We start from the raw sequence: 49,622 nt of genomic DNA on the forward strand, positions 1-49,622 counted from the left end.
CACCAACTAACTAATGCGCCGCGGGTCCATCTACAAGTGACAGCCGAAGCCGTCTTTCTTCCCAATGCCAGGAGGCATTAAGATCTATGCGGTATTAGCATCCGTTTCCGAATGTTATCCCCCGCTTGTAGGTAGGTTACCCACGTGTTACTCACCCGTCCGCCACTCTTTTCCTTCGGTGGGTGCAAGCACCCGGTGAAGAAAAAGCGTTCGACTTGCATGTATTAGGCACGCCGCCAGCGTTCGTCCTGAGCCAGGATCAAACTCTCATAAAAGTTGTAAACCGAAGTTCACTTGTTTTAATGATGCTTGTAGCTCATTAATTGATTGCTAGCGAATAAATATTCACTAATTTGTTTGTTTTGGTACTTGCCAAAACTTCCTTACACGTTTGGTTCGTCTTACTTTGTTTAGTTTTCAAAGGTCTAATTTCTCGCCTCATCGCTTCGAGCGACAACTTCTAAATAATATCAAGATCCAAAGTGTTTGTCAACACTTTTTTAACATTTAATTTACTAGAATTTGTTGTTTTTTTTACATATGTCTCAGCGACATGTATTAATATACCACCATATCATGGGCTCGTCAAATATTTTCTTCCTTTTTTCGAACTTTTTTTATTTTGCTGAACATTTACTTTTCAGATAATTCTTTTCTCCATTTTTTGTTTAATAACCCGAATATTATAATACTTATTTTATTTAATCATTCCTGTTTTAAAAGTAACGTTCTCTCTAGTATAACTTTACACTTATTAAGAGTAACTATCCATTAAGATGAATTTTTACTCATCTCCTTTATTGTTAGCCATTACTTCCTCTTTCTACTATAGTAATTATTCAATAAAATAGTAAGCATAATAAAAGGGAGGTGACTAACGTCACATCCCTTTGTCAACTTACTCTGTCCCTATAATTGTTTCAATAGTTATAGTTAAGGATAGTTTTTATTTTTTCTCATCCACTTGATAAGTGTCTGGTGTAAACTCGACATTTTCATATTCGCCTGCTTCACTTGCATAAAAGCGATTGTAGCGGTGTTTGAATTTGCGGAATGCAAAAGTCACGATTACCTTACTGATCGCATAAATTGGTACTCCAAGTATCAATCCTACTAATCCTAAGAGCTCACCCAGCACAAGCAGGACGATGATGATTGTTAATGGATGGATTTTTAAATTTTTTCCCATAACATTTGGTTCCACAAGATTTCCGTCTAAGAATTGGACAACCAACCAAACAATGATCAACTTGACCAGCATAAACCACGATGTAGTCAAGGCGATAATAATTGCCGGTATCATTGCCAGTGTGGCGCCAATATAGGGAATAATACTAGTAACACTGGCTACAATAGCTAAAATTCCTGCATAATTCAGACCGATAATGGAGAATCCGATAAACATCATAATACCTAAAAATAACGAAATCGTTAATTGGCCTTTGACATAAGAACCAACTTGATCTGCAATGATTACAGCTAAAGAGCGTGTATCTTTTCTAAATTTTGGAGGAATGATCTTCATCACATAATTAACGAACTTTTTATCATCCTTCAATAAAAAGAATAGGATAATAGGGAAAGTTACCATTATAACGATAAAGCTGGATACCGTAGAAACGACACTTGAAATCCCTGTGACAGCAGTTGTCAGATAATTTACGATATTGCTTGGCAATTCTCCTATCCAACCATTGAACCATTCGATTACGTTATTCGTCGTTTCTTCAAAGACTGAGTTCTCCGTCCATCCCATAATAGCAGCACCGATGCTGTCTACATATCCAGGAAAGGCTTCTACGAATTGAGTCACTTGTTCACTGATATATGGAACAACTAAGAATATCAACCCCACTAAAGCACCTAGTAAAACAACAAACAAGAGAATGACTCCCCAAATACGTTTCAACCGATGTTTTTCCAGCCAGTCGATTAAAGGGTTAAACAAGAAATAGGTTAATATAGCTAAAATAACCGGCGCTATAATCGATGAAAAGAAAACAAGAAGCGGTTCAAAAATGAAGGCAATTTGATCATAAATGAAGATCAATATCCCTACCATAATGAATATGCCTAATGTATATAATAAATTCTTCCCGCCAAGAAACGAGATATATTTTGAATCTTTCATAAGTAGAAACACTCCTAGTATTTAATTCTGTTTTTTTACAAAAAGCGAAGTCTTAAGGAATCAAAATAATCGTTATTTCATTTATCCTTTCTATTCATCCGGATCGGGTTGGAATAGAGAAGAAAAACGTATAACGCACCTAATAAAGAAAAAATGGCTATATAATTACGTTTATACCAAAGGTGCTTATGTTCTGTCCTTAACTCCCCTCCTTTAGATACATTATACTAGTTTTTTTTCATTTCTGTGAACGATTCACTTTGATTAGCGAAATAATCAAAAAAAGACCAGGAAATGATCCTGATCTTTTGATTTTTTTATTTTGTGTTTCATGAGAAATCCTCTTCTAGCCAATGAACGGGGTCAAAGCGATCTGTTCCAATCTCTATAGGTTTCTCATAGTTGGGAACAATAGTACGTCTCGGATAGATTGTGCGTCTGTTAATAACATAACCAAACGATCGATTCCGATTCCTAGTCCACCTGTTGGCGGCATACCGTATTCTAATGATTCAAGGAAATCTTCATCGATTTGATGAGCTTCGTCGTTTCCTTGTTCACGTTCTTTCATCTGTTGTTCAAACCGTTCTCTTTGATCGATTGGGTCGTTCAACTCACTGAACGCATTGCCGTATTCGTGTTGCACGATAAAGACTTCAAAACGGTCTGTGAAACGTGGGTCTTTAAGATTTTTCTTCGCTAATGGAGAAATTTCCACGGGATGTCCATAAACAAATGTTGGTTGGATCAATGTTTCTTCCACAAACATTTCAAAGAATTCATTGACCACATGACCAAATTGGCTATGTGCTTCTACAGGAACATTGTGTTGTTTAGCAATTTCGCGCGCTTCTTCATCAGTCATCTTTTGCCAGAAGTCAACACCTGTTTGTTCTTTGATCGCATCCACCATATGGATTCTCTTCCAAGGGGTTTCCAGATCAATGTCTATTTCGTTGTAAGTGATTTTGCCGGTACCCAAAACATTTTGAGCAACCGTGCGAATCAAGCCTTCAGTTAAGTCCATCACATCTTCATAATCTGTGTAAGCTGTATAAACTTCTAACATAGTGAATTCTGGGTTGTGAGTTGTGTCGACCCCTTCATTACGAAATACACGTCCGATTTCGTAAACGCGTTCCATTCCACCGACAACCAATCGTTTCAAATGCAATTCTAGAGCGATACGCAGATACAGTTCCATATCCAATGCATTGTGGTGAGTTGTAAATGGACGAGCCGCAGCTCCGCCAGCAATATTATGAAGCGTTGGTGTTTCTACTTCGATATAGTCTTGGTTATTTAAATATTTACGAACTTCCGCAATGATTTGGCTGCGTTTTACAAAACGGTCATAGCTTTCTGGATTACTAATCAAGTCTAAGTAACGTTGACGGTAACGTTGTTCTACATTCGTCAAACCATGGTATTTGTCCGGTAATGGACGTAAAGCTTTAGACAATTGAGTAAGCGAAGTCGGTTTTACTGTAACTTCTCCCGTGTTGGTTTTCATTAGAGTTCCCGTAACTCCAACAAAGTCTCCTAAATCGGCATTTTTAAACGTTTCATAATCGTCTTCTCCAACAGCATCTTTACGAACATAAATTTGGATTTGGCCTTTACGGTCTTGTAAGTGAGCGAATCCTACTTTCCCTTTACCACGTTTCGTCATGATACGACCAGCAACGGTTACCTCGATGTTTTTTTCTTCAATTTCTTCTTTCGTTAATGCATCATATGTTTCATGTAGCTCTTTAGACAAATGGGTACGGTTAAATTTGCCACCGAACGGTTCAATATCGCGATCACGCAATGTTTGTAGTTTTTCACGGCGTACTTGCAATTGATCATTCAATTCTTCTACATGCGAATTTTCATTGCTCATTAGTTTCTCTCCATTCTTCTTAGCTTCTCAATTCACCCTTTATAATGCCAAGAGCACGCAAAAAAAGCAAGGCAATTAGCACATTCTCGACTAACGCCCTCAAACGATTTTTATATGCTCTATCATACCATATTTTAAACCGGTTTGAAAAGACAGTGAAAATCGTTGAAAAAGTGTCAAAATCTGGATTCGATTGTCTCATCGCAACTAAAAAAGGAACCTGATGAAGAACACACTCTTCTGATGCAGCTTCCTTTGGCTCTTCATCTTCTAACGTTGGCAAAGAAATTTCCTCCAGCCTATGGGGTGGCTTATGGAAAGCCATGGGAACGCCTTGAGCCGAAAACCGCGTCTCAAGACTTGCAAGCGTCAAACTTAGCATAACGGCTAAAGCCTAACGCTAAGTAATTGCCATGATTGTTGCTGCTTCAGGAGCTTACAAGCATGGTACACTGAGGCTACGCCCACAGTGTTTCCTTTTTTTGCATCCTTTTCATGGCTATAAGCCACCCCATATTCCTCCGAAAATTTCTAGGAGTGAGTTTCTAAAAGGTTTAGAATTAAAAAGAAATCTATTTTTTACTTACCAACATCAAATGTTGAAGAACCGATTAAATTGCGCTTTTTTAGTGGTTGAAAGCAAAAAAGCAAGCACCCCACTTTTAGGGTGCTTGCTTTTGGTTAAACTCATTATTGTTCTACATCAAAAACACCTGTCGACAAGTAACGTTCTCCATTGTCAGGAGCAACTGTTACTACACGTTCATTGCTTTTCATCGTTTTAGCTACATCGATAGCAGCTTTGATCGCAGCACCAGAAGATGGCCCGACTAACAATCCTTCTTCTTTTGCTAAACGTCTTGCCATATCAGCCGCATCAGAACTGGTTACTTGAAGCACTTTATCGTATAAAATAGTATCCAATACCGTTGGCACAAATCCTGTTCCGATACCTTGGATCTTGTGAGATCCTGGATCGCCACCGCTTAACACTGGAGATTCAGCAGGCTCGACAGCATAGATCGTAATATCAGGATCCACATTTTTTAATACTTTACCCGCTCCAGTCAGTGTTCCTCCCGTTCCAACACCAGCCACAAATGCATCTGGCGCTTCTCCATCGAAAGCTGCCAAAATTTCTGGACCAGTCGTTGCAGCATGAACTGCCGGGTTGGCTAAGTTTTCAAATTGCATCGGCATAAAGAAACCGTCTTGTTCAGCCAATTCGGTTGCTTTAGCAATGGAAGCTTTGATGCCGTCAGCACCAGGAGTCAGCAGTATTTCAGCTCCATAAGCTTGCGCTAATTGGCGGCGTTCCACACTCATCGTGTCAGGCATAACGATCAGCACCTTGTACCCTTTAGCAGCACCGATCATAGCTAAACCAACACCTGTATTTCCGCTTGTCGGTTCTACAATAGTATCGCCTTTTTTCAATTTACCTTCTTGTTCAGCTACTTCAATCATGTTTAACGCAATACGGTCCTTAACACTTCCACCTGGGTTAAAGGATTCCAATTTAACGTATACTTCTGCAGCATCTGGCGGAACGACTTTTGTCAATCTTAAGAGCGGTGTTTCACCGATCAAATCTGAAACTGAATGTACAACTTTTCCCATATACTTAAAGCCTCCTATTTTTCAACTATTCTTACTTTTAGTGGGTTCTTCCTCCCTAGTCTATCGTTCTTTCTTCGCAAATGCAATCATTTACATTTATTGAAAAATCAGTTTTTTTCTTTTATGTGCCGAATTTGAACGAATTTTCTTTAAAAGGGAACGTAAATTATTGTTGCGTCACCTTTTTCCTCGTTTTCTTCCCAAAAAGGAACGCAAATCATTTTTACGTTCCCTTTTTCCAAATCGAGCGTCCATTATGGCACGCAACTCTCTTTACAGACGTTCTGCTCTCCTCTAAAAACAAAAAAGCTGCTGAAAAAAAGTCCCAAATTACTAGGGAACTTTTTCAGCAGTCAATGTCAAGCGGCCTCAGCTCTTAACAAGGATTCTATTTGCATGATGAGCGTTTTTACGCGTTAGCTTTTAATTCTTCCAAATCTTCTACTGAGAAGTGGTACTTGTTGCCACAGAAGTGACAAACTGCTTCAGCACCATGGTCTTCAGTGATCATGTCGTCGATTTCTTTATTACCTAGCGACACGATAGCTCCGGCAAAACGTTCTTTTGAACAATCACATTCGAAAGCGATCGGCATTTTTTCTAAGATTTTTGCATTGCCTTCACCCATTAGACGGTTCAGGATTTCTTCAGGAGTTTCGCCATTTTCCATTAATCTAGAAACCATCGGGATTTCTGCAACAGCTTTTTCGACAGCTGCAATTGTTTCTTCTGTTGCACCTGGCATAACTTGGATCATAAATCCGCCAGCAGCTTTGATAGACTCATCTGTATCTACTAAAACACTCAATCCAATTGCAGAAGGTGTTTGTTCACTTGTTGCCATGTAATACGTAAAGTCTTCTGCTAATTCTCCACTGATCAACGGAACTTGTCCAGCAAATGGTTCTTTCAAACCTAAGTCCTTGGTTACCGTTAATGTACCTTCTGTTCCAACAGCTCCACGAACATCGATTTTACCTTTTTCGTTCAACGGTAAACTTACTTTAGGATTGGCAATATATCCTTTTACAGTTCCTCTACCATTACTGTCCGCAATAATATGGCCAGCTGGCCCATTACCTTCTACTTTGACAGTTACCTTTTCATCACCTTTTACCATTACACCTAATAGCAATGCTCCAACCATTGTACGCCCTAGTGCTGCTGAAGATGCACTCCAAGTGTCATGTCTGCGTTGTGCTTCTGCAATTGTATCTGTAGCATCAATCGTAAACACACGGATTTGTCCATCGTAACAAACACTTTTCAATAAATAATCTGACATTCATTTCCCTACTTTCTGATTCTTTCGTACATTCATATCGTATGAAAGAGGGTTGCGGATTTTGCCGCAACCCTCTTTCATTTTGTTATTCAGTATACAATCTTACTAACTTTTTGTCTACTCTTTATGTGAGTCTGAATCTGTTTCTTCATTGTCAGATTCGTTTCCTTGAGGTGTCAATGCAGTATCGTCACCTTGTGAAGGCTGATCTTCATCAGTACCTAATTCTTTTTTAGCTTCTTCAACTATTTCCTCAGGGTTTTCTGTTGCTTGCTGACCTTGAGCTTTAGCTTGTTGTTCACGTTCGCGTTCTTTTTGTTCACGAGCTCGTTTAATTTCTTCAAAAGATAAGCCTTCTCCTTCACGTTTTTCACGTGGGAACTCTTCCTCTTCTGTCACTGGAGGCATTTCTCCTGTTTCAAATAAACTCTTGATTGTGCGTTCGTCTAACGTTTCAAGTTCAAGCAATTTCTCAGCAATCAATTTGTGCGCTTCTTTATGTTCTTCTAGAATTCTGCGAGCTTCATCATGTGCTTTATTCATGATCGCCAATACTTCTTGGTCGATTTGGTAAGCAATTTGCTCAGAAAAGCCTTTCGTATTTCCGTAGTCGCGACCAACGAATACTTGACTGTTTCCTTCATATTGTACTGGACCAAGTTTCTCACTCATTCCGTACTCAGTTACCATACTACGTGCCAATTGTGTCGCTTGTTGGAAGTCATTGCTGGCTCCAGAAGATTGAGAATCAAAGACCATTTCTTCAGCCACACGTCCGCCAAGTAATCCAACAATTTGTTCAGTCATTTCTTTTTTCGTCATTAGGAAGCGATCTTCTTTAGGAAGCATGATCGCATATCCGCCTGCGCGTCCACGAGGTACAATTGTAACTTTGTGAACAACACGAGCATCATTTAATACCATACCGACAATTGTATGTCCAGATTCATGGTAAGCCACCATAGCTCGTTCCGTTTTACTAATTACACGATCTTTTTTAGCTGGACCTGCAATCACGCGGTCTTGAGCTTCATCGATATCTGAAGCATCAATCGTCTTCTTGCTTCTTCGTGCAGCTACTAGAGCTGATTCATTCAATAAGTTTTCTAGATCTGCACCGGCAAAACCAGGTGTTTGTCTAGCCACTACGCCTAAATCTACATTCGCAGCAAGCGGTTTGTTTTTCGCATGTACTTTTAAGATTGCTTCACGTTCTTTAACGTCTGGACGGCCAACCATGATTTGGCGGTCAAAACGACCTGGACGAAGCAACGCTGGGTCTAATACGTCAGCACGGTTTGTTGCTGCAATAACGATGATTCCTTCATTTCCTGAGAAACCATCCATTTCAACCAGCAATTGGTTCAATGTTTGTTCACGCTCATCGTGTCCGCCACCCATACCGGCTCCACGTTGACGACCAACTGCATCGATTTCATCAATAAAAATGATCGCTGGTGCATTTTTCTTAGCTGTTTCAAACAAATCCCGTACACGGCTTGCTCCGACCCCAACAAACATTTCCACAAATTCAGAACCTGAGATGGAGTAGAACGGTACTGCTGCTTCACCGGCAACGGCTTTAGCAAGCAAGGTTTTCCCTGTACCTGGAGGTCCTTCTAATAAAACTCCAGCAGGAATACGAGCACCTAAGTTGGCAAAACGTCTTGGATCTTTTAAGAACTCAACCACTTCGACAAGTTCTTCTTTTTCTTCTTCCGCTCCGGCAACATCTGAGAAGCGTACTTTACTTGCTTTTGTATCGGCTTCTTTGGCTTTTGATTTACCAAAGTTCATTACTCCACGACCGCCTTGTCCGCCGCCGCCTTGACCACTTTGTCCCATCATCATATAAATAAAGAAGATGAAGATGACTAAAGGTAAGACAGATATCAATAATGTAACCCATACACCTGATGACTCTTCTTGCATTGGAGTCACTTCAGTATTGTTTTCTTTTGATACTTCCCATATTTCAGAAACGATTGGATCATTTTGTAAAATTGATGTCGTAAAGTTTGTTACTTCTGAATCAGTTGTTCCAATAATCGGAATACTGCTGCTTTCTTCCGATTCTTGTGCAGGTTGTTCCTCTCGGTATTTACCTGAAATCGAGTAGACACCAGCACTTGGTTGCATGGTAAATGATTCGATCTCATTATTTTCCAATTGCGTTACAAAATCACTAGCTGAAATACCTTGGCTTTGTTCATCAGAGTTTCCTCCGGTCGCCCAAGATACGATTCCGATGATCCCGATAAACACAATGGCATAAAAAATCCCATTTTTTAAGAATCCCTTTTTCACACAGTCGACCTCCCTTACTTTCATTCAAACTTTTCATTTATTTATATTTTTATTGCGACTGAATCCACTTAATCATAACATATTTGACCATAATTGACCAAACATTTTTACTCGTAAATTTTAGGTTTTAACACACCAATGTAAGGAAGATTACGGTAATGTTCAATAAAGTCTAGACCATATCCTACTACAAATTCATTTGGCACTAAGAAACCTACATAATCAGCTTCTAATGGCACCACACGACCTTCTGGTTTATCAAGCAAAGTAACGATTTTGATGGATTTTGCTTTGCGGTATTTAAACATATCGATGATGTAAGATAACGTACGCCCGCTATCGATGATATCCTCTACGATTAAAATATTGCGGCCTTCCACATTCGTGTCTAAATCTTTTAAAATTTTTACTTCTCCTGAAGAAACCATTGCATTTCCGTAACTTGACACATCCATGAAATCCATTTCTAAATAAGTATCCATAGCTTTCGTCAAATCAGATAAAAATGGGATAGCTCCTTTCAAGATTCCAACTACTAAAGGATCTTTCCCCTCATATTCTGCGCTTAATTCTTTCCCTAATTCTCGAGTTCGTTTTTGGATCTCAGCTTCAGTTACTAAAATTTTTTCGATATCATTTTGCATAAATTTAAGTTCTCCTTTTTAGCTTTCATCACCGTTTGGGTCATGAATTAGTATGTACTGTATTGTATCAGTTTCCCGCTCAATAGACAATCTTGAATCTTTGAACCCAAGGAAACAAATCACGTCTCCCGTAGCATCACAGACAATTCTAAACTCATCCCGCTGTTCCAAAGGGACCTTTCGATCAATCAAAATATCTTTGATCTTTTTTGTTCCGGTACTGCCTTTCAGCGACATTCGATCTCCCGCTTGGCGGCGACGAATCGTTAATGGCAACTGAACGCTGGCTGCATCCAGCCAGATTGCTCTCTGACCGCGGCTCTTTTGATCCATTTCTGCAGGGAACAAGCCAACTTTTCCGACTTGTGGCAAATGCACCCACTCACCCAATTCCAATTTCCTATCTGGTTCAAAAACAACTTTGCTTTCAACAAACGGGGAAAAAGTAAGTGTATCATAACTTCTCTTGGCTAGCCACTTCCCTGGCAAATCAATCTGCCCATTCGGTTTGTCGCTGGTCACTAAATCATGCAAGTCATGGATGTGTTGCCGTTGGAATTGTTGATCCCCACCCCTATAAACTTCCATCAATAACTGCTGCAGCACCAATCGCTGCAACCTTGCTTCCAAATGGAGATAAGGTTTGCGATCCATCACCCAGTTTCCAGCAGGCAGCTTTTTGCTGATGATTGCTAGTTGTCGGTTGACTTCTATTTGCGCTACAGCTAACGCATCTTGTAAGTCACTTGAAAAGTTGGCAAAATGAGGCACCAATTGAGGAGTTTCTTGTTTCAATAACGGAATCACTTGATTGCGGTACCGATTCCGAGTATACGCTAAACTATGATTGCTTTCATCTTCAAAATACAGCAGTTCATGTTCTGTACTGTATTCATACAATTGTTCTTTGGTATACGACAGAAACGGTCTGACCAGTACGCCCGTTAAAAAAGGGCGAGCTGCTTTGATTCCAGCCATACTCTCTAATGATCCTCCACGTACCAACCGCATCAAGATGGTTTCGATTTGATCATCTCCATGATGTGCCGTCAGCAAATGCGTGGCCTGCTGTTCAGCAAATACATCTCTGAAAAAAGCATAACGGAATTTCCGAGCAGCTTCTTCCACATTAGCTTTTGGCTGCTGACGCTTGTCCCATTTAGCCATAAAAAACGGAATATTTTCCTTGCGACACAATTGTTCCAGAAATTCCGCTTCATGGATAGAAGCTTTTCTAAGTTGATGATCGACGTGAACGACTCCGAACCAAGGCTTTATATCATTCGGCAATTGCTGCATCATGTCCAGCAACACCATAGAATCAACGCCGCCAGATACTGCCACCAGCACACGGGAACTGTTATTCCAGTACAATTGTTTTTGACACTGCTTTAAAAAATCCGCCAACAAATCCATGGAAATAAGCTCCTTTAACCTGTCATAGTTCTATTATACCTATAGAATACGAAGAATTTAAGAACATTCTACAGAATTTTATAATAAATTAAGAAATAACCGTTCTTTGACACAACTGTACGCTAAAAAGATCCGCACTTAATCTTCAGCCTCATCTTCTTCATAAAATTGCACCGCAACGCCCGAAGAATACAAGTTTTCTACCGGCTCACCTTGCATCTCCGCGATTTCGACCAGCGAATGCCCATTGTTTTGCCATAATCGCATACAATAGAACATTTCCTCGACCAACTTATGGATGTACAATACTTGTTCTTCCGTTTTCAATCTCACACCCATTCGTTGTAACTCAGTGAATGTATTACTGGTATTTCCATCTAAATGAATCGTATCGTAGATCTGTTCGCATACTTCTTGGGTATAATCTTCTTCACCATGAAAATAATCCTTCATATAATCGAAAAACGCTTGGTAAGCTGTTGTTTTCTCAAAATAGTAATGATCTTGATAACAAAGCAGCTCTTCTTTTTTTGGAATGTAATGAGGCTTGTCTGCTTTTTCTGCTAGTAACTTTGGAATGTCTGTTTCGAACAACACTAATGAATCATCTACAAAATAGTCTTCCATGGAGATCACAAAGTGTTGGGCAAGGTCTGCCGTTGAAGCCTCCACTTCTTTTTCTAAGTCTTCTTTAGTTACTCGTTTCTGATTTTGTGTATTGTATGTCTCTAGAACAACGTCTTTTGGTGCGATACCATACAAATTAGTCAGTGCTACAACATACGTAATGAGCAGTTTCATATCTATCGTCCTTTCTCCTAAATATCAAATGGGTTTCCGCGAAACTTCTTTGTCTTGTTTCGTGATTTCCCTCATTGGTCGGCACGGGTTGCCTATAGCCACTACATTTGCCGGAATATCTTTCGTCACTACGCTTCCTGCTCCTATGACAGCATTCTCTCCGATTGATACGCCGGGTAAAATTTGCGCTCCGGATCCGATCCAGACATTGTTTCCGATCCGTACGGGTAGATTATACTGGAACCCTTTTTCTCTCAACTCTGGAGCTACTGGATGGGTTCCCGCAGAGATAGTCACATTCGGTCCAAACATAACATGATCTCCTACATAGATATGTGTGTCATCCACTAATGTCAAATTAAAGTTTGCATAGACGCCTTTTCCAAAATGGACATGGTGTCCTCCCAAATTTGCATGTAAAGGAGGTTCGATGTAACAACCTTCCTTTATCTCAGCAAACATTTCCTTCAATAGTTACCGTTCGCTCTCTCATTTGCGAAGGGCGGGTGGCATTAAAGTCGTACAGTTTTCCCAAGCATTCCCTTTGTTCTGCCAAGACATCCTCGTCATTTGGATCGTACAGTTCTCCACTATGTATTTTTTCGTAATGATTCACAACTGCTCCTCCTCTTTTTTAGGTACCGCTCTCATTTAATTGTCTTAAAAACAAAAGTTCCCCATGCTTATCTTAAAAATCATCCCAGTCATCACCTGAAAAGGCAGTTTCTTCATCATACAAATTATCTCTCTGAGAATTGCAGTTATATGAGTGATTTTGTTCGCTGCTTTTCGAGTAGTAGCTATCTCCATAAAAGGAGTCCGTTGCTGGACCAAATCGATTAAACCCTTGCGTTCCCGGCAAAACAGACAAAAACAATAGGATAAAAGTCCCGATTCCAGGAATAAAAGCTGCCAACATCACCCATGCTGAAAGATCACGGTCGTGTAATCGGCGGGCAAGCAGACTAATGGAAGGAATCAGATTCACAACGAACCACAAAGTCAATAGTGCATTAACAAAGAAAATCCAAGAAAACAACGTCAGAACAACTGTCCCCATGAATAAAAACAGTACAGTCCGCCAATACTCTCGTCTACTGATTCGACCCGTAAAATTAAAATAATGGCTATAATACACTTGGATTGATTCTCTCATCACATCTCCACCTTCTACCTGAATTAAACTCTTCCTTCTTATGTATTATACAGGATACTCTTCGTGAATGTTTCTTTTTATCCATTAAATACGCACTATTACTCACGCTGAATCATTTATAGCTTTAGGAAGGTATGTTTTTTCAGATAATTTTTTGGTCTTAGTGGAAGATTGACTCTATTTAGTAATGGAAAATCAGGATTGATTCATCAAGCCTCAAAGAATAAGCCGTGTTGATGAATAACAGGATTTAAACATCAATGGTAAAACCTCTTTGATGAAGAATGCAGTTTGAACACCAAGAATCAATTCTCCTTGATGTTAAACGCAGACCAGAACTCCCCTGTTTTTTTCAAATGAAGACCTTGCATGGATTAAATCAGCTAGCCAGAAACCAAGCTACTCAGTAGTACGTTCCAAAAAAACACGCTTAAAAAATCGTTAACGCCTATTCCAGCGCTAACGATTCTTTTTCAGTGTACTTTTCCACATTATTCAGCAGGTGTTCCGGGTTCGATATCATAGGCTTTTTGAACCATTTCATGACGTTGGCCTAATTTATCATCTGTCTTTTTCTCCCATAGTTGCGCCATTTGCTCTTTGATCTGCGGAACCATCTTTTCAGGAACGACATTCCGGTATGTTTTTGTTTCCCCAAGAATGACTTTGACAGCTGGATCGATGACTTCTTTTGGATCATACTGTTCGTAAGGGAATGCCAATTTGCTGTAATCAAAAACGCGTTCAGAATCATCTGGCCAATTTTTCCAAGTCTCAAATTCGCGATCATTAAATCCTGTCAGGTAAGGTCCCGGATTCACAGTGGCTACTTCTACATTGAACTCTTGCAATTCTTTGCTTAACGCATCTGCAAACGCTTCTACTGCATGCTTCGAACCCGCATAAGGGCCTGAAAACGGATTAACGGTCAATCCAGAGATCGAAGAAATAAATACAATACGCCCTCTTTGCTTCTTCACCATCTCACGCGCAAATTCTTTCGTCAGGATGATTGGACTGATCGCATTCACTTCAAATTGACTCCGCAAATTTTCTTCCGGAATATCCATCAATGAGCCGCCCTCTTTGATAGCTGCATTATTGACGAGGATATCAATATCCCATTTCCAAGCTTTCGCACGATCTTTCTCATTCGTAACATCCAGCTTTTCAATTTGCATGGAAAGGCCCTTAGCTTGTGCTTCCTTTTCTAATGAAGAAACTTGCGACATGGCTTCAACACTCGCGATCACGTTTTTACCCATTTCAGCCAATTTGAACGCGATGTCTTTTCCGAATCCTGTCCCTGCACCGGTTATGAGTATCGTTTCTTCGTTCACTAAAATTCCTCCTTCATGAATGTTGTTTCTGTTTGTAGAGTAACAGTAATAAAAGAGTTGATTCAACTATTTTGGTTCAAGCACAAAAAAGAGTTATTGATGAGATTCGGAACCTCGTCAATAACTCTTTAGTCACTCCTTATTCTACATAAGCTCGGCTTAAATCAAATTCATTTCCAACAGATTGGAACACAATCCCTTTCAATGAAGGATCACGCAATTGTGTTTCTGCTTCTTGATACAACGGAATAACTCCCACATCACTGGTTAAGATATTATGTGCTTCAACCAAATCATTCCAACGCTCTTCAGGAGTATTCGCATTCGTTGTTTTAGCAGCATCAATCAAGGCATCAAACTCTGGATTCACATAACTTCCTTCATTATAAGCAGAGGTACTGTACATGAGATCCATAAAGTTGATTGGATCCGCAAAGTCAGCTCCCCAACCCGTTTGCAGCAAGTCAAAATCATCATTATCAGCTAAAGCTAAACGATTCTTTTTCGGTACATTTCGAATCTCGATCGAAACTCCCGGCAAATTATTTTCGACTTGTCCTTGGATATATTGACTGATTTTTTTGTTTTTTTCATCATCATCCGCCACTAAAGACAACTCAATCGTCTCCACGCCTAGTTCTTCTTTTGCTTGGTTCCATAATTCTTGTGCTGCTGCAATATCATAGTTCAATGGGTTTTCTGCTGCTTCTGTAAAATCTGTTCCATCAATTGGACTGTTTACAAAATCAACCGGTAAAAAGCCAGTGATCTCTGTTGAGCCATCAGCCAATACTGTATTAACTAACTCCTCTGTATTGATAACCATTCCTAAAGCTTCTCTTAAGCTTGCATTTTGCAGGTTTTCATTTGCCCAGTTAAATTCCAAGTAAGCAGTACGGGCTTTGTTTTGAACGACTACATTCTCATTACCGGCATATTGTTTCACCATTTCACCGGTTAATTGAGCATTGTCGATCTGTCCACTTTCAAATAAGTTCACAGCTGTGCTGGTCTCTTTGATAACTTGAACATTCACTTCATCCAGTTGAATTTCATCGCCTGCATAGTAGTCTTCATTTTTCATTAAATCCCAAGTTAAACCAGTGCCATCCCAATTCTCCAAGGTAAATGGTCCATTTGCTAAAAGAGTATCACTGGAAGTTCCGTATTCACTTCCTTGTTCTTCAACAAATGCTTGATTTTGCGGGAAGAACGGTGTGAAAGCTAATAAATTCTCGAAATAAGGTGTCGGCTGAGTCAATTCAAATGTTATTTCATAATCACTGACAGCTGTGACCCCTAACTCGCTAGGATCCACTTCTCCAGCCATGATTTCAGGAGCGTTCACTATTGTCTCTGCTAAGTAACTGTATGCAGCTCCTGTATTCGGATCTACTAAACGTTGGATCGCAAATACAAAATCATTAGCCGTAACGGGTTCTCCATTTGACCACGTAGCATCTTCACGTAGTTTGTATGTGTAAGTCAAACCATCTTCAGAAATGGTTCCTTCTTCTGAGGCAATCGCTGGGACAGGTTTCCCATTCTCATCAATTCGCAATAATCCTTCTACTACATGCCCAATGTAGTTGGCACTGTTGATATCTGTAATCAAGCTTGCATCCATAGTAGCTATTTCAGTAGGAGCCGTGTATTGAGCAACTTGTTCACTACCGCTTGAACTTTCTGTCGATTCTGCGCTTCCTCCTCCACAAGCTGATAATACCAGAGCTGCTCCAAGTGTTGTAAATAACCATTTTCTAGTTCTCATTTAATTGACTCCCTTTTCTAATCTTTTTTATCGATTTCTAATATAGTAACACATAAAAAAGGAAAAGTAAGGCCCATTTGCAAAAAAGTGATAAAATATTCAGAATATTCGGATGATGCGTCTTTGTTCAACCTATAACTAAGGATTATGGAAATCAGCATTTACATCCCCTTTCTTCTCTATATAGATTCCTGTACAATAGGAAAAGGCAAAAACGGGGTGCTAGTTTAAATAGACGCGTTGCCATTACTGAGTTGAATTAGAACTTTGATACCACAAGATAAAGGCGGAGAGCTTTATGAAAGAAACCACTAAAGGTTTAAAAAAAGAAATATCCTTTTTTACAGCATTAACTATTGTCATGGGAACCGTCATCGGTTCAGGAGTGTTTTTCAAACCGGAAGCTGTTTATTTAGCTACTGAAACGGCGGGGCTAGGTCTGGCAGCTTGGGTCTTAGGGGGATTAATCACTATTTGCGGCGGACTGACAACAGCAGAATTGTCCGCTGCTATTCCGGAAACAGGTGGGATGGTAGTTTACTTACGCCGTGCCTATGGTCCTTTGATCAGTTACCTCTTAGGATGGGCACAGACAATTGTTTATTTTCCAGCCAATATCGCTGCCTTATCAATTATTTTCGCGACACAAGCAGTCAATTTGTTGGGATTGACACAGTCATACGTGATTCCTATCGCGATTGCGGCAGCTTGTGCCATCATACTGACCAATTTAATGGGAACTCAAAAAGCTGGTCACTTGCAATCCATAGCGACAGTAGCAAAGATGGTCCCGCTTTTTGTGATCATTGTGTTCGGACTGTTGCATCAAGGAGATGTTCAGTTCCAATTACTGCCTGACTTTATGACTCCTACCTCCACGATTTCCAAATTAGGTACAGGATTGGTCGCGACATTATTTGCTTATGACGGCTGGATCAATGTTGGTACGATTGCCGGCGAAATGAAAGACCCTAAAAAAGATTTGCCCAAAGCTATCGTGGCTGGATTAACAGCCGTGATGGGGATTTATGTATTGATCAATTTGGCTTATCTGCAAGTGATGCCGGCTGTTGCACTCGGGGCTACGCCGATACCTGCCGCAGAAGTGGCTCATTTGCTGTTTGGAAATTCTGGAGGGAAACTGGTGACAATCGGTATTTTAATTTCTGTTTTTGGGACGATCAACGGCTACACGATGACGGGGATTCGTGTTCCTTATGCCATGGCTTTAAACAATGAATTGCCTTTCAGCAACCGGTTGAAAAAGTTAAACAGCCAGCAGGTTCCAGCCAACAGTGCTCTCTTACTTTTGTTGATCGCTATCGTAATGATTTTTACCGGTCAATACAACCAGCTGACGGATTTGCTGGTCTTCGTAATTTGGATTTTCTACACGTTGGTCTTTGTCGCTGTGTTTATCTTGCGCAAAAAAGAACCAGAACTTGTGCGCCCTTATAAAGTCCCTTTTTATCCTGTAATTCCTCTGATTGCTATCATTGGAGGCTGTTTCATAGTTGTGAATACTTTATTGACACAGCCTACAAACACCGCATTAGGAATTTTCTTGACCATTATCGGATTGCCTGTTTACTTTTATAAACGCAGGAAAACGGTATAAAAAAAGGTGCAGCCTCCACATTGAGGGCTGCACCTTTTTCTATTTGTCTAACTTAATAATTTGCCGCCGACAGCGTAATCGGTCTTTTTCATCTCTTCAATAATAACGTGCACGCGATCTGCTGGCACTTCAGCATTTTTTACTATTGCTTCTGTGATATCTTTGACTAGACCTGCTTTTTGTTCTGCAGTCCGTCCTTCAACTAATTCAACATGTACAAATGGCATAACGATCATCCTTTCTGTTTCTTTTTATTTTAGCTGTTCATGGCGAATAATCAACTGATTTTTTATTATTTGTAACATCGCCATCTGCCAGTACCTTCAGCTTTTAAATGCTTGTTTAAAGCATACCTGATTCTGCTAGCAGATAACTGAAAGTCGCACCATTTGAGAAGAACAGAAACAGTGATCTTTTGATCAGGAAACAGTAACCTACATTCTTTTGCGAGACGAATGATAGCATGTGACACCAATTCTTCTTTGCCGCAATAACTACACACAGCTTCTTTTTTTAGTAAATTGGTTTATGAACTTACCGCACTGAACACAAGTCACTCCTTTTTTCAAAAGGTTGTCATCATAATAAGGCACACTTCGCAAAGAAAGATCTACTTTGTGCAGCTCTTTGATCTCCTCAGCAAATTGATGATGGTTTGAATTCAAATGACCCGTTATTTCATTTAACGTTGTAAAATGAGCATCTATCATACTCGGTAAGATCAACCCGCTATTTCTCGGCGCTCCAAATAAGGTAAAATTTGGATTTACAAAGACGATATACTTTTGGATTGCAAAATGATATCCCATCTGATCCAGTAATTGACGCAAGACAGATTCTGCATTCCGGATTTGGTAAGTCGGGTCGTACACCTCTTTTTCATATCGTCCATGATACATTTTGTCGTTTTGGTAATAATACTCGCCTGCAAAATTTTTCACTTCGTGTATAGATAGTCCTTTTGCCGTAATCACTAAATTGTCTATTTGACAACTTTTTCCTTTTACTTCTAAATATAGGTCATTCAAAATTAAACAGTCGCGTGTTAATCGTGTCGTCGTTAATGAAATAAAGGTGATTTCTCCTTCATCGCCTTTTTCCCAATTGCTGTACTTATTGCGGTCATCCCGAGATAAAATCATCCGATTTGCCAGAGATCTCATCACTAATAGACGATGAGGGGTCTCCCTTTCTTTAACGATCATCCTATCACTCCTCTTTTTCACTTCATAAATCCATATACGCATTTTTAAGGAGTATTTTTTAATCGCTAAAAATTTTTGCTTATCTGACAAGCTATTTCACACTTCTCAATCTAGTTTAGCTGTAATTGTTAGGTAAACTGCTGCTATCTACTAATCTAGACTAATTTTCAGTTTGAATGATTAGATAGACCAACGCTACCTAATCATTCAAGCCATTTTTTCTTGTCATTTGTGAGCTGTAACTCCTCTACCTCATAAAAGACTCGTGTTTTTCTATGAAATGCTTCGGTAGCGCTCCTCTAGATTATGATTAACAACTTTTTATCTTGCTAATTATGAAGTAGCACCCCTCTACCTAATCATTGACCCACTTATTTCTCGCAAATCAGGAAGTAGAGCGTCTATAGCTCACCATTCGTCTTTAATAAAGTTCCTAATTATGAGCTATCCGGTCAATCACTTCCACAAAGCAGCTTTTCGCTTGAGCGAAAACTCTCCTAATGAAAAGTTCTTCATTACTTGACGACCTACTTCACACTTCTCGATCTGATTCAGCTGCAATTATGAAGTATGAGACATCTAGTTCATAAAACAAACGTATTTTTCTCTAGAATCATTAGGTAACGGCTCTCTATTTACTGATATACGCCCTTCAATCCTACCAATCGTTAGATAGAACCTCTCTACCTAATAATCACCTCGCTTTCTTCTGCCAAATTGTGAAGCAGAACGTCTATATCTTACAATTTACTAAGAAAAACAGTCCTAATTATAAAATAGCACTACTCTGCAGCCTTTCATTAAAGAATCTTTTCGCCTACGCGGAAATTAATCTATCAAAAACAGCGCAAGCACCTAATAAGGGGCGCTTGCGCTGTTTCAAATTCATTCTAAATTAGTATTTCATATCAAACAAACGAGCATTCTTCACGTCTTCGATCGTTTGCGTTCCTGCTAATTGCATCACACGTTGTAAGTCTTTTTCAAAGTAGTCTAACACAGATTTAACACCTTTCCAACCGCCTAGAGCTAGTCCATATAATACTGGACGACCTACAGCAACGATATCCGCACCACTGGCTAGAGCTTTGAAGATGTGTTCTCCACGACGAACACCACTATCAAATACGATCGGCACACGACCAGCAACTGCTTTAGAGATCTCAGCCAATGTATCAAATGAACCTGGTGCTTCATCTAATTGACGGCCACCATGGTTAGAAACCCAGACGCCTGCTGCTCCAGCACCAATAGCCAAGGCAGCATCTTCAGGAGTTTGGATTCCTTTAACAAACACTGGCAATCCTGAATATTCAGAGATAAATTTAACATCTTCTGGACAGATTTTTTGTTTTGATTGAGCATAAATATTGTTTAGAGACATGTTTTTACCTGATCCAGTCAAGTAGCGTGATACGATCGGCATGCCAAATGGATAAACAAATTTGTTCAGCATATCTTTTTCGCGGTTACCGCTTAAAGTTGCGTCAGCAGTTAAGATGATCGCTGTAGCACCATCAGCTTTTGCTTCGTCTAAGATATTTTTATTCATATCTTCATCTTTACTCATATAGATTTGGAACCAACGCGGGTTGCCATTCAATCCTTTTTCGATTTCTTCAAATGTAGCTCCAGAATAAGCACTGATCGACATGATCGTTCCGCCAAATTCAGATATCCCTCTAGCTGTTCCAGCTTCTTTTGTAGCATGAGCTAATCCATGAGCTGCAATTGGAGCCATAATGAATGGTACTTTGATGTCATGGCCCAAAATAGATGTTGATGTATCTGGATTTTCTACATCTGCTAATACGCGAGGCAAAATCCCTTTGCGTTTCCATGCTTCGTTGTTTTGTTTCAATGTGTATTCTTCTCCAGAAGCACCTGAGATGTAATCAAATCCACCTTTAGGAACTACTGCACGAGCTTCATCTTCAAGTCTATAAGTGCTTACGACCTCAATTTCTTGTTCTACTGTTGGTGCATCATATTTAATAATTTGTTCATCTGCCATAATTTTTCAACCATCCTTTTAAAGTATTATTTTTTAAGAGTATAACCTAAATTAAATTAAAATAATAAATTTGTGATCGGTACTGTTAGCGGAGCTAGAATAACCACTATGATTCCGGTAACCACAATCGATAAACCTGACATTGCGCCTTGAACATCACCTAACTCGATCGCTTTTGTTGTTCCCATAGCGTGAGAAGAACTTCCAAGAGCCACCCCTTGCGCCACTGGATCGTCAATTTTGAAGATCTTGAAGACCGTTTGACCAACGACCGCTCCAATAACTCCGGTGAACACAACTACCGCAACCGTTAAAGAAACAATACCGCCTAAGGAGTCAGAAACACCGACTGCGATTGCTGTAGTAATCGATTTAGGCAGCAAAGTTGCCACCATATTCCGATCAAATTTGAACAACAATGCAAAAGAATAAATCATAACCGTATGGAAAATCACTCCGGAAACGATTCCCGATAAAATTGCTGCATAATATTTCTTTAAGTATACAAGATTCTTTTTCAGCTTAATAGACAAAGCCACTGTAGCTGGAGTTACAAATAAACTGAAGAAGCGTCCGCCTGTATTATAAGTCTCTAACGGGATATCTGTTGCGAGCAAGAATAAAATAATGACAATGATCGCAAATACCAACGGAGTAAACAAAGGATTCTTAGGCCATTTGGCTTTTAATTTCCCAGCTATTAGATATAGGCCAATAGTTATTGTGATCCACAACATTGGATTATTTAAAATACTCTCAAGCATGCGAACCTTCTCCTTTCTCAACTAATTTATTTTTCTTCACTATACCTTTGACACTTTGTACTATTTTGCCAACAAATCCCATCATCAAAATAGTCGTTACTGCCATAATGATCAGTAGTTGCCACCAAGTATTTGCTAAGACACCAAAGTTTGACATCAGCCCCACACCTGCTGGGACGAAGAAAATCCCCATATTATCTGTCAGCCATGTACCGACCTCATCTACTTGCTCAACGCGAACCCAGTTAAATTGCAGCGCTAAGAACAGCAAGATCATCCCGATAACGCTACCGGGTATTGCTATAAATGAAGCGATCAAAGCGGAAATAATTTCCCCTATAAAAGAGAATAAAAAAATCCAAAAGAGCTGTTTGATTATTTTCAAAAGACCACACCTTCCACCAGCGTTTTGTAAACGCTTCAAGATGTATAGTATATCATGCTATCATTTAGTTCGAAAATACTGTTTTTTTATGGTACTATAAACATTATTTATGAAAATAAACACTATCATATCTTTTGTTTATGTTTGTGTTTTCACAATCTTTCGAAGGAGCCTTATATGAATTTACAAGATTTAGTCTATTTTAACCATTTAGCAAAAACACTAAATTTCACTGCTACCGCCGAACATTTCTATATCTCTCAACCGTCTATTTCCATGTCTTTGAAACGTCTCGAAAAAGAGCTGGATACTACTCTGATTGATAGGAAAAGACTTCACAAGAACTTGCATTTGACCGAGACTGGTGAAATACTGCTCAAACACTCCCAGCAAATTTTAAATACTATTGATACAGCTAAAGAAGAAATCCATGATTTAAAGAATCAAGTTGTCTACTTCGGTTTCCTGCCCACGATCGGCGGCCACTTTATGTCCAAACTGATGCCTCATTTAGGCAAATTCACCAATTCTTTAAAGCTGATTGAAGAAGAAAGTTCAGATGTCATGCTTGACCTAGTGAGCAGTGGACAAGTTCCTTTGGCGATCATTGGAAGTGATCAGTCTGTATTCAAGGACAAAAACCTGATACAGATTCCTTTAGTGACACAAGATTTGGCTCTTTGGGCATCTCCTGATAACCCTTTAGCTGCAAGAGAGTTCGTCCGTGTGGAAGATGTCCAGCAAGAAGTCTTTATTTCCTTGGCGCAAGGTTACACTCATCAACGTGTATTTGAACAATGGGCTAAAACTCATCTGATCAAACAACCAAAAACCCTTTTTACCAAAGAAATTCAAACGGCCTTGTCGATCGCTTCTTCTACCAACATGGTTGCCTTCATGATTGACATCTTGGTAAAAGACCACTACGATCTCGTCAAAATCCCTATTGAAGATGCACCAAAATTTTACATCAGCTTGATCGTCAATAAGGAAAGCAATGTCACTTATTTCCAAAAAGAGTTCAATAATACGATGATCCAACTAACACAATCCCGTGCGAAATAAAAAAACTGCCGCCCGCTACCTAAATGAATAAGTACCGAGCGGCAATTTTTTATCTTCAACTATGCTCACCATAATTTTTTACGACATTGACCCCGCCTTTGTCGAAACGATGCCGGGTCCTTGAATATTCAAAAGGCGTTCCATCTATCAAATGAACCACTTGTTCCACCTGTAAAACAGGATCTTCCTTTGTACAAAATAGGTACTCTTGATCCAATTCATCCGGTCTTTCAGCCGTTATACGTCTGTTCAATCCACCTATCTTCAATCCCAGCGTATGTTGAATGTAACTATAAATCGAACCGGCAAGGACTTTCTTCGTCACATCCGGAATAACTTCCACAGGCATGAGAGTGTGTTCGATCAAGTACTCTTCACCGTCTACGTATCGCACCCGCTGAATATCATAAATGAAATCTTCTTCCGTCAACAACAATTTGTCTGCTTCATCTTCTGCAGGATTGCGAATGACAAATTGAATCACTTTACTTGTAACGATTTGGTCAGAAAGTTGGTCTGTTAAGCCCGTGTACACATCAAACCGGGAATCCAGCTCATTCTTAGCAAGTGCATTTTTCATTACGTAGGTCCCAGAGCCTTGTCTGCTGTAAAGATAACCTTCCTCAATCAACAAGTTCAAGGCGCGCTTAATCGTTATCCGGCTCGCCCCAAATTCTTTACACAACTGCATTTGATCGGGCAAAGCACTCTTTAGTGTGTATGTCCCATTTTGGATCCTATCTCGTATCGCTTGAGCAACCTGTTCGTATTTATGCATGGTTCTATCTCCTCTTTATCTGCTATTTAAATTATACGAAACACCTCACAAAAGTAAAACTGTTCTTCATCATTCAGACGGATTAATTGATGTTAATACCCTAGTTTCATTGTTCAGGCTGGCTTATTGATGATAAAGCTCCTAACTTCATCATTCAGAACACATCATTGATGATCAAACGTCAATTCTTTCTCATCATGGTTAAGTCTCATGACTCTACACGTATCCCATACTCCTGCAGAAGTTTCTATAAGGTTTAGAATTAAGAGGCAGTTCGTTTTTATTCGCCAACATAAAAAGTTGAAGAACCAGTAAAACTAGATGTTATAGATAAAAAGACTGAGAGACGAGTCACAGCCTTTTTGTCTTTTATTCAATTTGTCAAAAAATCAGGTATTTTTCTCTGCAGCAATCTGTGCGGAACGTTCACTGATTTTCATAAATGGCAAATACAACGCTACTCCTATTACGATAATAATAAGTTGTACCACAATGGCTCGCCAATCTCCCGCAGTTGCCAGAAAAGCACTCAGAAGAGGCGGTGTCGTCCAAGGAATATTGGCCACTGTATAATTCATCCATCCCCAAGATGTCGCGAAATAACCAATTACAATCCCAATAGCCGGCTGCAATACGAAAGGTATCATCATCGGCAAATTAAAGACGATCGGATAACCGAAAATGACGGGTTCATTAATATTGAACACCCCAGGAGCTAGCGCTAGTTTACCCAAATCTTTAGGTGCTTTTTGCTTACTAAAGATGAAAATAGCGATCAGCAGGCAGAGTGTACTCCCGGTCCCTCCGATCATTCCAAATGTAGGAACAAAGGCGCTAGTCATGATATTTGGAATTTCTTCTCCATTTGCGAAAGCTAACGTGTTTTCATTCATATTTGTCAGCAGTAAGGGATCTAGCAGGGTTCCGTTGATTACGCTTTGGTGAATCCCCAAGGTAAACAAGAAATTTCCAGTGCTGTAAATCAACAATGTCCCCAACAAGCTCGTGTTAACAGCTCTCAATGGTTCTTGAATCGCTACTGAGATCAGTGTGATCAGGTCAGTGCCAAAGAATACATGTAAAACCAATGCCACGATACCAAACAATGAAAGCACCAAAATAACAGGAATCATGGTACTAAACGATTTCCCTACTTGAGGCGGAACATTTTCACCCAGATTGATCTGCAATCTTTTAACATTAGACAGTCTAATTCTGTGGCAGCTAAACCAATAATAATTCCTGCGAACATCCCCGTCGTACCCAGATTTCCATAGGTCATGACGCCTGAAGTGAGTATTTGTTCTTCTGAGCCCACCGGTGTAACGAAAAGATTTACAGGCATCATGATAACCAGAGAAGCAATCCCAACTGCCGCGGAAGCAATCGGATTCATAAAGCCTTTGTTCACAGATAAGTTGTACCCGATCATGGGTGCAATCAATAACCCAGCAATATTCAATGTTCCATTGATAATAACTGTTCCCCAAATCTGTGCACTTTCCAAGGTACTCCCTTCAAAGACCCAAGGAAAGACAACATTGTTAATCAGAACGGCTACCCCAGCTAGAATGAATAGCGGCATCAATACAGCAAAAGCATCACGCAATGATCGTAAATGAACTTGATTTCCTAATTTCGCAGCGAATTCAGCAAATTTATCTAAAAATTTTGTGCTTTTTTTTGTCTTTTGTGCCATGAATATTCCTCTATCCCGGTATTTACTCTAAACTTTCGCCATTACTCTTGATGACTTTTTGAAGCCATGCAAAACTTTTCTTCGGAATTCGTTTTAAGTCTTTGAGATCATGATTTTCACGATTGACATACACCACACCGTATCGTTTACGCATATCCCCTTGCGAACTTAGAATATCAATCAAGCCCCATCCGAGGTAACCGATGCAGTCGACACCGTCTAAGAAAATAGCATCTTTCATCGCTTGGAAATGATCTCTGTGGTAAGAAATACGGTAATCATCTTGAACGAGTCCTTCTTCAGGCAATTCTTCTCTCACACCAATCCCATTTTCAATCGGGAATACGGGCAAATGATAGCGGCTGTACATGTCTGTCAAGATCGAACGGAATCCAAGCGGGTCAATTTGCCAATCCCACTCTGTAGCTTCTAAATAAGAGTTCGTTATTTTTCCTACTTCCAAATAACGATAAACAGGTGTTGTATCCGTAATTTTTTCTGCACTGACCACATTGCTGGCATAATAACTGAACGACAGCCAGTCACTCGTCAACTTCGCTAGTACTTCCAAGTCATCTGCTCTCATTTCAGGAGTCAAGTCATGATTTTCCAGATAAGTCGTCATAAAGGCAGGGTATTTTCCATAAGTAAAGACTTCTAAGAAAAATTGATTGAAGAAATCATCCAATTTTTGAGCCGCGAAGACATCCTCAGGTTTTGGTGTAGCCGGATAGACTTTTGAGTAAGCGACCATTCCGCCAATTTCACAACCGGGAGCTGATTCGTGAATGTAATTAGCTATCTCTGCATGTGCCATCATTGTATTGTGCTGCAATTGATACAACTCTTTTTCAGTATTCTCCCCTGTCATTACTCCGCCGATAGGAAACGCGCCAGAAAAACCAAAAATATTTTGTTCATTAAAGGTGATCCAGTATTTCACTTTTCCTTTAAAACGGTCTACCATGGCTTTCCCATAACGGACAAACGCATCCACGACATCACGAGATAAGAATCCATTATAGGTTTCTGCTAAATGCAGCGGCATATCAAAATGGTACAAGCAAATCATCGGCTCGATGCCTCTTTCTAACAATGCATCAATAAAACGTTCGTAAAAAGCGACTCCTTCTTCATTGATTTCGCCATCCCCATTCGGAAACACACGCGACCAAGAAATCTGGAAACGGTAGCAGTTCATGCCCAACTCGTTCATCCAATCAAAATCCTCTTCGTAACGGTGGTAGCTGTCTGTTGCCACCTTCCAGTCAGAAGCAAATTCCGAAGCTTCACGTATATCATAAACTGATTTTCCTTTTCCACCTTCATTCCAAGCTCCTTCAGTCTGCATACTCGATACCGAATTCCCCCATAAAAAATCGTCTCTCAGTTTCTTGCCCATGCAAATACCTCCTCTTTTTTATGAGTTTATTGTAAGCGTTTTTATTTTTGTTGTCAATACAAATGTATCCATATTTAATAATTTGGTATATCAAATTATATTTAAATATTCTCTAAGTAAACAAAAAAAAACTGATTATTATTCTGAATTTTACTATAATAAAAAAGGAGGGATCATGATGAGTATTGAACGTGATGAAATGAGCGATGAGCAATGGAACCACATCAAAGACTCGTTTCCTAAATACCGTACTGGCACGCCTAAAAGTAATCGGCCGATGTCCAATACTATTTTATGGATTGCGGAAAGCGGTGCGATAACCGTGCTCATACGGTTCTTTAGCATTTGCTCTTATGTCAATCAGTTCTTTTTCAATAAACTAAAGCAATTCCTATATATTGCTGCACCTTATGATAAATTGGCCAAGTTCTATTTAGCTTTTATCTATATAGCCATTATTTAACTTATAAAAAAGTTTTAAGACACACCCTAATTAAACCGTTTAATATTTCTATATCATACACAATGTAATTGGGTTAAAATTGATTTAGGAGTGAATTGTGATGAAAAAAAAACTAATTATCGTAGGTACTATTCTAACTATTGTTAGTGGAAGTATAATTCTATTTCTTGGATTTAAATGGGTTTCACCACGATTTTTTCCACCAGATAGCATATATCGATCTCCAACTGCAAGTGCAGCTGGACATACAATAAAAATTGATAATCATTATCATATTGTTACAACTAGTGCCACGACTTCATATTTGTGGTTTGTTGAAGAAAGAGAAAACCCAATAACTTTAATTGATCATGTAGAAAAATTAAATTATAACGATAACTATATTATTGTTCAATCGATTACTAAAAATAATGATAGTCTCTTTTTTAAAGAATACCAATATTTTATTGTAGATAAAGAAACACAGAAGGTTGATTCTTTTTCAAAAAAAAATGATTTTTTAGATGAATGCCAGAAGAGAAATATCGATTTAGATTTGAAGATTAAAGAAGAGTTTGATTGGTATTAATAATGCTTACTATGCACAGTTTAAATTTCAAAAAAATAAGAAGGTGACAACAAAAAATAAGAATTCTTAATCTCCAGATTTTGGAAGCTAAGGATTCTTATTTTCTATTATGATAATTTTAAAAGCTTGTTAGCACCACCAATTTTTACCATTCCGCAATTGTTCCATCATAATTCTTCCACTGAGGATTCATCCATACTAGCCCTTCTTGTGAAATATCATGAATCAACTCTTCATTCAACTCAAGTCCTATTACGAATAGCCATTTTAAGGAATATTTTAATAGCTTCATTAGTAGATGTACCTAGTTGATTAAAAAGCTCATCAGCTTCATCTTTTAATTCGCTATCTATACGGATTTGCAAACTTTTTGTTTTAGTAGTCACATTAATCCTCCTCATACTTATCTTACAGTTCTAATTTTATAAAAACATTACTTTTTATTCAGTACCTCTTCCATCCCTTCAGCAACTTTTGGACTTTCAAGACGGATGAAAAGATTTTCCTTATTATTTTGGCCTAACACATTTATGCTCCCATACCACACAATATTCGAATCAATAATCACGCAATGGTGGTACAAATTACTTTCAAGTGAAACAGAAATAGCCTTTTGTTCCAATTGTTGAGAGCAACTTTTTTGGTTGTTTATGCGGCTTTTGCTTTTTATCGAGTCATAATTCCTTGTAATCACTGAAAGCGCAACCGTCTGATCCACTCCTGAAATCATTTCTTTCAAAAATTGGGTAACTGCTTGTTTGGTTAACGAAGGACTTGATATCACTACTTTAGTTTGAGATTTTGTCATGTCTTCTTTTAATTGTTCTACATATTGGTCACTGCTATAAATAATGCTTCTTTCTCCCGCATCCTTCTCATTCATTTTCACTGTATAGCCTAAGGAAGAATAACTACGCAACCGCTTTTGATACATTTTTTCCAAAACTGGTACATGAATGTCTGCATAATCATAGATTCTGACTTCTGTCTTACCTTTGTACAAACGGTGGAGTCTGCCAGCATACTGTTGAACTCTTCCTTTCCAAGAAATAGGCATAGCCAAAAATAAGGTATCTAATCTCGGTTCATCAAACCCTTCACCGATGTATCTACCTGTAGAAATGATAGTTAGAGGCTCATTTTTCTCAACTTCACGTATTTGTTTAAGCTTCTCTCTGCGTTCTTTCTTACTCATTCCACCTGTAATTGCAATAATATCTGGTATTTCTTTTTTCAGTAGTTTTTCTAATGTCTCTACATGAGCCACTCTTTCAGTTAAAATAATGCTATTTCGGCCTTCTTTGTAGCAGTTCACAATGTCTTTTATAATTTTTTCGTTGCGCACTTGCGACTCAGCTACTTCGTTATACAGTTCTTGCAACTCCATATTTTGCTGCAACAAGGGATCGAATGGAACAAATCGAGTTACAACAGTATGCTCAAACGGTCTTTTTTCCATTTGTTTTTTATTGTTATCCTGAAACCGAATAGGGCCACATTGCATAAAAACTATCGGTTGATGTCCATCTTTTCTTGTAGGCGTTGCGGTTAATCCATAAACATATTTAGCATTTGCTTGTTGTAACACACTTTCAAAGCTAAAGGCTGAAATATGGTGACATTCATCAACAATGATCATCCCATAGTTATAAATGCTTTCATGAACTTTGCCTTTTCGATACATCGATTGAAGCAAAGCGACATCAATCTTGTTTGACAGTTTCTTTTTTCCACCACCTAGTTGTCCCACATTGCTCTCTTCATCATTTTCAAAAACAAGGAATTCATTGATTTTTTCTTGCCATTGCTCAACCAGACTTGTCTTGTTGACAAGGATTAATGTATTGACCTTTTTCCTGGCAATCATATTGAGAGCGGAAATTGTTTTACCAAACGCAGTCGTTCCGCAAAGGATACCGGTATGATATGCCAGCATTTTTTCTACTGCCTCTTCTTGCTCTGCTCTTAATTTCCCTTTAAATGAGACCCTTGTTTCCTTCCCTTCAAAAGAACGATCTTCTATTTCAAATGAAACGGCTGCTTCTTTGAACAATTCTTCAACTTGCTCCTGTAATCCGCGTGGCAAAATCAAATAGTCTTCAGTCTCGTTGCTGCAAGAGATAATTCTTGGGATTTTCCAGGTTGATTTCCTCATCGCTTGTGCTTGATAAAATTCCGGATTTTGAAAAGCAGCCATTCGCTTTAGTAGATTTAACCCTTTTTGAGAAACCCCGCTTTTATGGATGTAAAGTTGATTCAGTTTTATCATATTGACTGTTTCAGAAAAATCTTCTTTTGTTAAACTGACGTTATTTTTTGCACCCTCTGATTTTCTATTTGACAATAAGCCAAGAGAACTCACAGAATCCGTTTCTTTTGTAAGTATCTCGATAAAATGCGCCAACTCTTCTAATGAGATTTTTTTGATTTGGCTTAAAAATTGCCATTGATCTTCATACTCCAAGAAATCCTCATCAACAAATACACTATTACCATTCTGTCGAGCTTCCTTTTGTAAAGGCAAAGCAATCAGGTTACCAAATCCACCCTTCGGCAGAGTATCCTGATTAGGAAATAACCGATCATAAGACGAGAAGTCTATTTGAGCATGTGCATTCATGGCGTCCGTAATCAATAAAGAGCCAAATTTCCTGGCCCTTCTAGCTGGTACCGCTTCTTCAAAGAAAAACCAAATATGCGCTCCATTCCCTGAACGTGAACGTTCGATATTTACTGGTATTTGATATTTTTTTGCTACTTTTCTTAAAACAGCAGCATCCTTTTGCCATTCCTTTTTGTCTAGATCAATGGCTAAAAAGTAACAACTATCATCTACGCCAATTGGAAATATTCCTGCGATTATATTTCCTCTCAGATGACTATTGACCACTTGAGAATCGAGAGGTGCATAACTTTTATTCGAAGAATCCCAATATCCGACCTTAACAGGAGCATATGCAGGTCTACCTGTTTTAGAATGGATAAAACGTTTGGCGTAGACATCATCTCTTCCTCTAAATAGAGTCATATACAGCTCAATTTTTTTATCGGTAGGAGCATACTTATTGAATGTAGTGGTATCAAATATCTTTGATTCTGTTTTTTTATGCCACACTTCGCCAGTTGTGGCATCGCTTTCACTTAAAACAGCTTCATGGTTCAGCATATTTTTCAAAGCACTTACTTCTTCTTTTAATTCATCATTTTCCTGTTTCAATTGATTATAAGCTTTTAACAACTCTTCATAATTCACTTGTATCACCTACTATTCCTATTCTATTTACATCAATTGTAATAGAACATTGTTGCAGTAACAACAAAAAAAGGTTTCAAGTCTACACAAGTAGTGACACTTTCCTTACTTTTTCTTCATTCACCTTTCATGATTTTCAAAGGGCACTTAGCAAGCACTATTATTACAACACTAAATTTGAGAAATTTTCTCAAAAATTTCATTTTAACGGTGTGGTGTGATATTATAACCTTGAGGTGATGGATATGTTACAACAGTTTACATTTGAGAACTTCAAGTCTTTTAAAGATGAAGTAACCCTAGACCTAATTGCTTCTCCTATATCAGAGCATAAAAGTGATATTGCAGTAGATGTTTATGATGAAAAGGTACTAAAAGTTATTTCCATATTTGGCGCAAATGCTAGCGGAAAATCAAATATTATTAAAGCATTCAACTATATGAAACGTTTTGTTTTACTTTCTTTCTCCCAGGATAATTTTTTAGAAAATAATTTATTTAAAGTCGATAAATTCCGGTTTGAAAATGAAAATCGTCCTTCTTCTTTTGAAGTATTGTTCTCTTTAAATCAAGATGTCTATCAATATGGCTTTTCAATGAATCATGAAAAAATACTGGAAGAATATTTGTATATTAGAAAATCTACAACCAGGAAAGAACAATTTAATACTTTGTTTTATTTACAAAACGGTGAAATTCAAGAACTAGATGAAAACATCGGTGAAGCTACTGAGCTAGTAAAATTAATGGATCAACGGACACTTTTTCTTTCTCTCGCTTCTAAATTAAAAATCCCAGTGATTAGAACGGTTTTTGACTGGTTTAAAAATAGTGTAGTTATTAATTATGGTGATGAATCTTATAGAGAACGAGTACTATTTGTTGGACGTCAAAGTTCACCTCTTGTAAGTATTATTAAAGACAAAGAGAGAAAAACGGAATTAACCAGATTTGTTAAAGCTATTGATTTAGGCATAGAAAATTTTGGATTAATTGAAAATCCCATGCTTAATGAACTTGACTCCGCGAAAGATATCCAATATCAAGTGGTAACCTACCATAAGAATATTGATGATGGTAAGTTGGTTCCAGTTCCGCTATCTTCCGAATCTAGCGGAACAAGGAAAATGATTTCACTGTTTATCCAAATTAACGAGGCTATTAAAAAAGGGGATACTGTATTTGTTGATGAGCTAGATGCTAAACTACACCCCCTGCTTTTGAGATATATTATTATCCTGTTCCATGACATAAATAAGAACCCTAATAATGCTCAATTAATCTTTACTACGCATGATGTCTTCACACTAGATAAAGATAATTTTAGACGAGATGAAATTTGGTTTGTAGACAAAGATAAGAATGGAGTTTCTGATTTATATTCATTAGATTCTTATGTTTTTGAAGATGAAGAAGGAGCTACAAAAAAAATTAGAAAAGATGCAAGCTACGGAAGAGACTACATTCTTGGAAAGTATAAATCTATTCCAAAATTGAAACGATAGGCAGGTACAAAGAATTGAGTCCTAGAAGACAACCGGGGAAAAAGGGAAAAAGAGCAAAAAAAACACCACTCCCTTCAAGCTATTTAATTGCAACCGAAGGCCAACAGACAGAAGTTAATTATTTCAAAGGATTTGAAGACGATATCAATATACGATATTCTGGCTCTGTAGAATCTTTTACCATTCATATTCGTGGATTAGGCAAAGAAACTTTACGTGTCATAGAGGATATCGAAGATTATAAAAGAACTTCTCCTATTATTTATGAACATGTCTGGGCTGTTTTTGATAAAGACGATTTTCCTGATGATCATTTTGATAATGCCATCAATAAAGCTGAATCAATGGGAATACATGTTGCTTGGTCTAATGAATCTTTTGAACTGTGGTATTGTCTACACTTCGCTCTTCAACAGTCAGCCTTACCTAGGAGTCAATACAATTCTATAGTAGATACTCACTTGAAAAATATTGGACAGCCAGGATACAGTAAAACTGATCCCGATATGTATGATAAGCTTAAACCTTATATGAGTAGTGCAATAAAAAATGCAGAAATACTAGATAGTCGCTATGAACCATCTGATAATTACTCAAGTCGGAACCCCTGTACACATATATATAAATTGGTTGCAGAGCTCAAAGAAATCTTAGATAGATAAGTATAGTAACATCAATTGTTTATCTCTATAAAAAGGAAGGCCCCTCTTCATAATGTATTTTCCTGATAAGGATACACATTTATGATGAGGGGTCTTCTTTCTTTTTTAATACATTAATACAATCTCAATAACTATCTTACATGTGCACATGACTTAATTGTTCGGGAGACAATCTTTTTAAAGCCAGAAAAAGATCGAGTCAATTAAGACTCAATCCTCAGCAAATTCTACTCCGATGGCAAAACCAGAGTTGTTTTTTTACTATAAAAAGCTTTTCGGCCCCGAAAAGTCCCCGAATTAAAACTTACTTCATAATATATTGCGCGTAAAATTATAGAAGAGACTCTCTAGTTAATATTTCCACAAGTTTCACAGCACCAATTATGAGATAAACGACTGCTACTTAACATTACAACTTGGTTCACTGCTCCTTTTGCGAGATAACCACTCGCTACTTAACATTACAACCTGGTGCACTGTTCCTTTTGCGAGATAGTCTACCGCTACTTCGCATTCCAGCCTAATTCAAAGCACCTATTGTTAACTAGATGACTTATAGCTCACATTCCGACCTAATCCGCAGCTCCGATCGTTAATTAGACATCGGCTACTTAACAATCGCCACCAATTTCCATACCAAACTACGAGCTACGACATCTAAAAGAGCACAATTAGTTCATTTAAGAAACTTTTCGTCCCCGAAAAGATTCAAAATCAAACAAGTTTCTTCTATCTCTAAACTCAGCTTACCAAGCCGGCACCAATGCCCCTTTAAACTCGTCTTCGATAAACTGCTTGATTTCATCCGTCTTATAATACTCCACAAACTGCGCTAAAGCCTCATCGTCTTTGTCTTCTGTTCGCGACACAATGTAGTTCACTTGCACTAGGTCTTCCACATTTTCCATCACTAAGCCGAATTCTTCCGGATTCATGCCGGCATCCAACACAAAGTTCGAGTTGATTCCTGCAGCTCCCACGTCTTGCAATTGAGACGGCAGCTGAGCAGCTTCAGAAGTCACAAAATCTAAGTTCAACGGATTTTCCACAATATCGCTAGTGGTCACTTCTACGCCAGAGCCCTCTGGCAATGTGATCAAGCCGGCTTCTTCAAATAATTGCAACGCTCGGCCTTCTTGAGTAGGCGAATTCGGGATCCCGATAACGTCGCCTTCTTGGATGTCGTTGATATCTTCATACTTTTCAGAATAGATGCCCATCGGAATAGTGATAGTGGGTTCAATTTTGGCTAAATTATAGCCGCTTTCCTCCACGACCGTGTCTAAAAAGATCCCCGTTTGGAAGGAGTTGATATCTAGATCACCTTCTGCTAGCGCAGTATTCGGCTGGACAAAATCGGTAAATGATACGACTTTGATTTCTAAACCATCTTCCGCCGCCAATTTTTTGACCTCATTGACAATATCTTCGTGCGGACCAGCGGTTACGCCCACCGTCAACACTCCATCACTTAATAACCCTTCTGCTTCGGCAGAGTCGGCTTCTTCCCCGCCGCAACCTGATAAAACAGCTCCTATTGCTAAAGTCGTTAGTAATCCCCATTTTTTATGCATTCCAATTCCCCCTGTTTTTTAGTAACTCAATACTTTGTTGCTTACCTGTGTGCTGAACGGCGCCAATACCGCGATTCTTTTCGCGGCTTCCAGCAGTCGTTCGTCTGATTGCGACAATCCAATACGCACATACCCTTCCCCTAATGTACCGAATCCGTCTCCTGGTGCCACCAGTACTCGGGCTTCATTTGCCAAGAAGTCCATGAAGCCTTCTGAGGTGTACTCGCCGGGTGCTTTGATCCAGACGTAAAAGGAGCCCTTTGGTTTGTTGATTTCGAGTCCAGTCGCTGCCAACTCGGCCAAAAATAAGTTTCGGCGGCGTTCGTAGGTTGCTGTCAATTCTCGTACAGACGCTTGATCTCCCGTTAAAGCTTTCGCTGCAGCGCGTTGGATTCCGCCATAAAAGCCGCATCCGGTGTGGTCTTGCATCAAATTAATCCCCTCGATAACCGATGCATTTCCGACAGCGAATCCCATTCGCCAACCAGCCATGTTATGTGATTTCGATAAGGTGAAAAATTCTACGCCGACCTCTTTAGCGCCAGGCGTTTGCAAGAAGCTCAATGGTTTGTCGCCATCAAACCCAATCGTTCCATAAGCAAAATCATGCGCTACACACACTTGATTCTTTTCCGAAAATGCCACCGTCTCAGCGAAAAATTCAGCTGTTGCTACAGCGGATGTCGGATTATTCGGATAGTTTAAAAACATCAATTTTGCTTTAGCAGCCGTTTCCGCATCAATCAAATCATACCGCGGCAAGAACTGATTCTCCGCCAACAATGGCAATTCAGCGATTTTTGCATCTGCCAACGCGATTCCGGATAAGTAATCTGGGTAAGACGGATTCGGCAACAGCACGGTATCTCCGGGATTCAATAAGCATTGGCTAATTTCCACGATGCCGGCTTTCGACCCATGCAAAACAGCGACTTCCGTTTCCGGATCCAGAGTTACTCCATACTCTCGTAAATAATAGTCCGCCACAGCTTCTCTTAAGTAATCGAATCCTCGATCCGGACCATAACGGTCATTCGCCAAATCGTCGGCTGCTTCTTTCAATTCATCCACAATAAACTTCGGTGTTGGTAAATCCGGATTGCCTATCCCCAAATCAATGACGTCATCCCATTGTGCTTTAATCTGGTCGGTCTTTTCCGCTAAATAAGTAAAGTACTGTCTCGGTAGACGTTTCATCGTATCCGAAAGTTCAAATGTTGCCACACTGCATTCCTCCATTTTATATTGCTTTTGCTACTACATATTCTTCTAAAGACACGATGGCTTGGTACAATTCTTCTTTTGAAGCTGGATAGCCCGATTCCACTAAGTTCTCGTCTCCTGCCACCTCGCCAGCAAACACCACCAGTTGCTCATCCGTCAAAGAACTCAGCCGCAAGTCCGCTAACGACTTCGGCAAATGCAACCCGTCATAGAAAGCAGCCAACTGGTCGATTTCAGTCCATTTGCCCTCAAATGCCAACTGCACCAATATCCCGTAAGCAACTTTTTCACCGTGCAAAAACGCGTGCGTCTCAGGAAAGACGGTGATTTTATCGTGAACCGCGTGCCCAATCGTTGTTCGTGCATAGCCGTCTCCTAAACCACCGACCAATCCGCTGACCGCAATAATAGTTTCCGCTACTTGGATAAACGCTGGCGTCAACGATTGCGCTTCGATATCGGCTACGGCTTGCTGTCCATATTGGACGATGTTGTTTTTGCAATTCAACGCTGCTGCTCGAGCCATCAGTAAGAACGCATTGGTTTGGTGCTCAGGTTGAGACAAGATGACGTCCGATTCATACCATTTCGCCAACGTGTCCGCTACTCCTGCCACAAAATAATTGACCGGTGAATCCAAGACTAAATTCGGTTCGATCAACAATGCTCCAACTTGTTTCGTGTGCAAATCAAACCCCAAACAAACGCCGTCAGCTGTGTACATCACGCTCAAAGGAGTCCATGGGGCACAGTTGCTGGCTAAAGTCGGGATCAAAATCGACTCCACTCCCGGAGATTTAGCAGCCGCATATTTAACGGTATCCATCAGCTTTCCGCCGCCTACCCCAATAATGGCCTCAGCGTTTATTTGTTCAGAGATGGCTGCAATTCGTTCGACTTCTTCATAAGTGCATTCTCCATTGAAAGCCACGAATTCCAATTCGATGTTGCCTTCCAGTAAATCCACCACATATGAGCGCGCTTTTTCCCAAGAAGTTGTTCCATGAATGACAACGGCTTTTCGAATACCTCGCATCTCTAATTTATTGGTTAAGGAATCCAATACTCCTACTTTGCATTCATACTCTTGCGGCCCCGTTCTCACTACTAATGACATATCCTCATCCTCCCCATTTCAATGCTGGATAAAACAAAATCCGCCCCCGCACAAAAAAACTTTGTGCAAGGACGGAAAATTCATTTCTCTCGTGTTACCACCTTGATTTGCAACAACTTTACAGTCGCTGCCTTAGCCAGTGCGTTCGGTTAAACAACGACCTACTGATACTGTGGCACTGTAACGGGTGCACCCGTAGCCGTCTAATGTTCCAAGAACCTTCGACCGTTCCACTCCAAGACCATCTTCCATTTCCATTCCGCTACCTCTTCTCACCAACCGAGGCTCTCTTATCAGCTTCCTTGAAATGTACTCTTCTCTTCACCGTGTTATCTGATAACGATTTAATCTTTCTATCATCATCGTTTAATTTTAACTACTATATCAATCCCAACTTTTTTTGTCAAACAAAATTTAGTCAAAAGGATTAAAGAAACGTCCTTCGTTCACTGCAAATAATCCTATTCCCACAATGGTAATCAACACAACGACCAGTAGTGTGAGGTAATCAGCTGGACTAAACGCTTTTGCTGCATACCAAGTCCGCTTTTTATTGGTTCCAAAACGACGCAACTCCATGGCGTTCGTGATAGTATCGATTCGGTCCAGACTAGAAAAAATCAACGGCATCACGATTCCAGCAGTCCCTTTAATGCGGTCGCTGATTTTACCTTTGCGAGACATTTCCAATCCACGTGCTTGTTGGGACTGGCCAATTTGATGAAACGATTCTTGAATATCTGGAATGTAACGCAACGCCAGAGCCACCGAATAACTGATTTTATAATGGACGCCGATTTTGTTTAAACTGGCCGCAAATTCACTTGGATTGGTCGTCAGAATAAAAATCAACGCTAAGGGAATCGTCGCCGTGTACTTCAAGACTAAATTCAACTCATAGAATAACTGCTCTTGCGTTAAGGTGTAACGACCTATCCCTTCCCAAATCACATGCCGGGAGCCATAAAGTTGAACACCGTATTCCGGTTCGAATAAGTAGACGGTCACTAGGTTCAGTATCGAAAAGACGGCAATGAACTTCACCACAAACGAAATCTGGTGCCATTTGATGTCTGCCATTTTGAACAACACTACTGACAACAACGAAATAAACAGTAAAAAACGGGTATCGTACCCCACCATGACAATGACTGACAGCAACATAAAGCAAATCAATTTTGCTGCTCCGCTTAACCGATGCAGAAACGTTTGGTTCGGGATATAGCCTAAAATTTGATGGTCATCCATTTCCCCGCACCTCCCGATCATAGGCGATAAAGTGTTCTGTAAAAGCATAAGGATCTTCTAGCCCCAACCGTTTCGTAAATGTAAACAGGGAGGTCTCTTTTAGGGAAGCCTTGGCTGTCAACTCTGTGTTCGTTAAAACATATACCGGGCTTGTGTCTGCAATAATCTGTCCCTTTGAAAAGACTAAGACTCGTGTCGAATATTCCAGCATCAAATGCATATCATGAGTGATCATAACAATCGTGACCCCTTGATTTTTCAAGGTTTCCAATAAGCTCAAGAATTCCGTATAATGCTTGAAGTCTTGTCCAGCAGTCGGCTCGTCTAGAATAATCATTTCCGGATCCAACGCTAAGATAGCCGCAATCGTGACACGCTTCTTCTGTCCATAACTCAGCGCACTGATCGGCCATTCCCGAAATGGATAAAGGCCACAGACTTTCAATATTTTTTCTACCCGCTCGCGGATGATGTCTTTGGAAAAGCCGCGCAACTCCAATCCCAATGCCACTTCATCGTAAATGAGTGTTTTTGAAATCATTTCATTTGGATTTTGCAACACGTAACCAATTTTATCGGCCCGTTCTTTCACACTATACTTGGTAAAATCAGTTCCTCTCCAAGTCATCTTGCCGTCTTTTGGTAATAAGAATCCACAAATCGCTTTTGCCAACGTTGATTTCCCAGCACCATTCTGCCCAACAATACTGATCATCTCGCCTTTTTTAAAGGTTGTCGAGACATCCGTTAAAACGGTTGGAGACTGTCTAGTGTAGCGATAAGACAGATTTTCAATATCCAACAAAGTTTCTGCAGGGAGTGTTTCCTGTCTGTAAGCTGCTGACAGCGCCCAGTCTTCCATATGCTTGCCTAAATGTGGAGCCGAAACTTTTTCCACATTGGCTAAAAATTCAGTCTGCTCTAAGGATACTCCTGCATATTTCATCGCCGTTACATGTAAGGGTTCGCGAATGCCGACTTCTTTGAGGAGAGTCGTTTTCAACAACTCGTCTGCTGGTCCATCGTAACTGATTTGCCCATCTTGAAAAAGCAAGATGCGGTCTACTGGGCGATGCAAGACTTCCTCTAATCGGTGTTCAATAATGACTACGGTCGTTTGTGTCGTTTGATGCAGCTCATCAATCAGTTCAATCGTTTTTTGACCAGTAGCCGGGTCTAGATTGGCTAACGGTTCATCAAACAACATCAACGGTACTTCATTGATTAAGACTCCTGCCATAGATACTCGCTGTTTTTGACCGCCAGATAAATCTTGGGGTCGATAATGGATGTAATCGGTCAGTCCGACCACTTCCGCAAAATGTTGCACACGTTCCATCATTTCTGATTGAGGAACTGCATCATTTTCGAGTGAAAACGCGATGTCTTCGGCTACTGTCAAACCAATAAACTGGCTATCCGTATCCTGCAGCACCGTTCCTACATCAAAGGAAAGCTCTGTTAAAGAAGAATCCACCAGCTCTTTGCCTTTAATCGTCACGGATCCTGTAATTTCGCCTGTGTAAGAATGGGGAATCAATCCATTCAAACAATGCGCAAACGTTGACTTGCCAGAACCACTTGGACCAATCACTAGTACTTTTTCGCCTTCATAAAGAGTGACATTCAAGTCTTTCAAGGTCGGTTCCGCTTGGCTCGTGTATTGAAAACTAAATCCTTTAAACTCTACTATTGCTTGTTTGAACATGTTATTCCCTGTCTTTCTACTGTATTACCCTTTTTTCAAACTGCCTTTAGGTGTTCTGGTTTTAGCATAAGCTGTCATCAAAAGAGTGGCAATGATTCCTACAGAAACAATATTCGCACCAGCTGCAACCAGCCCTTGTACAAACACTTTATTTGCTGGCTCACTGTAAATCAATACATCCAAAAGCGGTGCGATTCCTGCCCACACGACTAAGTTTCCAAAAACTTGCCAAATATTGAACGCAATGATTTCTTTTTTGCCAAATACACCATCTTCCAGATTGATTTTGCGACCAGCTGCACCAAAAATCACTCCAATAATACCAGAACAAATGATCCAACTCCACCAAGCACCATAAGTCGTCACATCTTTAATCGTGTGACCAATCAATCCAATCAGCCCGCCCGCAACTGGCCCAAATAAAACAGACATCAATGCTAAAAATGGATACGCTGTTTCTAAATTCGTATTTGGAATCCCAGTTGGAATCACCGCAAACCGACCCAATATAACAAATACTGCTGCTCCAATCCCAATAGCTACAATCGTCTTAACGGAAAATTTTTCTTTCATCTTAACTTCCTCCTCTAATGGTTAAACTGTTCCCACTTTTTTGATTTGAATGATCCAATCTTTTCCTATTCCAATATCATACATTTGCGAAAATGATGCTTGATTAACGGCAACTCCAATGTTGACCAATGAATTCACATACACCAAGGCTTGCCCAATTTCCACTTCTGCAAATGAACGGACAAATGTGAGGCTATTCTGATAGATTTTCACTTGTTTGTTGTAAATCGTGACTTGTACAGTGTCATTCGGATGAATGCCTGCTTCCTTAACGACTTCTAATGGTATATTAGTCCACAGCGATCCAAAACGAATATCCAAAATATCGATACTGCCTGTTACCGCATCTTCCTTAACTTCTATCGGAACAGTTTCCAAAACCGTTAAGCTGGTCGTTTCGACCACGGACCCTAACTCTTCAAATGTCACTTCGCCAGAAGCCAGTCTCGCTCCGTTATATGCGTAAACATCTCTTCCATGAAAGGTATGACTATCTTCCGAATGAGGCAAACGGCTCTTGACTTCATCAATCTGACGCACTTCTTCAATCCCTAAATTCAATTCTAAATGAGTCAGAGATCCGTTATCTGGTGTGATCACATAATGACCGGACGCTGTTTTCACTGCCACACTTCGCCGTTCACTGCCCACTCCAGGATCAACAACCGATACAAAAACAGTTCCTTCTGGCCAATAAGGAACTGTCTGCAACAAACGATAAGATGCAGACCAAATGTCATACGGAGGAATATCATGTGTCAAATCCTCCACTACAATTTCTTGACTCACCGTATGAGCAACTCCATACATCGCACTAACGGCTCCATCCCCTAAACCAAAATCAGTCTGTAACACTAGATACTTCTTCACTGTCTTTCCTCCCTAAAATAAGTCGCTAACCTCTAAAAATTATACTTCCGCCTTCACCAGTTCTTCATTAGCAATTTTTTGGAAAGCTTGTTCCAAGTCAGCAATAATGTCATCAATATGCTCAATCCCAACAGAGAGACGGATTTGGTCTTCAGTAACGCCCGCTTTCAGCAATTCATCTCCTTGTAACTGAGAATGTGTTGTACTTGCAGGATGGATAACTAAGGATTTCGCATCCCCTACATTCGCCAAATGAGAGAATAGATTTAGGGAATCGATGAAACCAACCCCAGATTCTCGCCCGCCTTTAATCCCAAATGTAAAAATCGAACTGACTCCTTTAGGGAAATAATTGTCTGCCAATTCTTTGTATTTGCTGTCTTCCAACTCAGGGTAATTTACCCAATCCACTTGTGGATGATTCTTTAAATAAGCCACCACTTTTCGAGCATTCTCTACGTGACGCTCGATTCGAAGAGAAAGCGTCTCAATGCCTTGAAGCAACAAGAATGAATTCGTTGGGCTGATAGAAGCGCCAATATCCCGAAGTGACTGAGCACGAATTTTAGTAGTAAATGCAGCCGCCCCTAAATCACCGAATACTAAGCCGTTATAATGCGAATCTGGTTCAGTGAAGCCTGGATATTTTCCGCTGGCTTTGTAGTCAAATTTCCCAGATTCCACAACCACGCCTCCCATTGTTGTTCCATGACCGCCTAAAAATTTCGTAGCAGAATGGACAACCACATCTGCTCCCCATTCAATAGGACGGAACAAATAAGGGGTAGCAAAGGTATTATCCACAATCAAGATGATGTTATGGTTATGAGCGATTTCAGCCACTCTTTCGATATCAATCAAGTTGATGCCTGGATTTCCGATGGATTCAATAAAAATGGCTTTTGTTTTATCTGTAATGGCCGCTTCAAAATTTTCTGGATCGTCAGGGTCTACAAATGTAGTGTGGATACCCAACTTTTCTAATGTCACACTGAATAAATTGTGCGTACCGCCATATAGCGTCGAAGCGGACACGATCTCATCCCCGCTGTCTGCGATATTAATGATCGCATAAGTAATGGCTGCCGACCCGGAAGCAACGGTAAGACCGGCTGTACCGCCTTCTAATGCAGCGACACGTTCATCCACCACAGCCGTAGTCGGGTTAGTCAAACGGGTGTAAATATTGCCTGGTTCAGTCAAGGCAAAACGTCCAGCAGCCTGCTCCGCATTGTCAAATACATAAGAAGACGTTTGGTAAATAGGAACCGCACGAGAACCAGTCTCGTCTATATGCTGTCCTTCGTGAATCTGTTGAGTTTCAAATTGGTAGTTTTTTTCTGTCATCGTAAATCTCTCCTTTTTTATGGCTTTCCAATAGATTGTTCTGCTTTATCAGTGCTTCCATTGTAGACAATATAATTCAACCAGTTGCTGACAAGTAAATGAGCCGCAGACCGCCAACGAACTAATGGCGATTTAGATGGGTCATCATTTGGATAGTAATTTTTGGGAACGGCGATTGACCGCCCTTTTGCCAAGTCTCGCATATATTCTTTTTCCAATGTATTCGCATCGTATTCCGCATGCCCGGTAATGAACACTTGCCGATTATCCCGACTGCGAATGAGGGCGACCCCTGCTTCATTTGACTCCGCTAGTATTTCCAGCTCAGCTGTTTTTTCTATGGATTCTTTATGGATTCCAGTATGGCGGGAATGGGGGAGGTAAAAGACATCGTCCATTCCCTTAAGAAGACTTGCTTTGGAATCAGATACGCTATGTTCAAAAATGCCAAATAGTTTCTCTGACAAAGGGTATTTATCCAACCCGTAAAAATAGTAGAGGCCAGCTTGAGCGCCCCAACAGATGTAAAAAGTGGAGTAAACATGGCTCTTGCTCCACTCCATGATTTCTACCAGCTCAGGCCAGTAAGCAACCTCTTCAAAAGCAAGATGTTCTACTGGAGCGCCGGTGACGATCATCGCATCGAATTTTTCATCTCGAACTTCCTCTAAGGTTAGATAGAACTCAGCCTGATGAATAGCCGAGGTATTCTTCGATTGATAGCTCTTCATGCGCAAAAAAATCACTTCTACCTCCAGCGGTGTATTTCCCACCAACCGCAGCAAGTGCTCTTCAGTTGTTTCTTTCAGCGGCATCAAATTCAAAATCAATAATCGTAAGGATAGTTTCTTCTGTTCTGCACTTACCTCGCCTTCCATATTTTGGATGTTCTCTCTGGCTAGCTTTTGTGCAGCCGGTAATTGTGGATCAACCCTTATCGGCACGATCATCCCTCCTATTTTAAAAAAAGTTCATAAAAAAATCCGCCCCTGCACAAAAAAATCTTTGTGCAAGGACGGAAGAAAGTTCATCTCTCGTGTTACCACCTTGTTTCGTAAAAGCCTCACAGCTTTTACCTCATCCAGTACGCCGAGTTCATTTGACTCAATTATACTGTGACACTATAACGGGCGTACCCGTATTCATCTAAAGTCCAATGGAACTGTCGACAAATCCACTCCAAGGCCATTTTCCATTTCAATTCCACTACCCCTTCTCACCAATAGGGGTTCTCTTTGAGTTTCCTGTAAAATGTACTTTCCTCTTCACTGTGTTTTCTAATCATTATTTAATGTTTGTTATTTTCATCTAATATAACAAGCAAATGTTCAAGTGTCAATCATCAAATTAACTTAAAATTCATCTAGCAAAACGCCTGTCCATTTGAAACACTGTTACTCGGAAATTATATTTTTGTGTATCACCATCGCGCTAACGATATTTAATAGGATAGTTACAATAAGAAGCACCGCGGATACCCAGTTTAAGGTGCTAGTCGTATCCATCAGTGCAGTCCAATCTTGAATTTGGACTAAGTAATTGTTAAAGGAAATTTGAAGCCATAAGGCGCCAGCACAGGCCCCCATACTCAACAAGGGCAGGACAAATGGAAATTTAGTTTTTCTTTTTTTGTATCGTACTATACTAACAACGGGAATGAACCAGGCAACCAAGCCCAAAATTAAACTCCCCACATTAAGCCAACCGTAATCAAATGAATCAAACATAATAATCTCCTTTCACGATTCTCGTAGTATGTGTCTGCATAGATTAATTAGTTGTATTATAGCCTAATGCTGTTAAGAAAAATATAAATTCGCAGCCTTCTTCTTAACCCAATTTTTCTTTTATCTTTTATATATGTAATTCTTTAGTTTGAGTACACATTTTTATGTAAATTTCTCCTTTACTATCATAACGGAAACTGCTCTCATAAAAAGGCACTACAAGGATATTGAAAGCAGCAGCAAAAAAACGAGCCGGTTATCCCGACTCGTTTCCACTTAACTATTTGTTCCCTTTGCCGTTATTTCCTGAATTTCCGTTGCCATTTCCGTTGTTTTGTTTCAACTGAATCTCATAAGTGAATTCTACAGGATCTCTTTTCCCAGCCGGAGCTGCGTAAGTCGTAATCATGTAGTTTTTCCCGTTTTGGAACAGTTGATTCAATTGCAACGCATCTTCTTGAGTCACATTAAATGGATCGACCTCAATGACTTTCGTGTTTGTCTTTTGGCCTTTTCCATTGCCTACTACACGTTCATTGATAAAGCTGACCGTGTAGTGAACATATTTGCCCGTAGCTTCATCTAACGTTTTAAATTCGTCGGTAGATGATCCATCATTGGCATAGCCGATTTCCGGGATGGAAATATTGTCGACATACCAACCGGCTTCGTTACTCGCCCAGTCTGTTAAATAACGGAACGACAGCAAGACCGATTCGCCTGCATAAGCCGATAAATCAATGGATTCCTCTTGCCATTCCTCGTTCACTCCCGTAAACCCTGGGAGATTTTCCACAATTGTTGGGTAAACACCATCTGCTGTATCACTGCGTGTGTTTTCATTGGCTAAACTTTCCCATGTAGCTCCACCGTCCGTTGAAACTTGTACAAATCCATAATCCCAAGTGTCTTCAATTTGAAGGAGTTGGTCAAATTCTAAAGTAGCTGTCTCTACTCCTGTCAAGTCAGCTTCGAAGATTAACCGGTTGTCTGCTTCATCTCCTTGATTCCCCCAGAAAACAGTGTTGTCTGCGTTCAACGGATCCGCAACTTGTTGCCACTGTTGAGGAAGGAAATCGACCCCGTTGAAGGAGATGTTGTCGATTTTGCTTTCAAATTTCAGTTCTTTGAAGTCACCGCCCCATGCCGGGACACCAGACTTCTCATAGAGTTCTGACTTTTCAAAGTTGACGGTAATGCCTCTAGGAGTCCCAGCATTATCTACAGGAACCTCGCGTAAATCAATGCTGTTAAAAGCATACTCTTCATTTCCGTGGCGATCATTATCCAACACTAAAGCAGCCATAAAATTCTGATACAGCTGAGTAAAGTCTAATCCTGTTCCGTGATTCGCCAGCGTTTCATTGACACTCTCGATCCCTTGTTTGTCACTCAATGCCAGGTCACGAATAAACTCTTGGCCAAATTGATCATTCATGTATAAAGTAAACAGGTACACTTGCCCATAATCTGCAATCGTTTCTGGTCCTGTTTCCGCGTAACGGTGGTCATCCCAATTGACGAGCGAATTCTCCGGATGATCCAAGTAATAATTGATGGCCCCTGTGTTGTGACCATATCCTCCAAGATACTCAGAGAACGTTGACATCCCTTCATTGATCCACGTTTCTTCCGCTTCATCATTGTCCGCGTGAATCAAATGCTGCAGTTCATGAATGGTTGTTCCAAAGTACGTAGGGTCTAAACGATTCTCCCAATCCAATGTATCCACCGTAATCATATTACGGTCCGTATAAAGTTCCAATGTCTGCCAGAAAAATCCTGCCACATAATTCGGATATGTCGGATCAAAGTAATTTTCATCTTGCACGTTATCCACCATCAGCATGACTTTCTCACTGCCGGCATAGTAATCATCCGGAATACCCATCGATTCTAGTAACGCATTCGTCCCATCTAAAACATCTGGTGTTCCAAAAAAGGACGTCGCTTGTGGATAGATGTTGCTGTCAAATTCAGTCCGCAACTTGTCCACTTGTGCTTGTGTCACTACCGGATCTGGACGAGGATCGCCTTCTGGATAGCCAGTATCATTCGCTACCCAAATCTCAACGTTCTCTCCCACACTGCGCAATGTGTACTCTTTCAATTGCAAATTGTAATCCAAGAAAAGCTTGGTTCCGCCATTATATGTAAAATTTTCTTCAGCTGCAATGTCGGAACTCGCTTCAGCAGAATCAAAATTGATGTCAGCTGTTTGTTGTTGTACTTTTTGTGCCGCTTCTTCTAAAAAGGCTTCATCTTCTGAGAGAGTCTCCAGATAAGTATCCACATCCAGCGTATCCCCATAACGCTCTGAATCCCATGCTGTCCCCTCAGCTGAAACAGGTGAACTGGCAACAAGTGGGCTGACTAATGATAACCCCACTGCGCTTAATGTAACCAATGACGATAATTTTTTCTTCTTCATTCCTTTTCCCCCTTTAAATTATCCACATCAAAAAAACTATAAGACCAAACTCACCTTCCTCATTAAAAATAAATACTTCTCACTAAAATTTAACTAAACTGAATTCAAAATAACATAAAGTATAATTATGAGCAAGTTTTAGGTTCTTTCGTTATCAAAGTAATGGCTTCGCTAGCATTATTGAAAAGGAAAAAAATGTCATAAAATATCTTTTGATATTTTATGACAAACACTTTACTATCAAATTAAGTCCATCCATCAAGACACAAACACGTTGGATTAGATCAGCAGAATAAATACAAGTATGGAGTCCCGCTAAGGATTTTGGTGAATGGATTTCACAAATGAGCTTGCTGCTGCAAGATGAACTAGACGACGTTTCCCTCCTCACTTCTTTCTCCGCCTTTTTTATATCATGCATCATTATTGCCATTATTATATCCCCCTAAAATCCTATTAAACAACTGATAACATGGTTTCGAGACTATTTTTTTAGAGTCTATCGATGTTCCAACAGCTGATGAATACAAATGGGGAATCGACCACACGAACCGACACCAGATGGCACGATCGTTGCCCCCAGAAATGAAAAATAGATGCTGAAAAAAGAACAATTTACCTTTCCGTTCCTTTTTTATTCGAATCACCGTAAAAAGGGAACGCAAATTTTGTTTGCGTTCCCTTTTTTGTTCGCCCAGCATGGGCGAACTCTAACGGGTACAAGTCCCGAATGCAACCTGACAGTGGTAAGCATATAGCTGACGGCAAGGGTGTCCACCGTGAGGTGGAATCTGAAGCCCAAAGCAAAACTCTGGTCTGACGAACAGAAATCACATAAGAGGTGAGTCGAGTGGATAAGGCTGCGAAAGAAGCTGAAGTCCGATAACTGTTTTAACTCGAAGCATACATGTGGCAGATAGATGGAGTGAAAGAGTTCGCACCTTAACTGGGGAGGTCTCATGGTGTTATTCCAAATACACTTAGTGATAAGTGCTTGACCCATGAGAAGTCAGCCGAGGTCGTAGTAGTGAAGACAGCTAGTGAAAGCTAGAAAGAGCGAAGGACTGAACAATTTTATCGTTACAAACATCTTTATTGGAGGTCGCCGAAGACTACTGGCTATAACAGCGTAAAAGTAGATAGCTGCCTTACGAGAACAGAAAAGGAGTAACAAACATGCATGGAAACAGGACATTGGATAGAATCCTATCCAGAAACAATTTAAACGAAGCCTTTCGACAAGTGGAACGGAATAAAGGTGCCGCAGGCATTGATGGTATGTCTATAGAAGTGGCTAAAGAATATCTTCGTCAACATAAAGAAGAACTTGTTCATGACATTCGTCAACGACAATATCAACCTAAACCTGTGAGAAGAGTAGAGATACCTAAAGCATCGGGTGGGGTCAGATTACTGGGGATACCGACAGTGATTGACCGGGTTATTCAACAAGCGATTGCACAAGTTCTGACACCTATTTTTGAGGAACACTTTCACAATAGTAGCTATGGCTTTCGTCTAAATCGTAACGCTCATATGGCTATAGCCCAAGCGCTAAGAGATATAAACGAAGGGTACCGTTGGATTGTCGACATTGATCTAGAGAAGTTCTTTGACACAGTTAACCATGACCGACTGATGAATCTGGTTTCTCGGAAAATAACGGACGGGGATGTAATATCGCTTATTCGGAAATATCTTGTGAGTGGTATTATGGTCAACGGACAATACAAGGAAAGCCAAGTAGGCACCCCCCAAGGGGGAAATCTTTCTCCATTATTGAGTAATATCCTCTTGAATGAACTCGACCAAGAACTTGAGAAAAGAGGATTACACTTTGTTCGATACGCAGATGACTGTATTATTTTCGTTAAGAGCGAATTCGCAGCAAGGCGCGTGATGCGTTCGGTTACACGATATATTGAGGAAACACTGGGGCTAACTGTTAATGCGACTAAATCGAAAGTCATTAAACCAAATAATCCAACATTTAAATTTCTGGGATTTGGATTCTATTGGTCGAAAGCAGACAAAGGCTATCGAGCAAAGCCCCATGCCATATCAAT

Annotated in this window: 39 protein-coding genes, 1 rRNA gene, 2 pseudogenes and 2 other annotated features; of the genes and pseudogenes, 7 read left to right on the top strand and 35 right to left on the bottom strand. The window is 39.9% G+C overall.

Annotated features, from left to right (window positions below; translation table 11 throughout):
• The 14 genes and pseudogenes from ACEN4L_RS10145 to ACEN4L_RS10210 form a co-directional block, all read right to left on the bottom strand.
• Positions 1-275 (bottom strand): 16S ribosomal RNA (locus tag ACEN4L_RS10145); the annotation flags it as partial.
• A gap of 671 nt (positions 276-946) precedes the next feature.
• A complete protein-coding gene (locus ACEN4L_RS10150; RefSeq protein WP_407097101.1) occupies positions 947-2,131 on the bottom strand; it encodes an AI-2E family transporter in 1,185 nt (394 codons plus the stop codon).
• Positions 2,132-2,516: 385 nt separating this feature from the next.
• Positions 2,517-4,016, bottom strand: a complete 1,500-nt coding sequence (gene lysS, locus ACEN4L_RS10155; protein WP_407097102.1) for a lysine--tRNA ligase — start codon at positions 4,014-4,016, stop codon at positions 2,517-2,519.
• A 19-nt stretch (positions 4,017-4,035) separates the two neighbouring features.
• Positions 4,036-4,299, bottom strand: a complete 264-nt coding sequence (locus tag ACEN4L_RS10160; protein WP_407097103.1) for a hypothetical protein — start codon at positions 4,297-4,299, stop codon at positions 4,036-4,038.
• Between the two features lie 407 nt (positions 4,300-4,706).
• Complete coding sequence (gene cysK, locus ACEN4L_RS10165; protein ID WP_407097104.1) at positions 4,707-5,636, bottom strand: cysteine synthase A; 930 nt, start codon at positions 5,634-5,636, stop codon at positions 4,707-4,709.
• 409 nt (positions 5,637-6,045) lie between these two features.
• A complete protein-coding gene (gene hslO / locus ACEN4L_RS10170; protein ID WP_407097105.1) occupies positions 6,046-6,921 on the bottom strand; it encodes an Hsp33 family molecular chaperone HslO in 876 nt (291 codons plus the stop codon).
• 117 nt (positions 6,922-7,038) lie between these two features.
• Positions 7,039-9,228, bottom strand: coding sequence for an ATP-dependent zinc metalloprotease FtsH (ftsH, locus tag ACEN4L_RS10175; protein WP_407097106.1), 2,190 nt, complete (start codon positions 9,226-9,228; stop codon positions 7,039-7,041).
• 107 nt (positions 9,229-9,335) lie between these two features.
• On the bottom strand, positions 9,336-9,872 hold the full coding sequence (gene hpt, locus ACEN4L_RS10180; protein ID WP_407097107.1) for a hypoxanthine phosphoribosyltransferase: 537 nt from the start codon (positions 9,870-9,872) through the stop codon (positions 9,336-9,338).
• Between the two features lie 18 nt (positions 9,873-9,890).
• Positions 9,891-11,288 (bottom strand): tRNA lysidine(34) synthetase TilS, encoded by a 1,398-nt coding sequence (gene tilS, locus ACEN4L_RS10185; protein WP_407097108.1) that lies wholly within the window; start codon positions 11,286-11,288, stop codon positions 9,891-9,893.
• 138 nt (positions 11,289-11,426) lie between these two features.
• The gene (locus ACEN4L_RS10190) at positions 11,427-12,089 is read right to left on the bottom strand and encodes a hypothetical protein (RefSeq protein WP_407097109.1); all 663 of its coding nucleotides are present in this window, start codon (positions 12,087-12,089) and stop codon (positions 11,427-11,429) included.
• Positions 12,090-12,113: 24 nt separating this feature from the next.
• Positions 12,114-12,705, bottom strand: a pseudogene (locus ACEN4L_RS10195) (sugar O-acetyltransferase).
• A gap of 72 nt (positions 12,706-12,777) precedes the next feature.
• Positions 12,778-13,245, bottom strand: a complete 468-nt coding sequence (locus ACEN4L_RS10200; RefSeq protein ID WP_407097110.1) for a DUF805 domain-containing protein — start codon at positions 13,243-13,245, stop codon at positions 12,778-12,780.
• Between the two features lie 491 nt (positions 13,246-13,736).
• A complete protein-coding gene (locus ACEN4L_RS10205; RefSeq protein WP_407097111.1) occupies positions 13,737-14,585 on the bottom strand; it encodes an SDR family oxidoreductase in 849 nt (282 codons plus the stop codon).
• A 139-nt stretch (positions 14,586-14,724) separates the two neighbouring features.
• Positions 14,725-16,356, bottom strand: a complete 1,632-nt coding sequence (locus ACEN4L_RS10210) for a peptide ABC transporter substrate-binding protein (RefSeq protein ID WP_407097112.1) — start codon at positions 16,354-16,356, stop codon at positions 14,725-14,727.
• A gap of 298 nt (positions 16,357-16,654) precedes the next feature.
• Between ACEN4L_RS10210 and ACEN4L_RS10215 the strand changes: the two genes are divergently transcribed.
• Positions 16,655-17,974, top strand: coding sequence for an APC family permease (locus tag ACEN4L_RS10215; RefSeq protein ID WP_407097113.1), 1,320 nt, complete (start codon positions 16,655-16,657; stop codon positions 17,972-17,974).
• 47 nt (positions 17,975-18,021) lie between these two features.
• Here ACEN4L_RS10215 and ACEN4L_RS10220 read toward each other — a convergent pair whose 3' ends face one another.
• The 5 genes from ACEN4L_RS10220 to ACEN4L_RS10240 all read right to left on the bottom strand — a co-directional run bounded on the left by ACEN4L_RS10220 (position 18,022) and on the right by ACEN4L_RS10240 (position 22,342).
• Complete coding sequence (locus tag ACEN4L_RS10220) at positions 18,022-18,201, bottom strand: 2-hydroxymuconate tautomerase (RefSeq protein WP_407097114.1); 180 nt, start codon at positions 18,199-18,201, stop codon at positions 18,022-18,024.
• A gap of 267 nt (positions 18,202-18,468) precedes the next feature.
• Positions 18,469-19,179 (bottom strand): nuclease-related domain-containing protein, encoded by a 711-nt coding sequence (locus ACEN4L_RS10225; RefSeq protein ID WP_407097115.1) that lies wholly within the window; start codon positions 19,177-19,179, stop codon positions 18,469-18,471.
• 895 nt (positions 19,180-20,074) lie between these two features.
• Positions 20,075-21,193: a lactate oxidase gene (locus ACEN4L_RS10230; RefSeq protein ID WP_407097116.1), complete on the bottom strand. Its 1,119-nt coding sequence runs from the start codon at positions 21,191-21,193 to the stop codon at positions 20,075-20,077.
• 56 nt (positions 21,194-21,249) lie between these two features.
• The gene (locus ACEN4L_RS10235; RefSeq protein ID WP_407097117.1) at positions 21,250-21,957 is read right to left on the bottom strand and encodes an LrgB family protein; all 708 of its coding nucleotides are present in this window, start codon (positions 21,955-21,957) and stop codon (positions 21,250-21,252) included.
• Positions 21,950-22,342 (bottom strand): CidA/LrgA family protein, encoded by a 393-nt coding sequence (locus tag ACEN4L_RS10240; RefSeq protein WP_407097118.1) that lies wholly within the window; start codon positions 22,340-22,342, stop codon positions 21,950-21,952. The genes ACEN4L_RS10235 and ACEN4L_RS10240 overlap by 8 nt, the downstream gene beginning before the upstream one ends.
• A gap of 177 nt (positions 22,343-22,519) precedes the next feature.
• Between ACEN4L_RS10240 and ACEN4L_RS10245 the strand changes: the two genes are divergently transcribed.
• A complete protein-coding gene (locus ACEN4L_RS10245) occupies positions 22,520-23,407 on the top strand; it encodes a LysR family transcriptional regulator (RefSeq protein WP_407097119.1) in 888 nt (295 codons plus the stop codon).
• 55 nt (positions 23,408-23,462) lie between these two features.
• On the opposite strand, the gene ACEN4L_RS10250 is transcribed toward ACEN4L_RS10245, so the two are convergent.
• The 3 genes and pseudogenes from ACEN4L_RS10250 to ACEN4L_RS10260 all read right to left on the bottom strand — a co-directional run bounded on the left by ACEN4L_RS10250 (position 23,463) and on the right by ACEN4L_RS10260 (position 27,286).
• Positions 23,463-24,185, bottom strand: a complete 723-nt coding sequence (locus ACEN4L_RS10250) for a GntR family transcriptional regulator (RefSeq protein WP_407097120.1) — start codon at positions 24,183-24,185, stop codon at positions 23,463-23,465.
• A gap of 389 nt (positions 24,186-24,574) precedes the next feature.
• Positions 24,575-25,884, bottom strand: a pseudogene (locus ACEN4L_RS10255) (PTS sugar transporter subunit IIC).
• A gap of 22 nt (positions 25,885-25,906) precedes the next feature.
• Positions 25,907-27,286, bottom strand: a complete 1,380-nt coding sequence (locus tag ACEN4L_RS10260) for a glycoside hydrolase family 1 protein (RefSeq protein ID WP_407097121.1) — start codon at positions 27,284-27,286, stop codon at positions 25,907-25,909.
• A 178-nt stretch (positions 27,287-27,464) separates the two neighbouring features.
• On the opposite strand from ACEN4L_RS10260, the gene ACEN4L_RS10265 reads away from it, so the two are divergent.
• Positions 27,465-27,749, top strand: a complete 285-nt coding sequence (locus tag ACEN4L_RS10265) for a hypothetical protein (protein WP_407097122.1) — start codon at positions 27,465-27,467, stop codon at positions 27,747-27,749.
• A 100-nt stretch (positions 27,750-27,849) separates the two neighbouring features.
• On the top strand, positions 27,850-28,317 hold the full coding sequence (locus tag ACEN4L_RS10270; protein ID WP_407097123.1) for a hypothetical protein: 468 nt from the start codon (positions 27,850-27,852) through the stop codon (positions 28,315-28,317).
• 242 nt (positions 28,318-28,559) lie between these two features.
• On the opposite strand, the gene ACEN4L_RS10275 is transcribed toward ACEN4L_RS10270, so the two are convergent.
• Together ACEN4L_RS10275 and ACEN4L_RS10280 are read right to left on the bottom strand one after the other, a co-directional pair.
• Entirely contained in the window at positions 28,560-28,718 is a 159-nt protein-coding gene (locus ACEN4L_RS10275; protein WP_407097124.1) for a type II toxin-antitoxin system RelB/DinJ family antitoxin, read from the bottom strand.
• A 32-nt stretch (positions 28,719-28,750) separates the two neighbouring features.
• A complete protein-coding gene (locus ACEN4L_RS10280) occupies positions 28,751-31,570 on the bottom strand; it encodes a TOTE conflict system archaeo-eukaryotic primase domain-containing protein (RefSeq protein WP_407097125.1) in 2,820 nt (939 codons plus the stop codon).
• A gap of 245 nt (positions 31,571-31,815) precedes the next feature.
• Between ACEN4L_RS10280 and ACEN4L_RS10285 the strand changes: the two genes are divergently transcribed.
• Both ACEN4L_RS10285 and ACEN4L_RS10290 read left to right on the top strand, forming a co-directional pair.
• Positions 31,816-33,075: an AAA family ATPase gene (locus ACEN4L_RS10285; protein ID WP_407097126.1), complete on the top strand. Its 1,260-nt coding sequence runs from the start codon at positions 31,816-31,818 to the stop codon at positions 33,073-33,075.
• Positions 33,076-33,089: 14 nt separating this feature from the next.
• The gene (locus tag ACEN4L_RS10290; RefSeq protein ID WP_407097127.1) at positions 33,090-33,737 is read left to right on the top strand and encodes an RloB family protein; all 648 of its coding nucleotides are present in this window, start codon (positions 33,090-33,092) and stop codon (positions 33,735-33,737) included.
• Positions 33,738-34,483: 746 nt separating this feature from the next.
• Here ACEN4L_RS10290 and ACEN4L_RS10295 read toward each other — a convergent pair.
• The 11 genes from ACEN4L_RS10295 to ACEN4L_RS10345 all read right to left on the bottom strand — a co-directional run bounded on the left by ACEN4L_RS10295 (position 34,484) and on the right by ACEN4L_RS10345 (position 47,556).
• Positions 34,484-35,311 (bottom strand): MetQ/NlpA family ABC transporter substrate-binding protein, encoded by an 828-nt coding sequence (locus ACEN4L_RS10295; protein WP_407097128.1) that lies wholly within the window; start codon positions 35,309-35,311, stop codon positions 34,484-34,486.
• A gap of 18 nt (positions 35,312-35,329) precedes the next feature.
• Entirely contained in the window at positions 35,330-36,550 is a 1,221-nt protein-coding gene (locus ACEN4L_RS10300) for an aminotransferase class I/II-fold pyridoxal phosphate-dependent enzyme (protein ID WP_407097129.1), read from the bottom strand.
• A gap of 1 nt (position 36,551) precedes the next feature.
• Positions 36,552-37,652 (bottom strand): iron-containing alcohol dehydrogenase family protein, encoded by a 1,101-nt coding sequence (locus ACEN4L_RS10305; RefSeq protein ID WP_407097130.1) that lies wholly within the window; start codon positions 37,650-37,652, stop codon positions 36,552-36,554.
• Positions 37,653-37,716: 64 nt separating this feature from the next.
• Positions 37,717-37,986: a binding site (T-box leader), on the bottom strand.
• 80 nt (positions 37,987-38,066) lie between these two features.
• Positions 38,067-38,900 carry an energy-coupling factor transporter transmembrane component T family protein gene (locus ACEN4L_RS10310; protein ID WP_407097131.1) on the bottom strand — a complete coding sequence of 278 codons (834 nt, stop codon included), beginning with the start codon at positions 38,898-38,900 and terminating at the stop codon, positions 38,067-38,069.
• Positions 38,893-40,608: an ABC transporter ATP-binding protein gene (locus tag ACEN4L_RS10315; protein WP_407097132.1), complete on the bottom strand. Its 1,716-nt coding sequence runs from the start codon at positions 40,606-40,608 to the stop codon at positions 38,893-38,895. The genes ACEN4L_RS10310 and ACEN4L_RS10315 overlap by 8 nt, the downstream gene beginning before the upstream one ends.
• Before the next feature lie 24 nt (positions 40,609-40,632).
• Positions 40,633-41,181 carry an ECF-type riboflavin transporter substrate-binding protein gene (locus ACEN4L_RS10320; RefSeq protein ID WP_407097133.1) on the bottom strand — a complete coding sequence of 183 codons (549 nt, stop codon included), beginning with the start codon at positions 41,179-41,181 and terminating at the stop codon, positions 40,633-40,635.
• A 21-nt stretch (positions 41,182-41,202) separates the two neighbouring features.
• Entirely contained in the window at positions 41,203-42,051 is an 849-nt protein-coding gene (locus ACEN4L_RS10325) for an S-adenosyl-l-methionine hydroxide adenosyltransferase family protein (RefSeq protein ID WP_407097134.1), read from the bottom strand.
• A gap of 39 nt (positions 42,052-42,090) precedes the next feature.
• Positions 42,091-43,398, bottom strand: a complete 1,308-nt coding sequence (locus tag ACEN4L_RS10330) for an O-acetylhomoserine aminocarboxypropyltransferase/cysteine synthase family protein (protein ID WP_407097135.1) — start codon at positions 43,396-43,398, stop codon at positions 42,091-42,093.
• 17 nt (positions 43,399-43,415) lie between these two features.
• Positions 43,416-44,348, bottom strand: coding sequence for a homoserine O-succinyltransferase (gene metA / locus ACEN4L_RS10335; RefSeq protein ID WP_407097136.1), 933 nt, complete (start codon positions 44,346-44,348; stop codon positions 43,416-43,418).
• A 58-nt stretch (positions 44,349-44,406) separates the two neighbouring features.
• Positions 44,407-44,676: a binding site (T-box leader), on the bottom strand.
• Positions 44,677-44,792: 116 nt separating this feature from the next.
• Positions 44,793-45,125, bottom strand: a complete 333-nt coding sequence (locus tag ACEN4L_RS10340; protein ID WP_092481200.1) for a hypothetical protein — start codon at positions 45,123-45,125, stop codon at positions 44,793-44,795.
• A gap of 280 nt (positions 45,126-45,405) precedes the next feature.
• The gene (locus ACEN4L_RS10345) at positions 45,406-47,556 is read right to left on the bottom strand and encodes a choice-of-anchor J domain-containing protein (protein ID WP_407097137.1); all 2,151 of its coding nucleotides are present in this window, start codon (positions 47,554-47,556) and stop codon (positions 45,406-45,408) included.
• 1,176 nt (positions 47,557-48,732) lie between these two features.
• Between ACEN4L_RS10345 and ltrA the strand changes: the two genes are divergently transcribed.
• A partial coding sequence (gene ltrA / locus ACEN4L_RS10350) for a group II intron reverse transcriptase/maturase (protein ID WP_407097138.1) occupies positions 48,733-49,622 on the top strand: 890 nt, incomplete at its 3' end.

The organism is Desemzia sp. FAM 23988 (assembly GCF_045528365.1).
GTDB lineage: Bacteria > Bacillota > Bacilli > Lactobacillales > Carnobacteriaceae > Desemzia.

What these genes read in the sequence shown, in the direction of transcription:
- ACEN4L_RS10245 (WP_407097119.1), top strand. Translation starts at nt 22,520, where the DNA reads ATGAATTTACAAGATTTAGTCTATTTTAACCATTTAGCAAAAACACTA.
- ACEN4L_RS10260 (WP_407097121.1), bottom strand. Translation starts at nt 27,286, where the DNA reads ATGGGCAAGAAACTGAGAGACGATTTTTTATGGGGGAATTCGGTATCG.
- ACEN4L_RS10200 (WP_407097110.1), bottom strand. Translation starts at nt 13,245, where the DNA reads ATGAGAGAATCAATCCAAGTGTATTATAGCCATTATTTTAATTTTACG.
- ACEN4L_RS10310 (WP_407097131.1), bottom strand. Translation starts at nt 38,900, where the DNA reads ATGGATGACCATCAAATTTTAGGCTATATCCCGAACCAAACGTTTCTG.
- cysK (WP_407097104.1), bottom strand. Translation starts at nt 5,636, where the DNA reads ATGGGAAAAGTTGTACATTCAGTTTCAGATTTGATCGGTGAAACACCG.
- ACEN4L_RS10235 (WP_407097117.1), bottom strand. Translation starts at nt 21,957, where the DNA reads ATGCTTGAGAGTATTTTAAATAATCCAATGTTGTGGATCACAATAACT.
- ACEN4L_RS10265 (WP_407097122.1), top strand. Translation starts at nt 27,465, where the DNA reads ATGAGTATTGAACGTGATGAAATGAGCGATGAGCAATGGAACCACATC.
- ACEN4L_RS10340 (WP_092481200.1), bottom strand. Translation starts at nt 45,125, where the DNA reads ATGTTTGATTCATTTGATTACGGTTGGCTTAATGTGGGGAGTTTAATT.
- ACEN4L_RS10210 (WP_407097112.1), bottom strand. Translation starts at nt 16,356, where the DNA reads ATGAGAACTAGAAAATGGTTATTTACAACACTTGGAGCAGCTCTGGTA.
- ACEN4L_RS10330 (WP_407097135.1), bottom strand. Translation starts at nt 43,398, where the DNA reads ATGACAGAAAAAAACTACCAATTTGAAACTCAACAGATTCACGAAGGA.
- ACEN4L_RS10270 (WP_407097123.1), top strand. Translation starts at nt 27,850, where the DNA reads ATGAAAAAAAAACTAATTATCGTAGGTACTATTCTAACTATTGTTAGT.
- ACEN4L_RS10275 (WP_407097124.1), bottom strand. Translation starts at nt 28,718, where the DNA reads ATGAGGAGGATTAATGTGACTACTAAAACAAAAAGTTTGCAAATCCGT.
- ACEN4L_RS10345 (WP_407097137.1), bottom strand. Translation starts at nt 47,556, where the DNA reads ATGAAGAAGAAAAAATTATCGTCATTGGTTACATTAAGCGCAGTGGGG.
- ACEN4L_RS10225 (WP_407097115.1), bottom strand. Translation starts at nt 19,179, where the DNA reads ATGATCGTTAAAGAAAGGGAGACCCCTCATCGTCTATTAGTGATGAGA.
- ACEN4L_RS10305 (WP_407097130.1), bottom strand. Translation starts at nt 37,652, where the DNA reads ATGTCATTAGTAGTGAGAACGGGGCCGCAAGAGTATGAATGCAAAGTA.
- ACEN4L_RS10300 (WP_407097129.1), bottom strand. Translation starts at nt 36,550, where the DNA reads ATGGAGGAATGCAGTGTGGCAACATTTGAACTTTCGGATACGATGAAA.
- ACEN4L_RS10220 (WP_407097114.1), bottom strand. Translation starts at nt 18,201, where the DNA reads ATGCCATTTGTACATGTTGAATTAGTTGAAGGACGGACTGCAGAACAA.
- ACEN4L_RS10190 (WP_407097109.1), bottom strand. Translation starts at nt 12,089, where the DNA reads ATGAAACTGCTCATTACGTATGTTGTAGCACTGACTAATTTGTATGGT.
- metA (WP_407097136.1), bottom strand. Translation starts at nt 44,348, where the DNA reads ATGATCGTGCCGATAAGGGTTGATCCACAATTACCGGCTGCACAAAAG.
- ACEN4L_RS10150 (WP_407097101.1), bottom strand. Translation starts at nt 2,131, where the DNA reads ATGAAAGATTCAAAATATATCTCGTTTCTTGGCGGGAAGAATTTATTA.
- hpt (WP_407097107.1), bottom strand. Translation starts at nt 9,872, where the DNA reads ATGCAAAATGATATCGAAAAAATTTTAGTAACTGAAGCTGAGATCCAA.
- ACEN4L_RS10295 (WP_407097128.1), bottom strand. Translation starts at nt 35,311, where the DNA reads ATGCATAAAAAATGGGGATTACTAACGACTTTAGCAATAGGAGCTGTT.
- ACEN4L_RS10250 (WP_407097120.1), bottom strand. Translation starts at nt 24,185, where the DNA reads ATGCATAAATACGAACAGGTTGCTCAAGCGATACGAGATAGGATCCAA.
- ACEN4L_RS10230 (WP_407097116.1), bottom strand. Translation starts at nt 21,193, where the DNA reads ATGGCAGATGAACAAATTATTAAATATGATGCACCAACAGTAGAACAA.
- ACEN4L_RS10215 (WP_407097113.1), top strand. Translation starts at nt 16,655, where the DNA reads ATGAAAGAAACCACTAAAGGTTTAAAAAAAGAAATATCCTTTTTTACA.
- ACEN4L_RS10320 (WP_407097133.1), bottom strand. Translation starts at nt 41,181, where the DNA reads ATGAAAGAAAAATTTTCCGTTAAGACGATTGTAGCTATTGGGATTGGA.
- ACEN4L_RS10315 (WP_407097132.1), bottom strand. Translation starts at nt 40,608, where the DNA reads ATGTTCAAACAAGCAATAGTAGAGTTTAAAGGATTTAGTTTTCAATAC.
- tilS (WP_407097108.1), bottom strand. Translation starts at nt 11,288, where the DNA reads ATGGATTTGTTGGCGGATTTTTTAAAGCAGTGTCAAAAACAATTGTAC.
- ACEN4L_RS10285 (WP_407097126.1), top strand. Translation starts at nt 31,816, where the DNA reads ATGTTACAACAGTTTACATTTGAGAACTTCAAGTCTTTTAAAGATGAA.
- hslO (WP_407097105.1), bottom strand. Translation starts at nt 6,921, where the DNA reads ATGTCAGATTATTTATTGAAAAGTGTTTGTTACGATGGACAAATCCGT.
- lysS (WP_407097102.1), bottom strand. Translation starts at nt 4,016, where the DNA reads ATGAGCAATGAAAATTCGCATGTAGAAGAATTGAATGATCAATTGCAA.